Source organism: Pseudomonas sp. HP_08, assembly GCF_055284095.1.
Genome location: NZ_JBTOQC010000045.1, coordinates 1 through 56,099, shown reverse-complemented (window position 1 = coordinate 56,099; position 56,099 = coordinate 1). Strand labels below are relative to the sequence as shown.

General features: G+C 62.1%; 53 protein-coding genes, 3 tRNA genes and 3 pseudogenes (1 of these 59 running past the window's edge). 35 read left to right on the top strand and 24 right to left on the bottom strand.

Features of this window, described 5'->3' with window-relative positions; all coding sequences use genetic code 11:
• From plsX to ACYAS9_RS24430, 26 genes are all read left to right on the top strand, one after another.
• Positions 1-244, top strand: partial view of a phosphate acyltransferase PlsX gene (plsX, locus tag ACYAS9_RS24555; protein ID WP_463571040.1) — the final stretch only. Its footprint begins 782 nt before the window's first position; only the last 244 of its 1,026 coding nucleotides appear in the window; the start codon falls outside the window, past its left edge; its stop codon occupies positions 242-244.
• Between the two features lie 121 nt (positions 245-365).
• Entirely contained in the window at positions 366-1,304 is a 939-nt protein-coding gene (fabD, locus tag ACYAS9_RS24550; protein ID WP_463571039.1) for an ACP S-malonyltransferase, read from the top strand.
• Positions 1,305-1,320: 16 nt separating this feature from the next.
• On the top strand, positions 1,321-2,061 hold the full coding sequence (gene fabG, locus ACYAS9_RS24545) for a 3-oxoacyl-ACP reductase FabG (RefSeq protein WP_463571038.1): 741 nt from the start codon (positions 1,321-1,323) through the stop codon (positions 2,059-2,061).
• A 197-nt stretch (positions 2,062-2,258) separates the two neighbouring features.
• On the top strand, positions 2,259-2,495 hold the full coding sequence (gene acpP / locus ACYAS9_RS24540; protein WP_463571037.1) for an acyl carrier protein: 237 nt from the start codon (positions 2,259-2,261) through the stop codon (positions 2,493-2,495).
• A 112-nt stretch (positions 2,496-2,607) separates the two neighbouring features.
• On the top strand, positions 2,608-3,852 hold the full coding sequence (gene fabF / locus ACYAS9_RS24535) for a beta-ketoacyl-ACP synthase II (protein WP_463571036.1): 1,245 nt from the start codon (positions 2,608-2,610) through the stop codon (positions 3,850-3,852).
• A complete protein-coding gene (gene pabC / locus ACYAS9_RS24530; RefSeq protein WP_463571035.1) occupies positions 3,852-4,667 on the top strand; it encodes an aminodeoxychorismate lyase in 816 nt (271 codons plus the stop codon). The genes fabF and pabC overlap by 1 nt, the downstream gene beginning before the upstream one ends.
• Positions 4,668-4,670: 3 nt before the next feature.
• Positions 4,671-5,792, top strand: coding sequence for an endolytic transglycosylase MltG (gene mltG, locus ACYAS9_RS24525; protein WP_463571034.1), 1,122 nt, complete (start codon positions 4,671-4,673; stop codon positions 5,790-5,792).
• A gap of 16 nt (positions 5,793-5,808) precedes the next feature.
• The gene (gene tmk / locus ACYAS9_RS24520) at positions 5,809-6,441 is read left to right on the top strand and encodes a dTMP kinase (RefSeq protein ID WP_463571033.1); all 633 of its coding nucleotides are present in this window, start codon (positions 5,809-5,811) and stop codon (positions 6,439-6,441) included.
• Positions 6,434-7,420 (top strand): DNA polymerase III subunit delta', encoded by a 987-nt coding sequence (locus tag ACYAS9_RS24515; protein WP_463571031.1) that lies wholly within the window; start codon positions 6,434-6,436, stop codon positions 7,418-7,420. The genes tmk and ACYAS9_RS24515 overlap by 8 nt, the downstream gene beginning before the upstream one ends.
• Positions 7,421-7,451: 31 nt before the next feature.
• Positions 7,452-7,808: a PilZ domain-containing protein gene (locus ACYAS9_RS24510; protein ID WP_056836836.1), complete on the top strand. Its 357-nt coding sequence runs from the start codon at positions 7,452-7,454 to the stop codon at positions 7,806-7,808.
• A gap of 13 nt (positions 7,809-7,821) precedes the next feature.
• Complete coding sequence (locus ACYAS9_RS24505; RefSeq protein ID WP_463571029.1) at positions 7,822-8,607, top strand: TatD family hydrolase; 786 nt, start codon at positions 7,822-7,824, stop codon at positions 8,605-8,607.
• A gap of 274 nt (positions 8,608-8,881) precedes the next feature.
• Positions 8,882-9,535 (top strand): LysE family translocator, encoded by a 654-nt coding sequence (locus tag ACYAS9_RS24500; RefSeq protein ID WP_463571028.1) that lies wholly within the window; start codon positions 8,882-8,884, stop codon positions 9,533-9,535.
• A gap of 181 nt (positions 9,536-9,716) precedes the next feature.
• Positions 9,717-10,379, top strand: coding sequence for a TetR/AcrR family transcriptional regulator (locus ACYAS9_RS24495; protein ID WP_463571026.1), 663 nt, complete (start codon positions 9,717-9,719; stop codon positions 10,377-10,379).
• A 92-nt stretch (positions 10,380-10,471) separates the two neighbouring features.
• Positions 10,472-11,074 carry a DUF4823 domain-containing protein gene (locus ACYAS9_RS24490; RefSeq protein WP_463571370.1) on the top strand — a complete coding sequence of 201 codons (603 nt, stop codon included), beginning with the start codon at positions 10,472-10,474 and terminating at the stop codon, positions 11,072-11,074.
• A 9-nt stretch (positions 11,075-11,083) separates the two neighbouring features.
• Positions 11,084-11,644 carry a DUF1285 domain-containing protein gene (locus ACYAS9_RS24485; RefSeq protein ID WP_463571024.1) on the top strand — a complete coding sequence of 187 codons (561 nt, stop codon included), beginning with the start codon at positions 11,084-11,086 and terminating at the stop codon, positions 11,642-11,644.
• 65 nt (positions 11,645-11,709) lie between these two features.
• Positions 11,710-12,720 (top strand): aspartate-semialdehyde dehydrogenase, encoded by a 1,011-nt coding sequence (locus ACYAS9_RS24480; RefSeq protein WP_463571022.1) that lies wholly within the window; start codon positions 11,710-11,712, stop codon positions 12,718-12,720.
• A gap of 97 nt (positions 12,721-12,817) precedes the next feature.
• Entirely contained in the window at positions 12,818-15,517 is a 2,700-nt protein-coding gene (locus ACYAS9_RS24475; protein WP_463571021.1) for a motility hub landmark protein FimV, read from the top strand.
• A gap of 150 nt (positions 15,518-15,667) precedes the next feature.
• The gene (truA, locus tag ACYAS9_RS24470; protein WP_463571019.1) at positions 15,668-16,522 is read left to right on the top strand and encodes a tRNA pseudouridine(38-40) synthase TruA; all 855 of its coding nucleotides are present in this window, start codon (positions 15,668-15,670) and stop codon (positions 16,520-16,522) included.
• 59 nt (positions 16,523-16,581) lie between these two features.
• Positions 16,582-17,202 (top strand): phosphoribosylanthranilate isomerase, encoded by a 621-nt coding sequence (locus ACYAS9_RS24465; RefSeq protein ID WP_463571018.1) that lies wholly within the window; start codon positions 16,582-16,584, stop codon positions 17,200-17,202.
• 111 nt (positions 17,203-17,313) lie between these two features.
• Positions 17,314-18,234 (top strand): acetyl-CoA carboxylase, carboxyltransferase subunit beta, encoded by a 921-nt coding sequence (accD, locus tag ACYAS9_RS24460; protein WP_463571016.1) that lies wholly within the window; start codon positions 17,314-17,316, stop codon positions 18,232-18,234.
• A complete protein-coding gene (gene folC / locus ACYAS9_RS24455) occupies positions 18,231-19,511 on the top strand; it encodes a bifunctional tetrahydrofolate synthase/dihydrofolate synthase (protein ID WP_463571015.1) in 1,281 nt (426 codons plus the stop codon). The genes accD and folC overlap by 4 nt, the downstream gene beginning before the upstream one ends.
• 18 nt (positions 19,512-19,529) lie before the next feature.
• Positions 19,530-20,195, top strand: a complete 666-nt coding sequence (locus ACYAS9_RS24450) for an SPOR domain-containing protein (RefSeq protein ID WP_463571013.1) — start codon at positions 19,530-19,532, stop codon at positions 20,193-20,195.
• Positions 20,196-20,298: 103 nt separating this feature from the next.
• The gene (locus tag ACYAS9_RS24445) at positions 20,299-20,886 is read left to right on the top strand and encodes a CvpA family protein (RefSeq protein WP_463571012.1); all 588 of its coding nucleotides are present in this window, start codon (positions 20,299-20,301) and stop codon (positions 20,884-20,886) included.
• 12 nt (positions 20,887-20,898) lie between these two features.
• Positions 20,899-22,407 (top strand): amidophosphoribosyltransferase, encoded by a 1,509-nt coding sequence (gene purF / locus ACYAS9_RS24440; RefSeq protein ID WP_459748706.1) that lies wholly within the window; start codon positions 20,899-20,901, stop codon positions 22,405-22,407.
• Positions 22,408-22,427: 20 nt separating this feature from the next.
• Positions 22,428-23,639, top strand: coding sequence for an O-succinylhomoserine sulfhydrylase (locus ACYAS9_RS24435; RefSeq protein WP_463571011.1), 1,212 nt, complete (start codon positions 22,428-22,430; stop codon positions 23,637-23,639).
• Positions 23,636-24,415 (top strand): SDR family oxidoreductase, encoded by a 780-nt coding sequence (locus ACYAS9_RS24430; protein WP_463571009.1) that lies wholly within the window; start codon positions 23,636-23,638, stop codon positions 24,413-24,415. Before ACYAS9_RS24435 ends, ACYAS9_RS24430 begins: the two co-directional genes overlap by 4 nt.
• Here the strand turns inward: ACYAS9_RS24430 and ACYAS9_RS24425 are convergent.
• The gene (locus ACYAS9_RS24425) at positions 24,406-25,149 is read right to left on the bottom strand and encodes a hypothetical protein (RefSeq protein ID WP_463571007.1); all 744 of its coding nucleotides are present in this window, start codon (positions 25,147-25,149) and stop codon (positions 24,406-24,408) included. The two genes, ACYAS9_RS24430 and ACYAS9_RS24425, sit on opposite strands and share 10 nt — an antisense overlap.
• A 227-nt stretch (positions 25,150-25,376) precedes the next feature.
• On the opposite strand from ACYAS9_RS24425, the gene ACYAS9_RS24420 reads away from it, so the two are divergent.
• The 3 genes from ACYAS9_RS24420 to ACYAS9_RS24410 all read left to right on the top strand — a co-directional run bounded on the left by ACYAS9_RS24420 (position 25,377) and on the right by ACYAS9_RS24410 (position 25,797).
• Positions 25,377-25,452, top strand: a tRNA-Val gene (locus ACYAS9_RS24420).
• Positions 25,453-25,521: 69 nt separating this feature from the next.
• Positions 25,522-25,598, top strand: a tRNA-Asp gene (locus tag ACYAS9_RS24415).
• A gap of 122 nt (positions 25,599-25,720) precedes the next feature.
• Positions 25,721-25,797 (top strand) — tRNA-Asp (locus ACYAS9_RS24410).
• A gap of 157 nt (positions 25,798-25,954) precedes the next feature.
• Here ACYAS9_RS24410 and gspD read toward each other — a convergent pair.
• From gspD to ACYAS9_RS24350, 12 genes are all read right to left on the bottom strand, one after another.
• Positions 25,955-28,234, bottom strand: coding sequence for a type II secretion system secretin GspD (gene gspD, locus ACYAS9_RS24405; protein ID WP_463571006.1), 2,280 nt, complete (start codon positions 28,232-28,234; stop codon positions 25,955-25,957).
• Positions 28,231-28,746, bottom strand: a complete 516-nt coding sequence (locus ACYAS9_RS24400; protein WP_463571005.1) for a hypothetical protein — start codon at positions 28,744-28,746, stop codon at positions 28,231-28,233. Before ACYAS9_RS24400 ends, gspD begins: the two co-directional genes overlap by 4 nt.
• A complete protein-coding gene (gspM, locus tag ACYAS9_RS24395; protein WP_463571004.1) occupies positions 28,743-29,390 on the bottom strand; it encodes a type II secretion system protein GspM in 648 nt (215 codons plus the stop codon). Before gspM ends, ACYAS9_RS24400 begins: the two co-directional genes overlap by 4 nt.
• Positions 29,380-30,411, bottom strand: a complete 1,032-nt coding sequence (locus ACYAS9_RS24390; RefSeq protein ID WP_463571003.1) for a PilN domain-containing protein — start codon at positions 30,409-30,411, stop codon at positions 29,380-29,382. The genes gspM and ACYAS9_RS24390 overlap by 11 nt, the downstream gene beginning before the upstream one ends.
• Entirely contained in the window at positions 30,408-31,130 is a 723-nt protein-coding gene (locus ACYAS9_RS24385; RefSeq protein ID WP_463571002.1) for a type II secretion system minor pseudopilin GspK, read from the bottom strand. Before ACYAS9_RS24385 ends, ACYAS9_RS24390 begins: the two co-directional genes overlap by 4 nt.
• Positions 31,127-31,738 (bottom strand): prepilin-type N-terminal cleavage/methylation domain-containing protein, encoded by a 612-nt coding sequence (locus ACYAS9_RS24380; protein ID WP_463571000.1) that lies wholly within the window; start codon positions 31,736-31,738, stop codon positions 31,127-31,129. Before ACYAS9_RS24380 ends, ACYAS9_RS24385 begins: the two co-directional genes overlap by 4 nt.
• A complete protein-coding gene (locus ACYAS9_RS24375; RefSeq protein ID WP_463570998.1) occupies positions 31,735-32,133 on the bottom strand; it encodes a type II secretion system protein in 399 nt (132 codons plus the stop codon). The genes ACYAS9_RS24380 and ACYAS9_RS24375 overlap by 4 nt, the downstream gene beginning before the upstream one ends.
• Positions 32,130-32,567: a GspH/FimT family pseudopilin gene (locus tag ACYAS9_RS24370; protein WP_463570997.1), complete on the bottom strand. Its 438-nt coding sequence runs from the start codon at positions 32,565-32,567 to the stop codon at positions 32,130-32,132. Before ACYAS9_RS24370 ends, ACYAS9_RS24375 begins: the two co-directional genes overlap by 4 nt.
• Before the next feature lies 1 nt (position 32,568).
• Positions 32,569-32,988, bottom strand: coding sequence for a type II secretion system major pseudopilin GspG (gene gspG / locus ACYAS9_RS24365; RefSeq protein ID WP_463570996.1), 420 nt, complete (start codon positions 32,986-32,988; stop codon positions 32,569-32,571).
• Positions 32,989-33,001: 13 nt separating this feature from the next.
• Positions 33,002-34,204 (bottom strand): type II secretion system inner membrane protein GspF, encoded by a 1,203-nt coding sequence (gspF, locus tag ACYAS9_RS24360; protein WP_463570994.1) that lies wholly within the window; start codon positions 34,202-34,204, stop codon positions 33,002-33,004.
• A 2-nt stretch (positions 34,205-34,206) separates the two neighbouring features.
• Positions 34,207-35,910 (bottom strand): type II secretion system ATPase GspE, encoded by a 1,704-nt coding sequence (gspE, locus tag ACYAS9_RS24355; protein WP_463571369.1) that lies wholly within the window; start codon positions 35,908-35,910, stop codon positions 34,207-34,209.
• A 72-nt stretch (positions 35,911-35,982) separates the two neighbouring features.
• The gene (locus ACYAS9_RS24350) at positions 35,983-36,210 is read right to left on the bottom strand and encodes a hypothetical protein (protein WP_463570993.1); all 228 of its coding nucleotides are present in this window, start codon (positions 36,208-36,210) and stop codon (positions 35,983-35,985) included.
• A 468-nt stretch (positions 36,211-36,678) separates the two neighbouring features.
• Between ACYAS9_RS24350 and ACYAS9_RS24345 the strand changes: the two genes are divergently transcribed.
• The gene (locus tag ACYAS9_RS24345) at positions 36,679-39,402 is read left to right on the top strand and encodes a beta-glucosidase (protein ID WP_463570992.1); all 2,724 of its coding nucleotides are present in this window, start codon (positions 36,679-36,681) and stop codon (positions 39,400-39,402) included.
• Positions 39,403-39,919: 517 nt separating this feature from the next.
• On the opposite strand, the gene ACYAS9_RS24340 is transcribed toward ACYAS9_RS24345, so the two are convergent.
• Positions 39,920-40,537, bottom strand: coding sequence for a TetR/AcrR family transcriptional regulator (locus tag ACYAS9_RS24340; RefSeq protein ID WP_463570991.1), 618 nt, complete (start codon positions 40,535-40,537; stop codon positions 39,920-39,922).
• 207 nt (positions 40,538-40,744) lie between these two features.
• Between ACYAS9_RS24340 and ACYAS9_RS24335 the strand changes: the two are divergent.
• Both ACYAS9_RS24335 and ACYAS9_RS24330 read left to right on the top strand, forming a co-directional pair.
• Positions 40,745-41,767 (top strand): annotated as a pseudogene (locus ACYAS9_RS24335) (PAS domain-containing protein); the annotation flags it as partial.
• A 66-nt stretch (positions 41,768-41,833) separates the two neighbouring features.
• Positions 41,834-42,040, top strand: a pseudogene (locus ACYAS9_RS24330) (methyl-accepting chemotaxis protein); the annotation flags it as partial.
• Positions 42,041-42,066: 26 nt separating this feature from the next.
• Here the strand turns inward: ACYAS9_RS24330 and ACYAS9_RS24325 are convergent.
• From ACYAS9_RS24325 to ACYAS9_RS24305, 5 genes are all read right to left on the bottom strand, one after another.
• Complete coding sequence (locus ACYAS9_RS24325; protein ID WP_463570989.1) at positions 42,067-43,434, bottom strand: amidohydrolase; 1,368 nt, start codon at positions 43,432-43,434, stop codon at positions 42,067-42,069.
• Positions 43,400-44,602, bottom strand: a complete 1,203-nt coding sequence (locus ACYAS9_RS24320; protein ID WP_463570988.1) for an acyl-CoA dehydrogenase family protein — start codon at positions 44,600-44,602, stop codon at positions 43,400-43,402. Before ACYAS9_RS24320 ends, ACYAS9_RS24325 begins: the two co-directional genes overlap by 35 nt.
• Positions 44,603-44,621: 19 nt before the next feature.
• Positions 44,622-45,971 carry an MFS transporter gene (locus ACYAS9_RS24315; protein WP_463570987.1) on the bottom strand — a complete coding sequence of 450 codons (1,350 nt, stop codon included), beginning with the start codon at positions 45,969-45,971 and terminating at the stop codon, positions 44,622-44,624.
• Between the two features lie 4 nt (positions 45,972-45,975).
• A complete protein-coding gene (locus ACYAS9_RS24310) occupies positions 45,976-48,480 on the bottom strand; it encodes a TonB-dependent receptor plug domain-containing protein (protein ID WP_463570985.1) in 2,505 nt (834 codons plus the stop codon).
• A 106-nt stretch (positions 48,481-48,586) separates the two neighbouring features.
• On the bottom strand, positions 48,587-49,288 hold the full coding sequence (locus ACYAS9_RS24305; protein WP_463570983.1) for an enoyl-CoA hydratase/isomerase family protein: 702 nt from the start codon (positions 49,286-49,288) through the stop codon (positions 48,587-48,589).
• Positions 49,289-49,433: 145 nt separating this feature from the next.
• On the opposite strand from ACYAS9_RS24305, the gene ACYAS9_RS24300 reads away from it, so the two are divergent.
• The gene (locus ACYAS9_RS24300) at positions 49,434-50,456 is read left to right on the top strand and encodes an alcohol dehydrogenase catalytic domain-containing protein (protein WP_463570981.1); all 1,023 of its coding nucleotides are present in this window, start codon (positions 49,434-49,436) and stop codon (positions 50,454-50,456) included.
• Between the two features lie 2 nt (positions 50,457-50,458).
• The gene (locus tag ACYAS9_RS24295; protein WP_463570980.1) at positions 50,459-51,961 is read left to right on the top strand and encodes a class I adenylate-forming enzyme family protein; all 1,503 of its coding nucleotides are present in this window, start codon (positions 50,459-50,461) and stop codon (positions 51,959-51,961) included.
• A 13-nt stretch (positions 51,962-51,974) separates the two neighbouring features.
• Here the strand turns inward: ACYAS9_RS24295 and ACYAS9_RS24290 are convergent, their stop codons facing one another.
• The 3 genes from ACYAS9_RS24290 to ACYAS9_RS24280 form a co-directional block, all read right to left on the bottom strand.
• Positions 51,975-52,343, bottom strand: coding sequence for a type II toxin-antitoxin system VapC family toxin (locus ACYAS9_RS24290; protein ID WP_463570978.1), 369 nt, complete (start codon positions 52,341-52,343; stop codon positions 51,975-51,977).
• Positions 52,340-52,543, bottom strand: a complete 204-nt coding sequence (locus ACYAS9_RS24285; protein WP_463570976.1) for a type II toxin-antitoxin system VapB family antitoxin — start codon at positions 52,541-52,543, stop codon at positions 52,340-52,342. Before ACYAS9_RS24285 ends, ACYAS9_RS24290 begins: the two co-directional genes overlap by 4 nt.
• A 101-nt stretch (positions 52,544-52,644) precedes the next feature.
• Positions 52,645-53,442, bottom strand: a complete 798-nt coding sequence (locus ACYAS9_RS24280) for an IclR family transcriptional regulator (protein ID WP_463570974.1) — start codon at positions 53,440-53,442, stop codon at positions 52,645-52,647.
• A gap of 257 nt (positions 53,443-53,699) precedes the next feature.
• Between ACYAS9_RS24280 and ACYAS9_RS24275 the strand changes: the two genes are divergently transcribed.
• Entirely contained in the window at positions 53,700-54,623 is a 924-nt protein-coding gene (locus ACYAS9_RS24275) for a DUF2242 domain-containing protein (RefSeq protein WP_463570972.1), read from the top strand.
• Positions 54,624-54,627: 4 nt separating this feature from the next.
• On the opposite strand, the gene ACYAS9_RS24270 is transcribed toward ACYAS9_RS24275, so the two are convergent.
• Both ACYAS9_RS24270 and ACYAS9_RS24265 read right to left on the bottom strand, forming a co-directional pair.
• On the bottom strand, positions 54,628-55,671 hold the full coding sequence (locus ACYAS9_RS24270) for a DNA topoisomerase IB (protein ID WP_463570970.1): 1,044 nt from the start codon (positions 55,669-55,671) through the stop codon (positions 54,628-54,630).
• Between the two features lie 64 nt (positions 55,672-55,735).
• Positions 55,736-56,099, bottom strand: a pseudogene (locus ACYAS9_RS24265) (threonine ammonia-lyase, biosynthetic); the annotation flags it as partial.

Genomic DNA, 56,099 nt, shown 5'->3' with positions numbered 1-56,099 from the left:
CAAGCTGGCGGGCGTTGTGGCCCTGCCATTGCTCAAGCGCTTGCAGGGCGACCTTGCACCCGCGCGGCATAACGGTGCCAGTCTGCTGGGTTTGCAGGGGATCGTGGTCAAAAGCCACGGTGCTGCCGGCGTCGAAGGCTTGCAGAGTGCGATCCAGCGCACGGTGGTGCTGGTGCAGGAAAATCTACCGCAACGCCTGCGTGGGCGGCTTGAAACGCTGCTGCAGGGGCGTGAGCAAATGTGACGCTGCACGCAGGCGGATCATCCAACCGTTCAGTCGTGCCGATTTAATCGTGCCTGTTTGCATCATGTCGTCGGCTGCGCCGGCGGCTCATTTCAAAGATAACTACTCAGGGGCCTGTTACATGTCTGCATCCCTCGCATTCGTCTTTCCGGGTCAAGGATCGCAATCGCTCGGCATGCTTGCCGAACAAGGCGCGCACCATCCGTTGATCCTCGATACTTTCGAGCAGGCGTCCGAAGCGCTGAACTACGATCTGTGGAAGCTGGTTCAGGAAGGTCCGGTCGAGCTGCTCAATCAGACCGACAAGACCCAGCCGGCCATCCTTACCGCCTCCATCGCCCTGTGGCATGTGTGGCTGGCGGAAGGCGGCGCGGTGCCTGCGTATGTCGCCGGTCACAGCCTGGGCGAATACAGCGCCCTGGTTGCCGCACAAAGCCTGGCGCTTGAAGATGCCGTCAGGCTGGTCGAGCGTCGCGGTCAGCTCATGCAAGAGGCCGTACCGGCCGGGCAGGGCGGCATGGCGGCGATTCTCGGGCTGGACGATGCCGATGTGATTGCTGCCTGTGCCGAAGCGGCGCAAGGCGAAGTGGTCAGTGCGGTCAATTTCAACTCGCCAGGCCAGGTCGTCATCGCCGGTAGCGCAGAGGCGGTCAAGCGTGCAATCGAGCTGTGCAAGGCGCGTGGCGCCAAGCGTGCGTTGCCGCTGCCGGTCAGCGTGCCGTCGCACTGTGAGTTGATGCGTCCTGCGGCCGAGCGTTTTGCCGAGTCGGTCGAAGCCATCGACTGGCAGGCGCCGGGCATTGCTTTGGTGCAGAACGTCAGTGCCGCAGCGGTCACTGATCTGGCGACCCTCAAGCGTGATCTGCTTGAGCAGTTGTACAAGCCTGTGCGCTGGGTCGAGTCCATTCAGTGTCTGGCAGGTCTCGGTGTAACCCAATTGGTCGAGTGTGGTCCGGGCAAAGTGCTCGCCGGCCTGAACAAGCGCTGCGCCGACGGCGTGGTGACCTACAACCTGGATACCCCCGACGCCTTTGCTGCCGCGCGTGCGGCACTGGCTTGAACAAGGAGAAATCTGCATGAGTCTGCAAGGTAAAGTTGCATTGGTAACCGGCGCCAGCCGCGGGATTGGTCAGGCCATCGCTCTGGAACTGGGGCGCAACGGTGCCGTGGTCGTCGGTACCGCGACCTCCGAAGCGGGTGCAGAGCGCATCAGCGCGACCCTCAAGGAGCATGGCATCGAAGGTTTCGGCCTGGCGCTGGATGTCTGCAATGCCGAGTCCGTCGAAAGCGTGCTGGCGACGATTCAGGAGCGTGTAGGCGTACCGTTGATCCTGGTCAACAATGCGGGCATCACACGCGATAATCTGATGATGCGCATGAAAGACGACGAATGGCACGATGTCATTAACACCAACCTGACCAGTCTGTACCGCCTGTCCAAGGGCGTTTTGCGCGGTATGACCAAGGCGCGTTGGGGTCGAATCATCAATATTGGCTCTGTTGTCGGTGCCATGGGCAATGCCGGTCAAGTAAACTACGCTTCCGCGAAGGCTGGGCTGGAAGGTTTCAGTCGTGCACTGGCGCGTGAGCTCGGTTCGCGTGCCGTGACCGTGAACGCGGTCGCGCCAGGCTTTATCGATACGGACATGACCCGCGAATTGCCGGATGCCCAGCGCGAAGCCTTGCTGACCCAGATTCCTCTGGCACGCCTGGGGCAAGCGCAAGAGATCGCCAACGTAGTGGCATTTCTTGCGTCCGAGGGTGCAGGCTATGTGACCGGGGCTACAATCCCGGTGAACGGCGGGATGTACATGTGAGCTGATGACGACTGTTCGTTTCAAAAAAATGTAATACGAGCTGTCTAAAATCCGTTATAAAGCTGCAATCTTTCAATGGGTACAGGGGCGGTGGGGAGCCGGAGGGGTGCGATAAGCTTGAAAAGCCCAAAACCTCTTCTATACACTTACCCACTGGCCAGATGCCTGAACATTTCCACTAGGAGTTAAAACTAGGTATGAGCACCATCGAAGAACGCGTCAAGAAAATCGTTGCCGAGCAACTTGGCGTCAAAGAAGACGAAGTGAAGCTGCAGTCTTCTTTCGTTGAAGACCTGGGCGCTGACTCCCTGGACACTGTTGAGCTGGTTATGGCTCTGGAAGAGGAATTCGAGACTGAAATTCCTGACGAAGAAGCGGAAAAGATCACTACCGTTCAGGCTGCCATCGATTACGTGAATGCCCACAAGGCCTGATTTTTCGTAATTGCTGCCTGCTGTATGGGAAAACCGCACTGCTTTTACCGGCGTGCGGTTTTTTCTTTAAAACGATGAAGATGTTTCGCCAACGAGAGAGAAGGAGAGTCCTGTGTCGCGTAGACGCGTCGTGGTCACCGGGATGGGAATGATATCGCCACTGGGCAATGATGTACCCAGCAGTTGGCAAGGCATTCTGGCAGGCCGCAGTGGCATTGATCTTATCGAGCACACTGACCTGTCGGCTTTCACCACTCGCTTCGGTGGTTCGGTGAAGGGGTTTGATGTCACGCAATACCTGGCGCCCAAAGAGGCGCGGCGGGTCGATCTCTTTATTCAGTACGGCCTGGCGGCCAGTTTTCAGGCTGTGCGTAACGCAGGGCTTGAAGTGACCGATGCCAACCGTGAACGCATCGGTGTCGCGATGGGTTCGGGCATTGGCGGGCTGACCAACATCGAGAGCAGCAGCCGTCTGCTGCATGAACAGGGACCTGGACGGATTTCTCCGTTTTTCGTGCCTGGCTCGATCATCAATATGATTTCCGGCTTCCTGTCCATCCACCTCGGTGCACAGGGGCCCAATTACGCTATTTCCACCGCCTGCACCACTGGCACTCATTGCATTGGCATGGCGGCGCGCAACATTGCTTACGGTGAAGCCGATGTGATGATTGCCGGCGGCGCCGAAATGGCGGCGTGCGGTCTGGGCATGGGCGGCTTTGGTGCCGCCCGCGCGCTGTCGACGCGCAATGACGAGCCTGCACGTGCCAGCCGTCCCTGGGACAAGGATCGCGACGGTTTTGTGCTGTCCGACGGTTCCGGTGCCATGGTGCTTGAGGAGCTTGAGCATGCCAAGGCGCGTGGCGCGACCATTCTGGCCGAGCTGGTTGGCTTCGGCATGAGCGGCGATGCGTTCCACATGACATCGCCGCCTGACAACGGTGCCGGTGCTGCTCGCTGCATCACCAATGCCCTGCGCGATGCACGGGTCAATCCCGAGCAGGTGCAGTACATCAACGCCCACGGCACCTCGACCCCGGCTGGTGACCTCGCTGAAGCCCAGGCGATCAAGAGTGTGTTCGGTGATTACGCCTATGAACTGGCGGTCAGCTCGACCAAATCGATGACTGGCCACCTGTTGGGCGCGGCGGGCGCCGTCGAGGCGATTTTCAGCGTGCTGGCCCTGCTCGATCAGGTGGCACCGCCGACCATCAACCTCGACCAGCCTGACGAAGGTTGCGACCTGGACTTTGTCGCCCATGAAGCCCGGCGCATGCCGATCGATGTCGTACTGTCCAACTCCTTTGGTTTTGGCGGTACCAACGGCTCGCTGGTGTTCCGCCGGTTCAGCGAGTGATGCCGGCCTGGGTCGACGGCTGCCCGGCTGACGCGCTGTCGTTGGCCAATCGGGGGCTGGCGTATGGCGATGGTCTGTTCGAGACCATCGCCGTCAAGGCGGGTTGGCCCTTGTTGTTCGAGCGCCATCTGCAACGGCTCGACAACGCCTGCCAGCGCCTGGCGATAGACTTGGACCTGGCGCTGGTCAGTGCTGAAATGACGCGCTTTGCCGCGCAACTGGGCGACGGGGTCATGAAGCTGATTCTGACCCGTGGCGATAGCCTGCGCGGCTACGCCCCGGCAGTCGACGCAGCGCCCCGGCGCATTCTTCAGGGCTCGGCTGCACCGGCCTATCCGCCCGCGCATTACGAGCAGGGCGTCTGGCTGTTTGAATGCCAGACGCGCCTGGCCGAGCAGCCGCTATTGGCCGGCCTGAAACACCTCAATCGCCTGGAGCAGGTGCTGGCCCGTGCCGAATGGCGCGATCCGCATTACGCCGAAGGCCTGATGCGCGATATGTCCGGGCGTCCGGTCGAAGGCGTGTACAGCAATCTGTTCCTGATTCGTAACGGGGTATTGCTCACCGCCGAGCTGAACCGTTGCGGCGTGGCCGGCGTGATGCGCGGCGAATTGCTCGATCAGGCACGAACGCTGGGGATTACTGTCGAAATCCGCGACTTGTCGATGTCTGACCTTGAGCAGGCAGATGAACTCTTTGTGTGCAATAGCGTGTATGGCATCTGGCCGGTGCGTGGGTTTGCACAGTTGAACTGGCCGGTCGGACCGCTCACCCGTAAACTGCAGTCTATTGCGCGTGTGCTTCTGGATAACTGATTCGTGATCCGAAAATTACTGGTGTTACTGGAAACTGCCGTCGTTCTGGTGGTGTTGGCGCTCGGCTATGCGCTCTGGGAACAGAACCAGGCCTTGCATCAACCCTTGAACGTCACTCAAGAGCGTTTGCTGGACGTGCCAAGTGGCTCGACGCCATCGGGTGTCCTCAGTCGCCTGCAAGGTGATGGCGTCATCGAGGGCGCGTTCTGGCTGCGCCTGTACTGGCGCTTCAACCTGGCCAGTCAGCCATTGCACAGCGGTGAATACCGCATGACTCCAGGCATGAGCGTTCAGGACCTGTTTGGCGTGTGGAAGCGCAAAGAGGTGGTGCAATACAGCGTGACCCTGGTCGAGGGCTGGAACTTTCGTCAGGTGCGAGCAGCGCTGGCACGTCAGGACAAGCTCGAACAAACCCTGCAAGGCCTCAGCGACAGCGAATTGATGGCCCGCCTTGGCTATCCGAATGTCGTGCCCGAAGGGCGATTCTTCCCGGACACCTACCGTTACGTGCGCGGCATGACCGATGTCGAACTGCTCAAGCAGGCCTACAAACGCCTGGAAGATGTACTCGATGACGAGTGGCGCCAGCGTGCGCCAGACTTGCCCTACGTCGACCCGTATCAGGCGCTGATCATGGCATCGCTGGTCGAAAAAGAGACGGGTGTACCTCAAGAGCGCGGCCAGATCGCCGGGGTTTTTGTGCGCCGCCTGCAAGTGGGCATGCTGCTGCAGACCGACCCGACCGTGATCTACGGCATGGGTGAGCGCTACAACGGCAAGATTACCCGCGCCCACCTTAAAGAGCCCACGCCTTACAACACGTACGTGATCGCCGGCCTGCCGCCGACGCCCATTGCGCTGGCCGGCCGCGAGGCTATCAATGCCGCCTTGCATCCGGTGGCCGGACGCAGCCTGTACTTCGTCGCCAAGGGCGACGGCAGCCATGTATTTTCTGCAAGCCTGGATCAGCACAATGCGGCGGTACGCGAATACCAGATCAAGCGCCGCGCCGATTACCGTTCAAGCCCGGCCCCGTTGACCGCGCCGGCCACCGATTCAACCCCTGCGCCAACCGATCCCGCTGAGGCTGCGCCAACGCCCGGTGACGAGCCGGTTGAGCCATGACCCACAAGGATTTCCTGTGACTGGCCTGTTTATCACCCTTGAAGGCCCGGAAGGCGCCGGCAAAAGCACCAATCGCGAGTATCTGGCGGCACAGTTGCGTGCCCATGATGTCGACGTCGTGCTGACCCGCGAGCCTGGTGGCACGCCGCTGGCCGAGCGGATCCGCGAGATCCTGCTGGCGCCCAGCGATGAAGTCATGAGCAGCGATGCCGAACTGCTGCTGGTCTTTGCCGCACGTGCCCAGCACATTGCCGAGGTCATTCGCCCGGCGTTGGCGCGCGGTGCGGTGGTGTTGTGTGATCGCTTTACCGATGCCACGTATGCGTATCAGGGCGGCGGGCGCGGTCTGTCGCATGAGCGCATTGCCGTGCTGGAGCAGTTCGTTCAGGGCGAACTGCGTCCCGACCTGACGCTGGTCTTCGACTTGCCGGTCGAAATCGGCCTGTCGCGTGCAGCGGCCCGTGGCCGGCTGGACCGCTTCGAGCAGGAAGGCCGGGCCTTTTTCGATGCCGTGCGCAGCACCTATTTGCAGCGCGCGAATGCCGAGCCCGCACGTTACAAATTGATCGATGCGGCGCAGTCGCTTGAGCAGGTTCAGCAATCGCTCAATGCCCTGTTGCCTGGCTTGCTGGAACGCTGCCGTGGCTGAGGCCTACCCTTGGCAGGACGCGCTGTGGAAACAATTGGCCGGCCGCCCCCAGCACGCCCACGCTTACCTGTTGCACGGCCCTGCCGGCATTGGCAAACGCGCGCTGGCCGAGCGGCTGATGGCGCTGTTGCTGTGCCAGCGGCCTGAAAGCCTGAATGCCTGCGGGCAATGCAAGTCCTGCCTGCTGCTGGTCGCGGGCAGTCACCCCGATAATTATGTTCTTGAGCCTGAAGAGGCTGACAAGCCGATCAAGGTCGATCAGGTGCGTGATCTGGTGAGCTTCGTGGTCCAGACCGCGCAAATGGGCGGGCGCAAGGTCGTGCTCATCGAGCCGGTCGAGGCGATGAACATCAATGCCGCCAACGCCCTGCTGAAAAGCCTTGAAGAGCCCTCGGGCAATACCGTCTTGCTGTTGGTCAGCCACCAGCCCAGCCGCTTGTTGCCGACCATCAAGAGCCGTTGCGTACAGCAGGCTTGCCCGCTGCCTGGCGAGCGCATGAGCCTCGACTGGCTGGACGCGGCGCTGCCTGACCTCGACGAGTCGATGCGCGGCGAATTGCTGACCCTGGCTGCCGGCTCGCCGCTTCTGGCGGTCAAGTTGCATGCGCAAGGCGTCAGTGAGCAGCGTGCGCTGGTGGTCGACGGGGTCAAGAAATTGCTCAAGCAACAGCAGTCGCCGACGCAACTGGCCGAAGCCTGGAAAGACGTGCCGCTGCTGTTGCTGTTTGACTGGTTCTGCGATTGGTCGCACCTGATGCTGCGTTATCAGCTGACGCAGGATGAAGAGGGCCTGGGCCTGAACGATATGCGTAAAGTGGTGCAGTATCTGGCGCAGAAATCGGCGCGTAGCAAGGTGTTGGCCATTCAGGACTGGGTGTTGGCCCAGCGCCAGAAGGTAATGGGCAAGGCCAATCTCAACCGCGTGCTGTTGCTGGAAGCGTTGCTGGTGCAGTGGGCAGGCCTGCCTGGACAGGCGTAGACTGCGTTGAATGTTACTTCGAGGAGCTGCAATGAGCTTGCCGATCAGTCCTGGTCCGCGTAACGGTATTTTGTCTTTGACCATCAAGGACAAATCCGTGCTGTATGCCGCCTACATGCCCTTCGTCAAGAACGGCGGCTTGTTCATCCCGACCGGCAAGAACTACAAGCTGGGCGATGAAGTATTCATGCTGCTCAACCTGATGGACGAGCCGGAAAAGGTCCCGGTTGCCGGGCGCGTCATCTGGATCACACCCAAGGGCGGGCAGGGCAACCGCGCCGCTGGCGTCGGTGTGCAGTTCAGCGACGGCGACAACACCGCGCGCAACCTGATCGAAACCCATCTGGCCGGCGCCCTCAAGTCCGACCGTCCCACCCACACGATGTAGTTGTGTTCTTGCCATGCTTGTAGATTCCCATTGTCACCTTGACCGCCTCGACCTGACCTCGCATGCGGGGTCGCTGGATGCCGCGCTGGACGCCGCGCGTGCCCGCGGCGTCGGTCATTTTCTGTGCATCGGTGTCAGCGCCGACAACGCCGCCGTGGTCAAGGCGCTTGCCGAGCGCTATGACGATGTTGACTGCTCGGTCGGCATTCATCCGCTGGACCTGAGTCCGGGTGAAGCGCCTGCTCTTGAGTGGTTGTTGACCGAACTGGATCACCCGCGCGTAGTGGCCATTGGTGAAACCGGCCTGGATTACCATTACGAGCCCGAGGCGGCCGAGTTGCAGCAAGCCTCGTTTCGTTTGCATTTACAGGCAGCCCAGGTCACCGGCAAGCCGGTGATCGTGCACACTCGTGCTGCACGCAGCGATACCCTCGACCTGTTGCGTGAGGCGGCATTGCCACAAGGCGGTGTTCTGCATTGCTTTACCGAAGACTGGGACATGGCCAAGGCCGCCCTGGACCTGGGCTTTTATATCTCGTTGTCCGGGATCGTGACCTTCCGCAATGCCGATGCCTTGCGCGATGTGGCACGCCAGGTGCCGGCCGATCGCCTGCTGGTCGAGACCGACTCGCCTTATCTGGCCCCCATTCCCTATCGCGGCAAGCCCAACCTGCCGCAATACGTGCGCGAAGTGGCGGAGTTTCTGGCCATGCTGCGTGGCGAATCCTATGAGCGCTTTGCCGAACAGACCACGGCCAACTTCGCCCGCCTGTTCCCGCTTGCCCACTTGCGGGGTTAAATCGCGCGCAAAAAGAAACCCGGGTTCTGGGGGGTGAATCCGGGTCCAAGACCATTAGGAGTAAATCAAAGGCAGGTCATCCATGAGTGCCTTTACCGGCGCGACATTTGGGGGAATGCACGCCAACGTTTTAAGTATTGATGAGGATGCAGTGGCGTCCAGTCGACTTTGATCATTTTTTAAACAGTTTTGGAATACTAAATCCTGCATTCAGAGCCGGATGAATGGTCTGTGTGCCACTCATGGGCGCCACTTTTGTGTGAGGTATTGATAAATGGAGTTTTCCAACGGCTTTCTGCTGAGCCTGTCGTTATGCCTGGATATTGGCCTGGCCAATATCGCCATGATGACGCTGGCCATGCAGCGCGGTTTCTCCAAGGGGTTATGGCTGGGTATCGGCACCTGTTTCGGTGACCTGGCCTACGCCGTGCTGGCCATGACGGGCATGGCGGTGTTGTTGCAGTATGAAGCGGTGCGCTATGTCCTGTGGCTGGGCGGCACGGCGGTACTGAGCTGGTTCTGCTTCAAAATGATCATGAGCGCCATGTCTGCCACCACGGTCTTGCACGCCCAGGAGCGTCCGGCCAATGACAGCAACAGCACCTTGTTCTTTCGCGGCATCTTCCTGGCCATGTCGTCACCGACCGCCATATTGTGGTTTGCCGCCGTGGGCGGGGCGATCATTGCCCGCCAAGGCGCGGACCTTGGCAGTGCGTCGGCATTCTTGAGCGGGTTTTTCGTCGCCGGGCTGTGCTGGTCATTCGCCTTGTGCGCGCTGGCCCATCAGGGCGGGCGCTTGCTCGGCGAGCGTATGCTCAAGTGGTCCTATATCGCTTCGGCATTGATCTTCGCCTACTTCGCTATTTACGTAGTGGTCACTGGCTACATCGAATTCATCGGCACCTCGTCGCCGGTTTTCGAGCACTGACAGGCCGGGCGTCCGGGCCTGCTTGCCACCGGGCCGTGCCAGGGATAGCCTCGGTACCAAGGCTGAAACAGCGGCAGGTTTGCCGGTTGCGCAGTGTCTTGAAAAGTGGATGGTCCGTGCAATTTCGCGCAAGACAGGCATAATACGCGGCTTCGATTTGAGCCCTGCAGATTTACTCACTATGCAAAAAGAACCTCGAAAGGTCCGTGAATTTCGCCGTCGTGAGCAGGAAATTCTGGATACTGCGCTGAAGCTGTTTCTCGAGCAGGGCGAAGACAGCGTTACCGTCGAAATGATTGCCGATGCCGTCGGCATCGGTAAAGGGACGATCTACAAGCACTTCAAGTCCAAGGCCGAAATCTATCTGCGCCTGATGCTCGATTACGAGCGTGACCTGAACGCGCTGTTGCATTCGGCCGATGTCGACAAAGACAAGGAAGCGCTCTCGCGCGCCTATTTCGAGTTTCGCATGCGTGATCCGCAGCGTTACCGGCTGTTTGATCGCCTTGAAGAAAAGGTCGTCAAGGGCAATCAGGTTCCCGAGCTGGTTGAAGAACTGCACCGCATTCGGGCCTCCAACTTCGAGCACCTGACCTTGCTGATCAAGGGAAGGATCAACGAAGGCAAGCTTGAGGATGTGCCGCCGTATTTCCATTACTGCGCCGCCTGGGCGTTGGTGCATGGCGCAGTGGCGCTGTATCACTCGCCGTTCTGGAGCAATGTGCTCGAAGATCAGGAAGGCTTTTTCCAGTTCCTGATGGACATCGGCGTGCGCATGGGCAACAAGCGCAAGCGCGACGCCGATAACCACCCGGAACCTGCGCTCGATCCAGTCGACAAGTAAACAACTGCGCCCAATGTGAGCAGAGATGGCGCGGAAGCTGCATCAGGCGACCATTCGCCGGTTTTTCGTCACCGGCCTCTGGGAGGAACATGATGCGTAGCCTGGTCTTGCTGCTGGCGCTTGTGGCGCTGGGCGGTTGCATGAAAGTCAGTGACATGGGGGAGGGCGTGCGCGAGCAGTTCAGTGATGCGGGCCTGCTCGACCACAGCCAGACCCGGCGCACCAGCAACTTTCGCCTGCAGCCCGACTCCTTCATCTATATCGCCCAGGGCGCGTTCGTGCCACCAGGCAAGGCCTACCCGCGGCCCAATGTGGTTGCTGAAGAGGCGTTCAACAACTTTGTCGAGTTCTTCCCCATGGTGCGTCGCGCCCGTGGCCCGGAAGGCCTGGACGAAGCCTTGACCGAGGCGCGCAGTGCCGGCGCGCATTACCTGCTGTACACCCGCTTTGCCAGGGCTGACGACCGCATCGGCACCTACGACCAATGGGCGGATGAAGAGGCCGTCGACCGGCTGGGCATCGACAGCGGCGTGATTCAGTTGATGCTGATCGAAACCAGCACCCGCTACCTGATCGACAGCGCACGCATTCGCAGCCGCGGCGGATTGCTGACGCTTTACGATACTCGCCCTGAAGATTTGCTTGGCCCGCCTCTGGAGGACTACGCTCGCAGTCTGTTGGGTCTTTCCCGTTAGGATTGAGCGATGAGCGATTCAGGCAAGGTTGACGATCTGCTGGCGCAGATTCCGAAAACCGGCGCACCCGCGCCGGTTCACCAGTGGAATCCTGCATTCTGCGGTGATATCGACATGCGTATTGCCCGCGATGGCACCTGGTACTACTTGGGCTCGCCCATCGGCCGCAAGCCGATGGTGCGGCTGTTCTCGCGCATCATCCGCCGTGATGGCGATGACTATTTTTTGGTGACGCCGGTAGAAAAAGTCGGCATCAAGGTCGATGACGCGCCTTTCGTTGCCGTGACCTTGCAAGTGCTGGGCGAGGGCGAAAGCCAGGTCCTGCGCCTGGTGACCCATGTCGAAGATGAAGTCGAGGTCGGCCCCGAGCACCCTTTGCGCGTACACACCGATCCTGTGACTCAAGAGCCTGCACCTTATGTGCATGTGCGCCACAATCTCGAAGCCTTGATTCATCGCAATGTGTTCTACCAACTGGTCGAACTGGCGGTAGCGCGCGAGATCGACGGGCAGCGCTGGCTGGGCGTGTGGAGCCAGGGTGTGTTTTTCCCGATAGGCCTGGAGCCTTAACCTTGTTTGCCTGGCAAGGATTGCGCGAGTAAAGTGCCGCTCCCTGTTTTTCCTGAGGTTTTTGCATGAGCCAGTCCATTGCCATCGCCGTGATCGGCGCCACCGGTACTGTCGGCGAAACCATCGTCCAGATTCTTGAAGAGCGCGATTTCCCGGTCGGTGATCTGCACCTGTTGGCCAGTGTCGAGTCCGCCGGCAGCTCGCTGGCGTTTCGTGGCAAGAACGTTCGCGTGCGTGAGGTCGATACCTTCGACTTTTCCCGCGTGCGGCTGGTGTTTTTCGCGGCAGGTCCCGCGGTCAGCCTGAGCTTTGTGCCGCGCGCGCTGCAAGCTGGTTGCTCGGTGATCGACCTGTCGGGCGCTTTTCCGGGTGATCAGGCACCGCAAGTGGTGCCGGAAATCAATGCTGCGCAGATTGCAGGTTCGGCCTCTGCGCGGCTGGTGGCCAGCCCGAGTCCTGCGGCGACCGCCGTGGCGCTGGCGCTGGCACCCTTGCGTGATCTGCTGGACATCCAGCGTGTCGATATCACCGCGTGCCTGGCCGTCTCGACCCTGGGCCGCGAAGGGGTCAGCGAGCTGGCGCGCCAGACTGCCGAGCTGCTCAATGTGCGCCCGCTGGAACCACGCTTTTTTGATCGCCAGGTCGCCTTCAACGTGCTGGCCCAGGTCGGCACGCCCGATGACAACGGCCATGTGGCGCTGGAAAAACGCCTGGTTCTGGAGTTGCGCCAATTGCTGGATATGCCTTTACTCAAGGTCGCGGTCACCTGCATCCAGGTGCCGGTCTTCTTCGGCGATAGTTTCAGTGTTTCGCTGCAAAGTGGCCGGGATGTCGATCTGCCGGCCATCAATGCGCGACTGGACGCGGCAGACGGGATCGAGCTGGTCGAGGCGGGTGATTACCCGACGCCGGTAGGCGATGCGGTCGGTCAGGATGTGGTCTATGCAGGCCGGGTGCGCGGCTCGAATGACGATCCGCGTCAACTCAGTCTGTGGCTTGTTTCTGATAATGCGCGTAAAGGTGCGGCGCTCAATGCTGTGCAGCTAGGTGAATTGTTGATAAAAGACCATGTGTAAAAGATACTTGGCAGTAATTTTCAGCAACAACACGCTTTAGACCCATTGCGGAACTAAGTTCTTCAGCTTTCGGGGAATATTTAACAAGGGATGGGCTATGGTTCAGGTTCGTAAACTGGTAGTAGCAATCGCTGCGGCTTCGGCGCTGTCATCGGGGATGGCGCACGCTTTGGGGCTCGGAGAGTTGTCGGTCAAGTCGACCCTGAACCAGCCGTTGGTGGCTGAAATCGAGCTGACGGATGCCAGGGGCATCAATGCCTCGCAACTGGTCCCCAGTCTTGGTACGACTGCAGACCTGGCGCAGGCGGGTGTCACCCGTCGAGCCTTTCTCAGTGACCTGACCTTCACCCCGGTGATCAACCCCGGTGGTAAAAGTGTCTTGCGCATCACCTCCAGCAAGCCGGTGCGCGATCCTTATGTGAAATTTCTGGTGCAGGTGCTCTGGCCCAACGGGCGCGCGCAGCGTGAGTACAGCCTGCTGCTAGACCCGCCAAAATTTGAAGGCAGTGCAGCGCCCGCACCGGCTCCGGTTGCAGCGCCTGCGCAACTGCCGTCAGTGACGCCTCCGGCGACTGCACCAGCACCTGCCGAGCCTGCGCCTGTCGCCGCGACGCCAGCGGAAACGCCTTTGCCAGCGCCTGCCGCTGACAAGTCTGCCCAGTACGTCACCTCCAACAACGATACCCTGTGGGAAATCGCTGCGAAGGTGCGCAATGGCGGCACCATTCAACAGACCATGCTGGCCATTCAGGCACTGAACCCGGACGCTTTCATCGACGGTAATATCAACCGCCTGAAGAAAGGTCAGGTACTGCGCTTGCCAACGGCCCAGCAGACCACCTCACTGTCGCAAAGCCAGGCCGTGGCTGAAGTGGCCCAGCAATATCGGGCCTGGCGCGAAGGCCGTCGAACCCCGGCGGGTACCCGTCAGGTGGATGCGACTCGCCGCGCCAGTGCAGGCGCCGCCCCGGCCCAGGTCGAGGCCAGGGACAATCTGAGCCTGGTCGCAGCCGGTAATGCCGAGGCTGCGCAGAAAGGCGCTGCCGCTGACGGTGATCTGGCCAACAAGCTGGCCGTCACTCAGGAAGCCCTGGACACCACGCGCCGTGACAACGCCGAGCTGCAAAGCCGCATGGGCGACCTGCAGAGCCAGCTCGACAAATTGCAGCGGTTGATGGCGCTCAAGAACGATCAACTGGCCAAGATGCAGGCCAGTGGTGCAGCAGTGCCAGCGCCGGCTAATCCGCCATTGCCGGCAACGGCGGTCGATGCCGCAGGCGCACCGATCAAGCCGGCTGGCGAGATCGCCCCGGAAGATGCCCTTGCCGCTGCCCAGGTTGCCACGCCACCCGCCGACCAGCCGTTGGCCGTCGAGCCGGTGGCGCAAGAGCCTGAGTCCGATCCGCTCAAGGCGGTGCTCGACAACCCGGTCATGCTCGGCCTGATTGGCGGCGCGGCCTTGCTGATTCTGGCGTTGCTGCTGTTGTTCCTGGCGCGTCGTCGCAATGCCAAGGCCGAGGAAGACAAGCACAAGCGCATGGCACGAGTGCTGGCCGAGGAGTCGCAGTTTGCTTCGGATATGGACCTGAACGCGCCAGCCGATGGCTTCGACGGTCTGGAAGTGTCGTCGCCAAGCTACAAAATGGCTCCGGCAGCCGTGGCAGCGGCGGCCGCCAATGCCTCTCGCGAGCGTCCGACCGATCCATTGGTGCAGGCCGAGATTCATATTGCCTATGGCCGCATGAACCAGGCCATCGAGCTGCTTGAAGAGTCGGTCAAGGAAGAGCCGCAGCGGGACGATATGCGTCTGAAGCTGATGGAAATCTACGCCGAGCAAGGCAATCACAAGGCGTTCGCTGCCCACGAACGAAAGTTGGTGGCGGCGGGAAAGCTTCAGGCTGAGGCCGGGCCAGCCCCGATACCGGCGGCGGCCTCGGTCATCGTTCCGCCCGTGTCTGCGCCTAAAGCTGCCGACACGGCAGCCCCGGTAGCCGCTGTTGCTGCCGCCGCGGCGGTAGCGGCCACCACGGCAGCGCTGGCGACCGAACTGGATGCCAAGTACCTGGAAGAACTGCTGGCTGATGACGAGTCCGAGCCGGCCCCGGTTGTTGCGCCCGAGCCTGAAGACGATCCACTGGACAACGAATTCGACCTGAGCCTGGATGCTCTTGACGCCGCGCCTGCCGATGAAGTTGCCACTGTCGATGACTTCGACGATCTGTTGCTGGATGACTCGCTGAGCGCCACGGAGACGCCGATCGTCACCGAACCGCTGTCGGCGGCCGCTGCCGAGCCGGACGATTTGTCCGACTTCGATCTGGACCTTGCCGATGAAGAGCCCGGGCTCAGCACCGAGGACGACTTTCTGGTCAGCCTGGGTGAGGATCCACTGGATCTGGGCCAGAGCGAGCCTGAAAAAGCCAATGTTGACTTGGAGCTGCCTGAGGATTTCGATCTGTCGCTGGCCGATGAGATCGAAACCGAGCACGCCAGCGAGGCGTTTGCGTCCGAGATCGACGATGTCAATGCCGAGCTCGATCGCCTGTCGCAAAGCCTGGAAAGCCCGTCGCTCGATGAACATACGTTCACCAGTAATGATGCTTCCGCGTTCGACGACGAGCCGGAGTTCGATTTCCTCTCGGGCACTGATGAGGCGGCCACCAAGCTGGATCTGGCGCGGGCCTACATCGACATGGGCGATGCCGACGGTGCTCGCGACATCCTCGGTGAAGTGGTCGACGAAGGCGACGAAGGCCAGAAGAGCGAGGCCCGCGAGCTGCTGGCGAGCCTGGCTTGAAGTGATGCGCTGGCGGGCAGGTCGGCAGTGGCCGGCCCGCCCGCTGTTATCGAGCCCTGCAACGGGGCCGATTGACCCGCCTTGCTGGCGTCTTTTTTCCGCGGCCGTATAATGGCCGCCCTTTTGCGCAACCCTGCAGGCTGTATTTCCTTGGCGAACATAGATAACCCGGCTGCCGAAACCGCCGCCGAGGGCGTTTACCGCATTGCGCTGGGCGTCGAATACAAAGGCTCGCGCTATAACGGCTGGCAACGCCAGATCAGCAGCGCGATGACCGTGCAGGAAATCCTTGAAAATGCCTTGAGCAAAGTGGCAGCAGCGCCCATCTCGTTGCAGTGCGCCGGTCGCACCGATTCGGGTGTGCATGCCTGCGGCCAGGTGGTGCATTTCGACACCACGGTAGAGCGCTCCGAAAAAGCCTGGGTCATGGGCACCAATGCCAGCCTGCCGCACGATGTCAGCGTGACCTGGGCGCGGGTCATGCCGGCGCATTTTCATGCCCGCTTCAAAGCCATCGCCCGGCGCTACCGCTATGTGATCTACAACGACCAGATTCGTCCGGCGCACATGGGCCAGGAAGTGACCTGGAACTACCGGCCGCTGGATGTCGAGCGCATGCAAGAGGCCGCACAGTATCTGGTGGGTACGCACGACTTCAGCGCGTTCCGTGCAGGACAATGCCAGGCCAAATCGCCGATCAAGCAAATGCACCACCTGCGCGTGACCCGGCACGGCAAGATGATTGTCATCGATGTGCGCGCCAATGCCTTCCTGCATCACATGGTGCGCAACATTGCCGGTGTGCTGATGACCATCGGTGCCGGCGAGCGCCCGGCGCAATGGGCCCAGGAGGTCTTGCAAAGCCGGGTGCGGCGCAATGGCGGCGTGACCGCGCACCCGTTCGGGCTGTATCTGGTGCAGGTCGAGTACCGCGATGAGTTCGAGTTGCCGGAGCGTTATATCGGTCCGCACTTTCTCACCGGCTTCGCAGACCTTGCCGGCTGACGATCGCAACAGCATTTGTTAACATCCGGGACTTTCCGAAAGGACTGAGGTTTCGCAACATGTCAGCCGTTCGAAGCAAGATCTGCGGGATTACCCGCATAGAAGATGCGCTGGCCGCCGTCGACGCGGGGGCCGACGCCATTGGCCTGGTGTTCTATCCGCCCAGCCCGCGTGCGGTCAGTGTCGTGCAGGCGCGGGCGATCATCGCCGCCTTGCCGCCGTTCGTCACCACGGTCGGGTTGTTCGTCAACGCCAGTCGATGCGAGCTGAACGAGACGCTGGAAGCGGTGGCGCTGGACCTGTTGCAGTTTCATGGCGACGAAACCCCCGAGGACTGTGAAGGCTACCATCGGTCGTTCATCAAGGCGCTGCGGGTCAAGCCGGGCGACGACATTGCGGCGGCTTGCAGGGTATACGCCAGGGCCAGCGGCCTGTTGCTCGACGCCTATGTGCCCGGCGTACCGGGCGGCACCGGAGAAACCTTCGACTGGAGCCTGATTCCGAAGGATCTGTCGAAGCCGGTGATTCTGGCGGGCGGGCTGAGCCCTGACAACGTGGCGCAGGCCATTGCGCAGGTGCAGCCCTATGCGGTGGATGTCAGCGGTGGGGTAGAGCTGCATAAGGGCATAAAAGATCACGGCAAGATTCGTGCATTCATGAAAGCAGTGCGCGGAGCCTGATGTGACGGTTGCCAGCGGGCCGCCGTCCATTATTACGAATTTAGTCAAGGGTATGCACCCGACGCACTGGCGTCTGGTGCGCGAACCTAACCGGTACTGGAGAAACAAAGCATGAGCAATTGGTTGGTAGACAAACTGATCCCTTCGATCATGCGTTCCGAGGTCAAGAAAAGCTCGGTCCCCGAAGGGCTGTGGCACAAGTGTCCATCCTGCGAAGCGGTGCTGTATCGCCCCGAACTGGAAAAGACCCTGGATGTCTGCCCCAAGTGCGATCACCACATGCGCATCGGCGCACGCCAGCGCATCAATATCTTCCTGGATGCCGAAGGCCGTAACGAACTGGGTGTCGACCTGGAACCGGTTGACCGTCTGAAATTTCGCGACGGCAAGAAGTACAAGGATCGCCTGACCGCTGCACAGAAGCAGACCGGCGAGAAAGACGCGCTGATCTCCATGAGCGGCACCCTGCTCGACATTCCTGTGGTGGTGTCGGCATTCGAGTTCTCGTTCATGGGCGGCTCGATGGGCGCCATCGTCGGTGAGCGTTTCGTGCGCGCAGCCAACTATGCACTTGAGCATCGCTGCCCGATGATCTGCTTCTCGGCCTCCGGCGGTGCGCGCATGCAGGAAGCGCTGATCTCGCTGATGCAGATGGCCAAGACCTCGGCTGCGCTGGCGCGTCTGCGCGAGGAAGGCATTCCGTTCATTTCCGTGCTGACCGACCCGGTCTACGGCGGCGTCTCCGCCAGCCTGGCGATGCTGGGTGACGTGATCATTGCCGAACCCAAGGCACTGGTCGGTTTCGCAGGCCCCCGTGTGATCGAGCAGACCGTTCGCGAGAAGCTGCCTGAAGGCTTCCAGCGCAGCGAGTTTCTGATCGAGCATGGCGCCATCGACATGATTATCCCGCGTCAGGAACTGCGCGTACGTCTGGCCACGCTGCTGGCGCAATTGCTGGGCTTGCCGTCGCCAAAGACGCCAAAGCCGGTATTTGAAGCCGTGGTTACCGAGCCGGACCTGGCCACCGTATGACCTCGCGCACGCTGGGCGACTGGCTCGCCTACCTGGAGCAACTGCACCCGTCGGCCATCGACATGGGGCTGGATCGCTCGCGGCAAGTCGCCAGTCAACTGGGCCTGACCCGGCCGGCGCCACGGGTGATCACCGTGACCGGCACCAACGGCAAGGGCTCGACCTGTGCATTCCTGGCCGCCCTGTTGCAGGCTCAGGGACTCAAGGTTGGCGTCTACAGCTCGCCGCACCTGCTGCGCTATAACGAGCGTGTCCAGGTGCAGGGCGAGCAGGCCAGCGATGCTCAGCTGTGCGAAGCCTTCAGCGCCGTCGAGGCGGCGCGTGGCGATATCACCCTGACCTATTTCGAGATGGGTACCCTGGCGGCGTTCTGGCTGTTCGAGCAGGCGCAACTGGACGCAGTGGTGCTGGAAGTCGGTCTGGGCGGTCGTCTGGATGCGGTCAACCTGATCGATGCCGATCTGGCGCTGGTGACCAGCATCGGCCTGGACCACGCTGACTGGCTGGGTGATACCCGCGAGTCGGTGGCGTTTGAAAAGGCCGGAATCTTCCGTGCCGATATTCCTGCGCTGTGCGGCGACCTTGATCCACCGGCGCCTTTGCTGGCGCGTGCCGCCGAGCTGGGTTGCCCATTGTCGCTGCGCGGTCGCGATTTCGACCTGAGCATCGAAGCGCACGCCTGGCACTGGCAAGGAAAGAACCGGGCAGGGCAGGCGCTTGAGCTGCGCGATTTGCCGTTGCTCGACCTGCCGATGGAAAACGCAGCCCTTGCATTGCAGGCCTATGCACAGCTCGATCTGCCCTGGCAGGCCGCGCAACTGAGCCAGGCGCTGAACGGTACCCGAATCGTCGGTCGACTGGATCGGCGGGTATTTCGCTGGCAGGGCAAAACCCTCACGCTGTTGCTCGACGTCGGCCACAACCCGCAGGCCGCGCACTTTCTGGCGCAGCGCATGGCCCAGCGTCCGCTGGCCGCCAGGCGTCTGGCAGTGTTCGGTCTTCTGTCGGACAAAGACCTCGACGGCGTGGTCGGTGAGTTGTCTGACAGCGTGCGGCACTGGGCCGTAGCGCCCTTGCCGACGCCGCGTACCCGACCGGTGGAACAATTGCAGTCGGCCCTACAGAACCTTGGCGCAAGCGTGACGTCTTATCAGGGCGTCGCACAGGCACTGGATGCTCAGTGTGCGCTGGCGACAACGGATGACGAGATCCTGGTATTCGGGTCTTTTTATTGTGTTGCCGAGGCTCTGGAATGGTTGGCCCGGCACACCGATTGAGGATTGAGGAAGCTGCACATGGCGTTTCTGGATAAGGCTTACAAGCAGCGGATGGTCGGTGCTCTGGTATTGATCGCCCTGGCGGTGATCTTCCTGCCGATGCTGTTTACTCGCCAGGATGAGACCCGTTCGGTGCAGGTCGACGCCCCGGCGGCGCCTCAGGCACCGGTGGTTCAACCGGTGCAAATCGAGCCGGTTCCGGTGCCCGAGCAGCAGCAAGTGCTGGTCGATCAGGCGCCAACAGGCAATGCGCCGCCCGCCATGCCGATCGCACCTGCGCCCACCGCGCCCGCGCAATCTTCAGCACCGGTTGCCAGCGCGCCGGCACCCAAGCCTGCGGCGCCGGCCGCTCCAGCGCCCAAGCCGGCACCCGCATCAACACCGGCACCGGTTGCGCAAGCACCGGCCAAACCGGCTACCCCAAGCGGTGTCGATGCCAACGGCCTGTCGGTGAGCTGGTCGGTGCAACTGGCCAGCCTGTCCAATCGCGCCAATGCCGACAACCTGCAGAAAACCCTGCGCACCCAGGGCTATAACGCTTATATCCGCACCGCAGACGGCGTGAACCGGGTATTCGTCGGGCCGCTGATCGAGCGTGCAGAAGCCGAGCGCCTGCGCGATCAGCTCGACAAGCAGCAAAAGCTCAAGGGTATCGTGGTGCGCTTCCAGCCTGAACGCGGCTGATAGCCTGCGTTTTCGAGAAAAAGCGCTACGCCGATAATCGCCGCTTACCGAGGGGCGGCCGCTCTGCTAAAATGCGCCGCCTTATCCGTCTGCAGGCTGCAACGTGGCACTTACTCCGGTTGACTGGGCGATTCTTGCGATTATCGCCATCTCCGCTTTGATCAGTCTCAAGCGCGGCTTCGTCAAGGAAGCCTTGTCGCTGCTGACCTGGATCATTGCAGGTGCGGTCGCCTGGATGTTCGGCGCGGGGCTGGCCTATCATCTGGCTGACTACATTGCGACGCCTTCAGCGCGTGTCATTGCCAGTTGCATCATTCTTTTCGTCGCCACCTTGCTGGTAGGCGCCATGGTCAATTTTCTCATCGGCGAACTGATTCGCGTCACCGGCCTGTCCGGGACCGATCGTTTTCTGGGTATGGTCTTCGGCGCGGCGCGCGGCGGCCTGCTGGTTGTCATTGCGGTCGGGCTGATGAGCCTGGGGCCGGTACAACAGGATCAATGGTGGCAGCAATCGCGTCTGCTTCCGCAATTTCTCATGGTCGCTGACTGGTCGAAAAACCTCGTTCTGGGGATGACGAGTCAGTGGTCCACCAGCGGTATCGGCATTCCTGCCGATCTACCGTTCAAGGAGCAGGTACTGTCGCCGGAAATGGCCCAGGACGTGCTCGGTAAATCCAGTTCCACTAAGTAGGGGTTGTGTCGCATGTGTGGCATCGTCGGAATCGTCGGTAAGTCGAATGTCAATCAGGCGCTGTATGACGCGCTCACTGTCCTCCAGCATCGCGGCCAGGATGCTGCCGGTATCGTGACCAGCCATGATGGCCGGTTGTTCCTGCGCAAGGACAATGGATTGGTGCGTGATGTGTTCCAGCAGCGCCATATGCAGCGTCTGGTCGGGCACATGGGCATTGGCCATGTGCGCTATCCAACAGCGGGCAGCTCGACTTCGGCCGAAGCCCAGCCGTTCTATGTCAACTCGCCTTACGGCATCACGTTGGCGCACAACGGCAACCTGACCAACGTCGTTCAGTTGGCCAAGGAGATCTACGAGTCGGACCTGCGTCACGTCAACACCAATTCCGATTCGGAAGTGCTGCTCAACGTGTTCGCCCATGAGCTGGCCGTGCGCGGCAAGCTGCAGCCGACCGAAGAAGACATCTTCGCGGCCGTGACCGATGTGCATAAACGCTGCCGTGGTGGTTACGCCGTCGTGGCGATGATCACCGGCTACGGCATCGTCGGCTTCCGTGACCCTGACGCGATCCGTCCGATCGTGTTCGGCCAGCGTCACACCGACGAAGGCGTCGAGTACATGATCGCCTCCGAAAGCGTGGCCCTGGACGTGTTGGGTTTCACCCTGATCCGCGACCTGGCACCAGGCGAGGCGGTGTACATCACTGACGACGGCAAGCTTTATACCCGTCAGTGCGCACCCGATCCAAAATACGCACCGTGCATCTTCGAACACGTCTACCTGGCGCGTCCGGACTCGATCATCGACGGTATTTCGGTGTACAAGGCGCGTCTGCGCATGGGCGAGCGTCTGGCCGACAAGATCCGTCGCGAGCGCCCGGAGCACGACATCGATGTGGTCATCCCGATTCCGGACACCAGCCGCACGGCGGCGCTGGAGCTGGCCAACCATCTGGGCGTCAAGTTCCGCGAAGGCTTCGTCAAGAACCGTTACATCGGCCGTACCTTCATCATGCCGGGCCAGGCTGCACGGAAAAAATCCGTGCGCCAGAAGCTCAACGCCATCGAGCTTGAGTTCCGCGGCAAGAACGTGATGCTGGTCGACGACTCGATCGTGCGCGGCACCACCTGCAAGCAGATCATTCAGATGGCCCGCGAAGCCGGCGCCAAGAATGTGTATTTCTGCTCGGCGGCACCGGCTGTGCGTTACCCGAACGTCTACGGCATCGACATGCCGAGTGCTCACGAACTGATCGCGCATAACCGCAGCACCCAGGAAGTGGCTGATCTGATCGGCGCCGACTGGCTGGTCTATCAGGACCTGAGTGACCTGATCGAAGCGGTCAGCGGCAGCAAGAAGATCAAGATCGACAACTTCGACTGCTCGGTTTTCGACGGCAAGTACGTCACCGGCGACATCGACGAGCACTACCTGAACCGGATCGAAGATGCGCGTAACGACGCTGCCAAGGTCAAGACCCAGGCGGTGAGTGCGATCATCGATCTGTACAACAACTGATTGGTACAAGGAATACGTGCATGTCTGAGCAATGGGATGCAGGGCGCCTGGACAGTGATCTCGAAGGTGTAGGCTTCGACACACTGGCCGTGCGCGCGGGTCAGCACCGTACGCCTGAAAGCGAACACGGCGACCCGATGTTCTTCACCTCCAGCTACGTGTTCCGCACGGCGGCCGATGCCGCCGCGCGTTTCGCGGGCGAAGTGCCGGGCAACGTCTATTCGCGTTACACCAACCCGACCGTGCGTGCCTTCGAGGAGCGCATTGCCGCCCTTGAAGGTGCCGAGCAAGCGGTGGCCACGGCCACCGGCATGGCCGCGATTCTGTCGGTGGTGATGAGCCTGTGCAGCGCCGGCGATCATGTGCTGGTGTCGCGCAGCGTGTTCGGGTCGACCATCAGCCTGTTCGAGAAGTACTTCAAGCGCTTCGGCGTTGAAGTCGACTACGTGCCGCTGGCCGAACTGGCTGGCTGGGACGCGGCGATCAAGAGCAACACCAAATTGTTGTTCGTCGAATCGCCGTCCAACCCGCTGGCCGAACTGGTCGATATCGCGGCACTGGCTGAAATCGCTCATGCCAAGGGCGCGATGCTGGTCGTCGATAACTGCTTCTGCACCCCGGCGCTGCAACAGCCGCTGAAACTGGGTGCCGATGTGGTTGTGCATTCGGCCACCAAGTTCATCGACGGCCAGGGCCGTTGCATGGGCGGTGTGGTTGCCGGTCGCAGCGAGCAGATGAAGGAAGTGGTCGGTTTCCTGCGCACCGCAGGCCCGACCCTGAGCCCGTTCAACGCCTGGATCTTCCTCAAGGGCCTGGAAACCCTCAGCCTGCGCATGCGTGCTCATTGCGCCAATGCTCAGGCCGTGGCCGAGTGGCTGGAGCAGCAGGACGGCATCGAGAAAGTGCACTACGCCGGCCTCAAGAGCCATCCGCAGCATGCGTTGGCCCAGCGCCAGCAAAAAGGCTTCGGTGCCGTGGTGAGTTTCGAGGTCAAGGGTGGCAAAGAGGGCGCCTGGCGCTTTATCGACGCCACTCGCCTGGTGTCGATCACTGCCAACCTGGGCGACAGCAAAACCACCATCACCCATCCGGCCACCACCTCCCATGGTCGCCTGTCCCCGCAGGAGCGTGCGTCGGCTGGTATCAGCGACAGCCTGATCCGCGTGGCGGTCGGCCTGGAAGATGTGGCTGACCTGCAAGCGGACATGGCGCGCGGGCTGGCGGCACTGTGAGTGACTGGTCGCTGCCGGTCCACAGCCACAGCAATGGTCGCGTCGCCCTGGTGACCGGTGCCGCTCGCGGCATCGGCCTGGGCATCGCGGGCTGGCTGATCAGTGAAGGCTGGCAGGTGGTGCTGACCGATGTGGACCGCATTCGCGGTGCCAAAGTCGCCGAAAGCCTGGGCGAGAACGCCTTGTTCATTTTCATGGACGTGGCCAACGAAGGTCAGGTAGTCGGTGGCGTGGCGCAGGTGCTGCGCCAGTTCGGGCGTCTGGATGCGCTGGTGTGTAACGCGGCAGTGTCCGAGGCGCACAACGGCACACTCGAAAGCCTGAGTCTTGAGCACTGGAACCGCGTACTGGGGGTCAACCTCAGCGGTCCCATGCTGTTGGCCAAGCACTGCGCGCCTTATCTGCGCGCTCACGGTGGCGGTATCGTCAATCTGACCTCGACCCGCGCTCACCAGTCCGAGCCCGACACAGAGGCTTATGCGGCGAGCAAGGGCGGCCTGCTGGCCCTGACCCATGCGCTGGCTATCAGCCTGGGCCCGGAAATCCGCGTCAATGCGGTGTGCCCCGGCTGGATCGATGCCCGTGACCCTTCGGCAAGACGCGCCGAGCCGCTGGCTGACGCCGACCATGCGCAACACCCGGTTGGCCGCGTCGGTACGGTGGAAGATGTAGCGGCCATGGTCGCCTGGCTGTTGTCGCGCAACGCAGGTTTCGTGACAGGGCAGGAGTTCGTGGTCGACGGCGGCATGAGCCGCAAGATGATTTATCAGGAGTAAGCGGGGACTGCATCGTCATCGAGTTCGATCTGTTCGATCTGTTCGATCTGTTCGATGGTGTAGATGCATTTGCCTCCAAGGGTGCCGGGCGGATTCCATCCGCCTTCCCCGACTTCAACATTGACCATCCCCAGCCGGCGCATGGCTTGCAGAGAGTATGTCCAGCCTGTGCAATCCTGCGTACTGGCATCGAACTCTGGTCGTTGCCCGTACACCGTGGATACCTGCGCAACCCCTATCCTGTTGAAATACACCGTCTCTTGCACCACCTGTCGAACAAGGTCGTCGAGCAGCTGGGCGATTTCTTGTGGCTGGAATTTCTGCAGACGACCCACATAGTCGACGGACGCTTTTTGCGTTGCACCGCCGTGCCAGCCAAGCAGGGTGTGGGGGCCAAGAATCTTGCGCTTGCCCGCAGGAAATACATAGTTGGCGCAGGATGAAAAACAGAGTTCCAGGGCTTCTACATCCATGCCGTGCCTGTGTACCCACTCGCCCAAGGCCATGCCTGCCAGGATATTACCGCCCGGACTGTGAATCTTCAGGCGGGTCACCGACGGTGTAAGCAGGTCGAAGGCGCGCTGGTTGGCCTCGGTGCTCAGTTCGCCTTGATAGGTGATCGTGTTGTCATGGCGAGTTACCTGAGCGGTCTGCGACGGATTGCCGAGGCTGATCATGGGCCATGCTGCTGTAGAGAGTGCCAGAGCGCTCAGCACGAAGTGTGGATTGTTCATGGTTGTGCAGGTTCCATTGCGACAGTTACGCCACAGGGTAGAAGAGTCGGCAGCGAAGGCGTCAGTGTGTTGTTACAGGTTTGCTCCAACGGTAAGAAAACATGTCGCCGGCATCTTTGAGTTCGGGTGAAGATCATTGCCGAAGAAGTGAGTTTGAAAAAAACTTCAATCAGGCTATTGACTTAGGTTCGTCAGGTGCGTAAATTTCGCGGCCTCAGCGAAGCAAAGGGTGATTAGCTCAGCCGGGAGAGCATCTGCCTTACAAGCAGAGGGTCGGCGGTTCGATCCCGTCATCACCCACCATCGTTGAGTTTGAAGGCTGTTTCACGAGGGTCTTCAAAGTGTCAAAACCAGGGTGAAAGTCCTGAATGCGCAGCGGTAGTTCAGTCGGTTAGAATACCGGCCTGTCACGCCGGGGGTCGCGGGTTCGAGTCCCGTCCGCTGCGCCATATTATCCAGACCGGGTTCGCCGGGTCTGCGATTGAAGAGCCCAAGGGTGATTCAATCAGGCAGTGAAACAAACTACCGAAAGTCTGTTTCAGGTCGATTAGCAGAGTTACACAAGCGATACGCAGCGGTAGTTCAGTCGGTTAGAATACCGGCCTGTCACGCCGGGGGTCGCGGGTTCGAGTCCCGTCCGCTGCGCCATACACAGCTTCAAGGCCTTGAACTCCTTGAAGCGAATAAAAAAGCCACCTCAGGGTGGCTTTTTTATTGCCCGGATTTTGTTGGCATCGAGCTTCATAGTGATTCGTCGACTACCAGGGCAATTCCATCTGCCCCGGTGCATCAGCGCTCCCGCCGCCTATTTCGCAGGCTTGATCAACTGCAACTGTTGCCGGTAATCATCGGTCACTTGTCGCGCCTGGCTGTTGTTGGTGACCACTCTGGGCGTGATCAGCACAATCAGCTCTGTGCGTTTTTTGCTTTTGCTGGTATTGCCAAACAACCAGCGCAGTCCCGGTACACGTCCCAGATAGGGCACCGCTGCAACGCTGTCGGCATTGTCCTGTTTGATCAGCCCGCCGAGCAAAACGGTCTGGCCGCTTTGCACGGCCACTTGAGTGGAGACCGAGCGGGTGGAAATACGCGGGTTGCCGTTGTTGTCCGCCGCCTGCGTGTTGTCGGCATCGCTGACCTGCTGCTGAATGTCCATGTACACCAGGCCGCCCGGATTGATCCGCGGCACCACATCGAGAATCACCCCGGTCTGTACGTATTCGACACTGCTCAACGTGGTGTTGGATACGTTGGTGTTGACCGTGGTCTGGCTGATGGGGATGTTGTCGCCCACCTGAATCTGCGCCTGCTGGTTATTCATGACCACCAGCGACGGTGCCGACAGCACTTGCGTACGGCCGCTGGTTTCCAGGGCGTGCAGGGCGAACTGTAGATTGCTGCTGACAAAGGAGTAGAACAGCGAGTCAGTGGCGCCCAGCCCGGCGCCTCCGCCACCGAGCGCACCCTGGCTGCCCGCGGCGTTGGCGACCGTGGTGCTGGCGGAGTTTCCGGCCAGGCGGCCCAGATACCACTGCACGCCCAGGTCCAGTTCACCGTTGAGGTTGACCTCCAGAATGCGCGTTTCGATCTGCACCTGCATCGGCGCATTGTCCAGGCGCTTGATCGCGGACTCGATCTCGGCCCATTGCGCGGGGCGGGTGCGAATCAGCAACTGGTTGCTGCTTTTCTGCGCGGTGATGCGCGTGCTGTCATCCAGGCGCTTGCTGGCGCCGGACTCCGGGCTGGCCATCTCGCTGTCGCTGCCCTCGGCGCTGTCACTGCCCATGCCGCTGCCATCGTCGGTTTCTTCGCTGGCGCCATCTTCTTCGTTCTGCTGCAGATCGGTCTGCAGGCCGCCGTTGCTGCCATTGCTGCCCAGCCCCATCTCGCCAGTGCTGCCGCCGCCGCTGCCGTTGAGCGAGGACAGCGAGCGGGTGCGCAAGCCGGGGGCGACCCTGGCGGCGCTGTCATCCTTGATCTGACCGTTGCCGTAGATCTGGCGCAGGTACTTGGCCAGGTCTGTGGCCTTCATGTTGCGAACGTCGTACACGTACATCTGCGGTTCGTTGCCGCCGCCCTCATCGATGGTGTGAATCCAGTCACCCACTTCACTGAGGTACTGCGGCTGCGACGAGATTGCCACCACCGAGTTGGTTCTTTCGATGGGCAGGAATCGCACCATGCCTGCCAGCGGCATGCCGCTGTCGGGGCCGAACATCTTTTGCAGTTCCGGCATCAACTCGCCCACGGTGGCGCGCTGCAAGCCGTAGACACCAATCGACATGCCCTTGAGCCAGTCGACATCGAAGGTGTCGATGGTGTCCTGATAGTTGGCCAGCTCATCCGGCGTACCGGCCAGGCTCAGGACGTTGCGCGCAGGATCGACCAGCAGAAAGGCATTGTCGCGGGCAAACGGCTTGAGCAGCTTCTGCATCTCGGTGGCCGAGATGTAGTGCAGCGGAAACAGCCGCGCCGACAACCCGTTCGACGGTCGCGCCACCGGCATTTCAGGCACCAGCTTGCCCGCCACCGCCTGGTTGGCCGGCAGGATCACATAGCGGTTGCCCTGCTTGATCATTGCGTTGTCGGTCCAGGACAACAGGGTTTCGAGGATCGATAACGCCTGCTGTTTGTTCACCGGCTTGGAGGTCGAGAAGCTGACGTCGCCTTTGACGCCCTCGTTGATGCTGTAGTTTTCGTGCAGCAGATCGCCCATCACGCTGTTGATCACCGCTTCAATCGGCTGATTGCTGAAATTGAACACGATATCGCCACTGGCTTCAGCCGGCTGCGCCGCGCCTGATTTTGGCTGCGCGGCTCCCGGCCCGCGTACGAACGTCTGGTTGCCGCGAATGATCTGCTGGCGTCTGGACGCTGCGGCAGGTGGGTTCGCCTGGCTGCTCGGCGCGGCTGTCTCGGTCAGTGGCGGACGCTGTGAACCGGTGCCATCGAGTGCTTCCTGCATCAATGCCGGATCGTTTTCGAAACGCTCCGGTGTGGTGGCGCAACCGGCCAGTGCCACGGCGGTGGCCAGGCACAGAAGGGGGCTGCGCAAACGGGGAAACTCAAGGTAGCGATTGTTCATGGTGTGGGTACGTCTGGAAGGGTAATGAGAGGAGTTTTCGAAGGGGGTGGAAGGCGAAGTCTTGGCAGGCGCAGCTCGCGGGTCTGGCCCTGGTGCGTGAAGGTGGCTTGCTGGGGCGTGGCGCCGGTGAGCGTCCAGCCGTTATCAAGGCTGCTGCCGACGGCAAGCTTCAGGTGGCGTTTGTCCGGCATGCGCAGCAGCACCCATTGCGCCTGGCCATCGATGATCACGCCGCTGAGGCTGATGCCGTCCAGTGAAGATGCTTGCGCCTTGCCGGTGGCAAGGTCGGGCTTGCGATCGGGGCTGAACATCGACTGCTGCCAGATCAGCGCCAGGGCCTGGGGCGGCAGCGGCGCGGCCGGTTGCAGCGCCTGTGCAGGCGCAACTTCACGGGCCGGGCCCGGCGCCAGCCAGTCCACCGATTGCCCGGCGCCCATGGCCAGGCTCACGGCCGCAGCGCTCAACAGCGCCGTGCTTGCCAGCAGCGCGAGGGTCAGTGTGTCGAACTTCATGTTTCAGGCTCCGCGGTCGATGCACGCGGCCGTGCTTTTGCCTGCGTTGGATCGGGCGCCTGTTGCAGGTAGCCGCGCAGCAACAGGTGAATCTGCAAACGTCCCGCGCCGCCGCTGGCCGGGGCCGACGTGGCGCGGCGCAGGCTCAGGTTGTCGATGAACAGAAACGGCTGGCTGTATTCGAAGTCGTGCAGCAGGTTGGCCAGCGGCTCCATCGCACACTCCAGCGTCAGGCTGACTTTTACCTGGCGATAGGGCTCTGCGCTGTCGCGCTGGGCCGTGATCGGCATGCGCTGCGTAACCTCGCAGCCCGGGCCCTGATTGGCATGCGCCTTGACCAGGTCGAGGCTGCGCTGCATCAGGTCGGCGGCGACCGCGCTGGGGTCTTCACCCGGCAACAAGCTGGTACGGCTGGAAGGATCGCGCCGCGCGGCCTGCAATTGCTGTTCGAGACTGCCGCGTTGCTCAAGCACCCCGGCGTAGCGCTGTTGCTGTGCGCGCAGGCTGTCGGCTTGCTCTTGCAGCACGCTCAGCGGATCGAGAAACCAGCTTTGTACCAGCAACCACCACGCCGCCCACAGCACCAGCGCCAAGGCGATCAGTGCGGCGCCGCGACGTTCCCGGCTGGTCAATTCACGGCGCATCGGTGGCCTCCTTGCGCAGCTGTGCGCGCAGCGAAAAACGCTCTTTACCAGTCTGCGCGTCGGGCTGGATGATTCCCTGGAACTGCGCATCCTGTAGCGTCTTGCAGTCCTTCATGCGCGTGATCAGGGCGCTGGCCCTGGCGCTTTGCCCTGCGATGGAAACCGCGCCGCCCTCGGCGATCTCCAGTTGCTCGACCCAGGTATCGGCGCCCAGACAACCGGTGAGGTCGACCAGCAGGCTGGACAGCGTCGGCTGCGCGGCTTTCTGTTGCGCGAGATAGCGCGCGGCGCCCTGGGTGTTGATCAGTTCGCGGCGCAGGTTCTGAACCTGCTGCACCTGGGTGCGCTGCTCCTCGACGCTCTGTTGCATGGCGTCGACCATGGCCGTGCGCGCATCCAGCCACAGCGCCATGCAGGCCACTACCAGCGCACAGCACGCCAGCGCCAGGTAGCGGGGCAGGCGCGCACCGCCGATGCGCGGGGGTTTCTGCCCGGCGGGCAACAGATCGACACCCAGGCGTACGCCCTGCGCGTTGCGGCTGTCGACGCCATGCAGCGCTAGACCCTGAGCCTTGCAAGCGTCGATGGCCGGCTGCAGACGATCACGCAGGATCGCCACCAGCAGCACCTGCGCCTGTGTTCCCTCTTTGCCGATAACGCGGGCCACATAGTGCATCTGCTCGCGAGGGTAGGGCGTGTACTTGTCGAGCTCGAAACCGATGACGTTGTGCAGGTCGCGCAACGCCGCCATGGGCAGCAACAGGGTTTGCGCCAACACCATGCTGGCGGGCAAGACCAGAATCAGGCGCTCATCGGCGCGTTGCTGGCTGTCGGCACCCAGCGGCCAGTCGATCAGGCGTTCGTGTACCTGAGGCAGCAGGCGCGCGCGCACTGCGGCAGGCAGCATGTTTTGCAGTTCATGCAGCCAGGCCTGCCATAGCTGTTGTGCGCGGCTGTCGCGCCACTGGCTGTAGACCCTGGACTGCAGCGGCCCAAGCCGTCTGGAAAATAAATGCTTCATTCTTGCCAGCGCAGGACCCGGTAAGGCCTGACACCCTCCTTCAATGGGTTCAGTAACAGGGTGACGCTCAGCGTCGTGGTAAAACCGCCAGGCAATGTCGCCTGGCTCTGTACGGTGATGACTGATCCTGCGTCGTCGGCCGTGCCGGTGCTCTGGGCCAGGTTCAATGCCTGCCGCAGCCAGGGCGATGCCAGGCGCGAATCCGGCGCCGGCAGCCCGCTCCACAGCGTCAGGTGGGCGCTGGTGCAGCGATAAAGCGCCTGATCCATGCCCGGCAGCTCGCGCACCTCCTCGATCACCCGCAGCGGTGCCGGGTTACCGCCCCGGCGTTGCTCCAGCGTCTGTGCCAGTTGCCTGGCGCGCCCGGCCGATCCGCCGCACGCCTGCACCAGTCGGGCGAACGACGCCGCCGGCGCTGCGTTGATATCGAGCTTGCCAGCCTCACTGCTCAGGCTGACCTGCAATGCGGCCTCATCGAAGCGCAGCGTGTGCGGCTGGCCGTCGGCCTTCCAGCGCCGCTGCGGATCGCGGTCCAGTTGCGCCAGCACCGCCATGCTCACGCCCGCTTCAGCGGCGAGTACCGCTTGCGTGTGCTGGCGCTGCCACAGCGCCTGACGATTCTGCAGATGCACCCAGCCGGTCAGCCCGGCGAGCAGCGTTCCCAGTAGCGCCAGCACCCACAACACCAGCAGCAGCGCGACCCCGCGTTGGTTGCTCATAACGCTTGCGCCTCGCCGGACAAGTCCAGGCGCAGGTCGATACTTTGCAGCGGCCAGGGCACGGGGCCGGCCAGTTGCGCATCGATGCGCACGCTTTCCGGCAGCCGCCCCGGCCATGGCCAATGCTCCAGCCAGTCGCTGGCGGTGCCTTGTGGCGAGATCCCGCGGTAGCTGAAACGCACACTGCGCACCTGATGCAGCAGCACTTGCGGTTCGCCGGCAGGCAACAAGCCCTGGTCATGCAGACGTTGCAGGCTGACCTGCAAACGCTGATCCGCCGCCAGCGTCACGCTGTAGCGGTACAAGCCACCGCCGAGGCTGGCAACCAGCGGCGCGTAAAAGCTCAGGCTTTGCGGCTCACCGGCAAACACCGGCGACTGCTTGACGCCGGGTGTGCCTGCCGACAGAGGCAAGGTCTGACCGAGGGCGTTGCGCAAAAAGTTCTGCGTCGAGCGCACCTCGTCCAGTCGCGTGCTGTAGCGTTCAGCCTTGGCCATCGCCTGGTTGGCGCCGGTGATGGCGCCGGCGATCAACATCAGCAGCACGCCCAGCAGGCTCAGCACCACCAGCACTTCGAGCAAGGTGAAGCCTTGCGCCCGACGCTTCATTGCTCAGCCTCGGAATCGAAGCCGGAACCGGAACCGGAACCGGTCCCCGCACTGCGCAGTTGCAGGGCGCTGTAATGCGCTTTTCGCACGCCGTCGCTGACCTCCAGATCCAGTCGCCAGGTGTCGATCGAAGCATTGCCCGCCGGTAATGCACTGACATTCAGTCGCCAGTTCACCCCGGACCAGCGGCCTTCGGTCAGCCCTGACTGCAAGCGCCCGGCGCTGGCTTCATCCATCAGCGAGCGCGCAGTCAGGCTCAGTCGGTCACTGCGCTGCGCCTGTTGCAGCGCTCGAGCGCTGTGCCCGAACGCCGCCACCAGAACACTGCTGCACACCGCCAGTACCGCGAGGGCGGCGAGCATTTCCAGCAAGGTAAAGCCGCGCTCACGGTTCAATTGAGCGTGCGCAACTGAACATTGCCGGTCAGCCAATTGATGTCGACCCGCCAGCGTTTGTCGTTGCGCGTCAGCAACAGATGGCCACCGCTTGAGCCGCCGTCCGGGTAGAACTCGAACGCCGGGCCCAGGCCGTCAGCGGTCTGCAATTGCACCTGCATGTCGCGGGGCAACTGCCGGGCCTTTTGCAGCGGTCCCTGAAAGCGGCCGCTGTTCAAATCAAACTGCGTGCGCGCAGGCTGGCCGGTGACGATGGCCTGCACCCGTGCCGCGCGCAGCGCCTGGACCACTTCGCCCAAGGCGCGCCGCTCGCTGGCGCTGTGCAGGCCTTGGCCCACGCCGTACCCCACCAGCCCGACGCTGATGCCGATCAGTACGATCACCACCAGCAGTTCGAACAGGGTGAAGCCGCGAGCGCGGGGCAGGGCGCGCATGTTATTCCCAGTTACCGATGTCGGCTTTGTAGCCGTCGCCGCCGGGCTGGCCGTCCTGGCCGAAGAAAATCAGGTCAAAGCTGCCGTGCTCGCCGGGGTAGCGATAACCGAAGGCGTGGCCGAACGGGTCTTTCAGGTCGGACTGCTTCGCATACGGGCCCGCCCAGCCGGTGGCGTTCGCAGGCTTGGCCACCAGTTGCTGCAGGTTGGCGGGCGGCGAGCCGACATCCAGGCCGTAGCTTTCGATCTTCATGCTCAGGCTGGCCAGTTGCGCCTTGCCGGCGCCGTACTTGCCCTTGTCGACGTTGCCGCCGACCTGACGCACAACGATGGTGGCGACGATGCCGAGCAAGACGATGACCGCGAGCATTTCCAGCAGGGTAAAACCGCCCTGACGACGGGCCGACTTAAGGGTTTTCATTGCGGTGGTTCCTCTAAATGTTACTGGTCAGGCTCATCAGCGGCAGCATGATGGCGAGCATGATCACCGCCACCATCACCGCCATGACCACGGTCAGGCTGGGCACCAGGGCGGCGAGCATGCGGTCGATGCCGCGCTTGGCCTCGACATCGAAAACGTCGGCGACCTTGAGCAGCATGCTGTCGAGGTTGCCGGCCTGTTCGCCGACCTCGATCATCTGCAGCGCAAGCTCTGGCAGCAGCGGTTGCTCGCCGAATGCCTGCGCCAGCGTGCCGCCGCCCTTGACCCGGTCGGTGGCTTGCTCGACCTGGGCACGCAACGCATGGTTGCCGCACACCTGGCGAACGATGTTCATGGCCTGCAGCAGCGCAACGCCGTTGCTCAGCAGCGTGCCCAGGGTGCGAGCCAGGCGCGCCGCTTCGATACGTTGCAGCAGCGGGCCGATGACTTTCATCGACAGCAGGCGCCGGTCGTGCTGCTGGCGTCGCTGCGGGTCGCGGCGCAATACGGCAACGCCCCAGATCGACGCAACGATGGCGGCCAACAGCAACAGGCCGTAAGCGCTGAGAAATTCACCGAGGCCCAGAATCGCCTGGGTGATCAGTGGAATGGGGACGCCCAGATCGCGAAAGATCGGCACGAATTGCGGCACCACGTACGCCAGCAGCAACGCCAGCGAACCCAGCACCCCGACCACCAGAAAGATCGGGTAGATCAGGGCGTTGATGACTTCGCCACGCAGCTTCTGACTGCGTTCCAGGTATTCGCAGAGCTGATGCAGGGTGTTTTCCAGCGAGCCGCCGGCTTCACCTGCGCGGACCATGCTGATGTAAAGGCTCGAGAACTGGCCGTGTTCTTCTTCCAGGGCCTGACTCAACGGCTTGCCGGCCTTGACCTGCTCACGAATGCGCTCGATCAGTGCCTGGCGTTTGGGCTCGTGGCTCTGGCGCAGCAAGGTGCCCAGCGCGCGTTCCAGCGGCTGGCCGGCGCCAATCAGCGTCGCCAGTTGCTGGGTAAAGCTGACCAGCGCCGCACCGTTCAGCGCGTTACGACGCATGGCCGCGCCCAGGCCGCTGGTCGACCCTGTTTCGAGGCTGAGCAGCAACAGGCCGCGCTTTTGCACGATCGCCACCGCCGCGTCGTGGTCTGGCGCTTCCAGCGTGCCGTTCTGCGCGATGCCATCGGCATCCAGCGCGCGGTATTTGAAATACGCCATGATCAATCGCCGCGCGTGACGCGCAGCACCTCTTCAAGCGAGGTCACGCCCGCGACGGCCTGGCGCAGGCCTTCTTCATACAGGGTGCGCAGCCCGCCGCGTCGGGCGGCGGCTTCCAGTGTGGCAGCGTCGGCCTGGCGCATCAGCAGGGTGCGCAGCTCTTCGTTCATCACCAGCAATTCGGTGATCGCGCTGCGGCCGTGATAACCGCCGCCCGGCAACTCGCTGGCGGGCCGGTAGAGCATGATCGGCCGCTGTTCGGTGAAGCGCTCCAGGCCGTGTTCGGCGATCAGCTCGGCAGGCGCTTCAAACGCGATGCGGGTCACCGGATCGAGCCGGCGCACCAGGCGCTGCGCCAGAATGCCTTTGACGGTCGAGGCAATCAGGTAGCTTTCGACGCCCATGTCCAGCAGGCGGGTGATACTCGCCGCCGCGCTGTTGGTGTGCAGGGTCGACAGCACCAGGTGGCCGGTGAGCGAGGACTGGATCGCGATCCGGCAGGTTTCCAGATCGCGCATTTCGCCGATCATGATCACGTCCGGGTCCTGACGCACGATAGAGCGCAGGGCGCCGGCGAAGTCCAGGCCAATCGAAGGCTTGACCTGAATCTGGTTGATGCCCTCAAGCTGGTACTCCACCGGATCTTCCACCGTGATGATCTTGCGTTCGGCGGTGTTCAGGCGTGACAGCGCGGTGTACAGGGTGGTGGTCTTGCCTGAGCCGGTGGGGCCGGTCACCAACAGAATGCCGTGGGGATTTTCCAGCACATCGAGAAAATTCTGCAGGCGCTCGCCGTCCATGCCCAGGCTGGGGAAATCGAAACTCACGGTCTGGCGATCGAGCAGGCGCATGACCACCGACTCGCCAAAACTGGTGGGCACCGTGCTGACGCGCAAATCCAGTTCCTTGCCCTGGATGCGCAGCATGATCCGCCCGTCCTGAGGCAGGCGGCGCTCGGCGATGTCCAGTCGCGCCATGATCTTCAGGCGCGAGATGATCGCCGCCGAAGAGCTGGAGGGCGGCGCCTCCGCTTCGTGCAGCACGCCGTCGATGCGATAGCGCACCTTGAGCTGGCTTTCGAAGGGTTCGATATGAATGTCTGAAGCGCGTTGTTCTACGGCGCGCTGCAAAATCAGATTGACCAGGCGGATGACCGGCGCCTCGGAGGCCAGGTCTTTGAGGTGCTCGATGTCTTCTTCGGCGCCGCTGTGGTCGTCCATCGTTTCGATCAGCGAGCCCATGGCCGAGCGGCCCTGGCCGTAGAAGCGCTCGATGAGGCCGTCGACTTCACTGGCCGGGCCGACCGACAGGTACACCGGCAACTGGCACGCATAGCGCACCGCTTCCAGCGCATAGCTATTGCCCGGATTGGCCGTCAGCACGTGGATGCCGTCGGCATGTTTGCCGATAGGCAGCAATCGGTGGTGACGCAGGAAGCGCTCGCTGAGGACGGGGAGGGCATCACCGGGAATCGGGACCGCGTCGGCGACCAGCAAGGGCGTCTCCAGCGTCGATGCCCACGCCCTGGCCAGGTCCAGTTCAGAGACCAGGCCCAGGCGGGTGAGCAACTCGGTCAGCGAGCTGCCCGGCGACTCTTGCGCCAGGCGTCGTGCCCGATCCAGATCACCTGTTTTCAGTCCGGCATTGGCCAGCAGCCAGGCACACAGTGCCTGCGTCGAGTGGGTGGCCAGTTGTTGGAGGTGAATAGGATTCAAAGTAGGGGCACGACGTGGTTTTAATGAGTCGCCGGAGCGAAGGCGCTTTTTTAGTGCAGGCTGTTAGTTGGACGGTGTGGCGGTTTTATTCGTTGGGCGGCCGCGGGTGTTTTCGTCGGCTTGAACTTGATTGTGCTGTTTTTTCTCGGTCTTTACTTTCTTGGCCTGGGTCATGACCGTGGAATCAGGTGCGCCCGATACTGTTTCTTTTGTCTCGGCCTCGGCCGCCATAGTTGTCGCGGCGAACGACAGGGTCAGGGCAGCAATCGTACCAACTAGTGGCAATTTCATATGATGAATCTCCAGTTTTTTAACAATGTTGAAATGATGGCATCACCCTGCGGAAGGGCGTTGATGCAGGCTTCAGGCCTCGGATAGCCCGGTTTTTCACAGGGGATCGATGCAGGTTTGGTAAAAATTGTTAAACCTACAGACCTATAGGTTTAGCTAAGGTTCACTGAGTGTGTCAAAAAATTTCCATGTGTTTCATGACTGTTATATTTCGTTTGACTTCAACTAAAAACAATTGTCTTAATTTAAATGTCGCGGGGAATCACCGCGTATTTAACTGGCGTAGTGCCAGTAGTTTATTTAAGTAGTTATATCGCCCAGGTTCTTTGCTTGCAGGCGCGTCACGTTTATTCGTCCGCTGTTTCATTATGAAGCACCGGTATAGGCGAACTATTGCCCGGAATAAAAGGCGTGTGGCGTGTCAACTGCGACCATTGCGCGCAGGCGATATCAGGAGTGTTTTTATCTATGCGAACCCGTAGAACGTTTGGTGCATTGGCTCTGTTGAGCCTGGCAATCGGTCATGCCAACGCGGCGACCACCCAGGAACAACTGGCCGCCAGAGAGGTGCGCGCCGACAAGGCGGCAGAGAAAACCCTGGCGAAGATGACCCAGGAAGAAAAACTGGCCTACATCGGCGGGATCGGTGGCTGGGACGTCAAGCCGTTGTCTCAGTACGGCGTGCCACAGATTCACGGCGCCGACGGCGGCGCGGGCATCCGCTACACCAGCGAAGGCAATGATCCGGGCGTGGTCTATCCGTCCGGCCCGAACCTGGCGGCCACCTTCAACCCGCGTCGCGCCCTCGATTTCGGCCGCGCCCTGGGCTACGACACCGCCACCGGCGGCTATCAGTTCGTCACCGGTCCCGGCATGAACCTGTATCGCATGCCGTGGAGCGGCCGCGCCTTCGAATACCTCTCCGGTGAAGATCCTTTCCTGGGCGCCAGCCTCGGTCCTGCGGTGATCAACGGTATCCAGCAGCGCCGTGTCTGGGCCGAAGCCAAGCACTATGCGGGCAACGATCAGGAAACCAACCGCTTCATCCTCAATCAGGTCATGCCCGAGCGTGTCCTGCGCGAAATGACGCTGCCGCCCTTCGAGTCGGCGACCAAGAACGGCACGGTCGCGATGATGATGTGTGCGTTCCAGAAGGTGAACGGCGAGTACGCCTGCGAAAGCGAGCACCTGATCGCCAACATTCTCAAGAAGGAATGGGGCTTCAAGGGCCTGGTACAAAGCGATTACAACGCCATCGTCAATGGTCTGCCTGCCGCCAAGGCCGGCACCGACCTGGACATGATGGGCGGCCAGATGAACAGCAAGGTGCTCAAGCCGTATCTGGACAGTGGCGAGCTGGACATGGCGACCATCGATGACAAGGTCCGCCGCATCCTCAAGAACATCTACCTGTACCAGTTCGACAAAATCGCACCGTTGACTGCCCACAACATGAACAGCGCGACCAGCAACAAGGTCGCCCTGAATATCGCCCGTGAAGGCATCGTGCTGCTGAAAAACCAGAACGACGTGCTGCCGCTGGACAAGGCCAAGGTCAAGCGCATCGCCGTGGTCGGCGATCTGGCCAAATACGCGCCACCTACCGGTTTTGGCAGTGCCCACGTCGATGCCACGCACTACATCAGCGAGCTGAGCGGCCTGCAACAGATGGCGCCTGGCGCCAAGGTCGAGTTTCTCGATGGCCTGTCGCTGGACCCTGCTGCCTCCAAGTGGACGACCACCGACAGCAAGGGCAACGCCGTTGCCGGTCTGAAAACCGAGTTCTTCACCAACGCCAACTGGTCCGGCGATGCGTCGTCGACCCGTATCGACACCCACGTCGACATGGACTGGTCCACCGACGATTTGCCCAGCGATGGCGACACCGCCAACACCTCCATTCGCTGGAGCGGCCAGATGACGCCGGTCACCAGCGGCGAGCAGGTCTTCAAGGTACGCGCCGACGGTGCCGTGCGCTTGTGGGTCAACGGCCAGAAGGTCATCGACAATGGCGATGGCGAGAACATCACCAACAAGAGCATCCCGCCGACCATTCCGGTCTCGGGCAAGATCAAGCTGGAAGCCGGCAAGGCTTACGACGTCAAGCTTGAGTACTCGCGCCGCGACGGTTACCTGTCCACCATGGGCGGGCTGGTCGGCGTGCAGATGGCCTGGGCTTCGCTGACAGCACCTGCCGACCTGTCGAACTACGACGCTGTGGTGGTCGCGGTGGGTAACAGCAACGAATACGAAGGCGAAGGATTCGACCATAGCTTCGACCTGCCCGAGTATCAGAACGAGCTGATCCAGAACATCGCCAAGGCCAACCCCAACACCATCGTGACCATGCACGGCGGCACGGGCCTGAAGATGAGCGACTGGATCGACCAGGTTCCGGCGGCATTGCATGCTTTCTATCCGGGTCAGAACGGTGGTCAGGCACTGGCCGAGATTCTGTTCGGCAAGGTCAACCCGTCGGGCAAGCTGCCGATCAGTATCGAGCGCAACATCGAAGACAACCCGCTGTACGCGGACTTCCCGAACTTCGATAACACCCGCACGCTCAAGGAAATCAGCTACAAGAACGACCTGACGATGCTCGGCTATCGCGGTTACGACAAGACCGGCACCAAGCCGCTGTTCGCCTTCGGCCATGGCCTTTCCTACACCCGCTTCAGCTACAACAACATCTCGGTCACGCCGGGCGTTGCCGTGGGCAACACGCCGATCAAGGTGTCGTTCGACCTGACCAACAGCGGCCAGCGCGCAGGCTCCGAAGTGGCCGAGCTGTATGTGGGGCAACAGAACCCGAAAGTCGAACGTGCCGTCAAAGAGCTCAAGGGCTACAAGAAGGTCTTCCTGAAGCCGGGTGAAACCCGTCACGTGACCATCGAGCTCAACGACCGCTCGCTGGCTTACTACGACGACACCAGCAAGCAGTGGGTGGTCGATGCCGACACCTTCAACATCGGCGTGGGCGCGGCATCCGACGATATCCGCCTGAATGCCAAGCTGGTCAACTCGTTCCGTCAGGAACTGTCGACCACCACCAGCAACCCGCTGCCACGTTCGGCGCTGAACTCGGTCAAGGCCACGCTGCCTGCGGTCAAGACCGGCGGCCTGTTCAACCAGGACGAAAACATCGACGACAGCAACGGTAACGCCGACTACGAAGGCAACACCGAGTACTGATCCGACTCACCGCACTCGCAGGAGCGAGCGCAGCTCGCGAAAGGGCCAGTGAACTCAGCACATTTGGAGTGACTGCACCTTCGCATTCGCGAGCTGGCGCTCGCTCCCACGGAGTTTGGACATGGCTTGATACCAAGTACGACACAAATTCCGCAGGAGCGAGCGCAGCTCGCGAAAGGGCCAGTGAACTCAGCACATTCGGGGTGACTGCACCTTCGCATTCGCGAGCTGGCGCTCGCTCCCACGGAGTTTGGACAGGGCTTGATACCAAGTACGACACAAATTCCGCAGGAGCGAGCGCAGCTCGCGAAAGGGCCAGTGAACTCAGCACATTCGGGGGTGACTGCACCTTCGCATTCGCGAGCTGGCGCTCGCTCCCACGGAGTTTGGACAGGCCTTGATACCAAGTACGACACAATTTCCGTAGGAGCGAGCACAGCTCGCGAAAGGGCCGACCTGTTCAACATCTTCGGTGGCTGATAGTCGGCATTCGCGAGCCAAGTGGGCGGCCACACCGCTACGCCTGTATATCCCTTCTGACCTGGGCCATGTAGCTTTCAAAGCTGGTGACCAGGTCGGTTTTTTCCGGGAAGCGCAACCATTGCAGTTGTAGCCCGTCCATCATCGCCAGCACCTGCTGGATGGTCAGGTCCAGGTCCACATCCCCGCGCACTTCCCCTGCCGCCACGAGGTTATCGAGTCGGGCGCGCATTCTTTGATGAATCATCTGATACCGGGACTGGAACCATTCCCAGGCCGGATGCGACTCCACCAGGCTTTCGGCATTGAGAATGCTGAACGCTCGAACGACACCGGGTGCCGTGGCGTTCGACCGATTGATCTGCTGTAGCCCTTCAACGAAACCCTCCAGGGTCGGTTCGCTCTGCAGCGAGTCGGCAACCGTTTGATTGACCTCGTCACGACGGGCCAGCACGGCCATCAGCAAGGCGGCCTTGTTGGGAAAGTGATGCAGGACCCCGGCGACCGATATCCCGACCAGATCGGCAATGCGGGCAATCGATGCCCCGGCATAACCTTCCAGCGAGAACAGCCCGAGGGCGGCAACCAGTATTTCTTCACGGCGTTTTTCGCCCTTGGGGGCGCGGCGGTTTCGGGAAACAGTAGTGTCTGACATAAGCGTTTGTCTGGGGCCTCCATGGCGCACAGGTCGTGTAGGTGCCCTGTTTAACGGCGGCGCTTTTTTTAATCAACCCTGAAAGCCTGTTAAACCGACGTCCCGTCGGCGCGCCAGCAAAAATGTGTACTACAGGTGACGGGCTGAACTATATAGTTGGCAAAGTGCCATGGATGAGGCCCATTACCCTTACCGAGTGAGTTCTCCATGCTGCATCTTTTTGGTTTTCGCCGTGACAGGCGCGCGCTTGAGCAACTGTTGTCCTCTATTTCTCAAGGCGCCAGGCCGGACGTTGAAGGCTGCGCGGCGGCAGCGGCGGTCAATGACGCCTGGACGACGCTCGACGCCAGAAGTCGCAACGAACAGCAACGTATCGATGAACTGCAGCAGGAGCTGGAAACCGCGCGCAGTCTTCTCGCCGAGGCCGCCGCTTCTGCAGCCGCCTATGAAACGCGCTTTGACCTGGTCAACAGAGCCTCCAGCGAAGGGCTTTGGGACATGGAGGTGGTTGCCGGTGACCCGGTCAACCCGAAGAACCGTTTCTGGTGGTCGCAACAACTTCGTAACCTGCTGGGCTTCAATGACGAACGCGATTTCCCCAATGTACTGGCCAGCTGGGCCGACCGCCTGCACCCGCAAGACAAGCAGGCCACACTGGATGCATTTGCCAGGCATCTCAACGACAAGTCGGGCAATACGCCGTACAAGGTGCGCAACCGGCTGGCGATGAAAAACGGCACCTACCGGTGGTTCTATGCGCAGGGCGAAACCTTGCGTGATGCCAGAGGCCTGCCCCTGAGGGTCGCCGGATCGCTGCGTGATATCCACGATGAACTCGAGCGCGATCTTGAGCATGACGTGATCATCACCCGCTTCGAACTCGCCCGCGAGATGCTGTCGGACGGCTTGTGGGATATGGAGGTGATCGCCGGTGATCCGGTCAACCCGAAAAATCCCTTCTGGTGGTCGCCCCAGTTCCGCCGGCTGCTGGGCTTTGAAACGGTCGAAGAATTTCCGGATGTTCTGGACAGCTGGGCATCGCGGTTGCACCCCGAGGACAAGGACCGCAGCCTGGCGGCCTTCGGTGCGCACTTGAATGATCACTCGGGCAAGACGCCGTTCGATATCGAGTACCGTCTGAAAATGAAAACGGGCGAATACCGCTGGTTCAGGGCGCGCGGCCAGACTCGCCGTGACGCCAGTGGTGCGCCGCTGCGTGTGGTCGGTGCGCTGGTGGATGTGAACCTGCAGCATGAGCAGGATGCACTGCGTGAAACCGAGGCCGAGCATCAACGAAACCTGGAGCAGAACATCACCCAGTTGACGCAGATCGTCGGCACCATCCAGAGCATCGCCAGCCAGACCAACCTTCTGGCGCTCAACGCGGCCATCGAGGCGGCGCGCGCAGGGGAGGCCGGGCGTGGTTTTGCCGTGGTGGCCGATGAAGTGCGCAAGCTGGCCACTCGAACCACCGAGGCGACGGAACAAGCGGCGAGCATGATGGGGCGTGGTGCCTGAGTGGCCGTCTTTTATAGCCCCTCGTGACGCATATAGCGCAAGGTCATCAGGCTCAGCGCTTTTATCCCCACCGCCAGGCTCGGGTCGTCGACCTGAAAGCCTGGTGAGTGCGTCGGCCAGACGGTCTGGCCCTCCAGCGCCTTGGGCGTTACGCCCATGCGCATGAAGATCCCCGGAATCTGCCGCGCGTACTCGGCAAAATCATCCGCCCCATACGTGCCGTTATCGATCCTCACCGGCGTGGTCGACACCTGTTGCAATACCGGCAGCATGCGTTCGACCAGGGCGGTGTCGTTGTAGCCCGAGCGATAGCCGCCGGGAAGATATTCCACTTTCGCCGTCGCCCCCGACGCTTGCGCGATGCCCTGTGCGGTGTTGCTCATGCGCTTGAGCACATCGTCGCGCTGTTCGTCGCTGACGGTGCGGATCGAACCTTCCAGGCGCACTTCGGCAGGAATGATGTTGTGGCGGTCGCCGCCTTCGATACGACCCACCGAGATCACTGGCGCCGGCAGCACGCTGAGGTTCGACTGGCGGCTGGGAATGGTCTGCCAGGCCAGGATCACCTGGGCTGCGACCGGCACCGGGTCGATGCCGGTCCACGGAAAGGCCGCATGGGTCTGGCGCCCGATGATGTGCGCGACAAAGGTATCGGCCGAGGCCGTGGTGCGTGCCTTGCTCAGGGTAAAGGTGCCTGCGGTGCCTGCCGTGACATGAATGCCGAAGATCACCTCAGGCTTGGGGGCCTGCAACACGCCTTGCTTGATCATCAGCGCCGCGCCGCCTTCTTCGCCCAGTGGCGGGCCTTCCTCGGCGGGCTGGAAAATCAGCTTCAGCGTGCCCGGCAACTCATCGCGATGCGCCGCCAGCACTTCAGCCACGCCGATGGCCATCGCCATGTGCGCGTCGTGGCCACAGGCGTGCATCACGCCGATGTCCTTGCCGCGGGTGCGCAGGTCGTTGCCGATGTCCTTGGCGCGCACGGTCGAGGCGTACGGCAGGCCGGTGTTCTCGGTCAGCGGCAGCGCATCGAGCTCGGCGCGGATCGCCACCACCGGGCCCGGTTTGCCGCCCTTGAGAATGCCGACCACGCCGGTGTGCGCCACCCCGGTCTGCACCTCCAGCCCCAGCTCGCGCAGGCGTTGGGCGATGCGCTGGCTGGTGTCGAATTCGCGGTTGCCCAGTTCCGGGTGCTGATGAATGGCGTGGCGCAGCTCGATGATGCCCGGCAACAACTGGCTGACCTGCGCGGGCAGGTCGCTCCACGGATCGGTTGCAGTATCGACGGCCGCGGCCTGCGCCTGGCCCACGCTCAGCGCCAGCAGCAAGCCCAGGCCGATAAAGTCAGTACGTGAAGGCGATAGGCGGATAGTTGCCATTGAGCAGATAGTCCCCGATGGCCTTGTATTTGTAGGCCAGTGAATCGTGAGTGGTGTGGGTGCGGGCGTTGCGCCAGTGACGGTCGAAGTTGTGCCGGGTTTGCGTGGTTGCCGCACCGCCGACTTCATACAGCCGCTCGCAGACATGCAGCGCTGCACGGGTCGAGGCGATCTTGGCTTCGGCGACGCTGATCGAGGCGCGGGCCAGAATGGCGTCGAGCGCTTCGCCTTCGGCCAGGCCTTGCAGTTGCGCGGTGGCGGCTTTCTGCACCTCGCCGGCCGCTTTCTCGACCAGCGCCTGCGCGCCATGAATGCTCGCCGACAGGTCACCGATGGTGTGCAGGATGTACGGATCGTTGCTGGCCTTGTCGACACCGCTTTCGCGCACCGGCCGCGAGCCGTTGCGTGCCCAGGCGATGGCGTCGTCGAGCGCTGCCAGACCGATGCCGACATCCAGCGCGCAATGAATCAACTGCGCGCTGGCGCCGATGTAATTGCGCCGCTGATACCACTGCGCCAGTGGAATGACCTGATCGGGATGCACCTGCACATTTTCCAGCAACGTGCTGCCGCTGGCGGTAACGCGCTGGCCCATGCCGTCCCAGTCGTCGAGCAAGGTCACGCCCGGCGTACCGGCCGGCAGCATCACGTACACCGCATTGCCGTCTTCATCCACGGCTTGAATTTTCAACAGGTCGGCGAACAGGCAGCCGGTGCTGTAGAACTTGCTGCCATTGAGCACAAGCTGCTCGCCGTGACGCTCCAGCCGGGTATGAATTTCGCCGCGAAACACGCCGCTGCGCTCGGCAATCGCCCCCGACGACAAGGTGCGCTCGGCAAAGGCGCCGAGGTATTCGCGCTGCTGGCGTTCGTTGGCGATCAGGCGCAGGTGCTCGACCGTGGCGAAATGCGGAAACAGCGCCTGGGCCACGCTGGGGTCGGCCTTGGCCAGGATCATGAAAATCTGCGCCACCTGAAGCTGATCGACATCGCCGCCGCCCAGCGCTTTCGGCACCCTTGCTGCGCCCAGCCCGGAGGCGCGAATCAGGTCGAGCTGGGCAAAGGGCAGGATCCTGCCGGCATCGCGCTCGGCGGCGCCGGGTTGAATCTGGGCGGCCAGTTGTTCGGCCAGTGCTACGTAATCGGCCAGTGCTACGTTATCGGTCATTGCGTTATCCATCTGACAATCAGGCATCGGGGGAGGCATCGCGCAGCGCCTGGCGCGGGACACCGAACAACAGAATCAGGGCGCCGCAGGTCACCAGACCCGCGACGATGTACAGCGCCAGGCTGATGCTGCCGGTGTTGGTCTTGATCGAGCCGATCATGATCGGCGTCAGCAGGCTGCTGATCTGCCCGCAGCAGTTGACCATCGCCAGCCCGGCGGCCTTGGCCTGGTCCGACAGGTAATAGGTCGGAATGGTCCAGAACACCGCCGTGGCCACCAGATAGCCGCTGGTCATCAAGGTCAGCACGCTGATCGCCGCCCACGGGCTGAACAGAAAATTGGGCAGGATCAGCATGGCGCTGGCCGCCACCAGGCCGCCCAGCGCAAAGTGCCAGCGGCGCTCCTGGCGCAGGTCCGAGTGATGGCAGGCCAGCAGCATCGCGCAGACTCCGACCACATACGGCAGGGCCGAGAACAGGCCCAGCTGGCTGAGGCTGGCCACGCCCGAATCACGAATGATCGACGGCGCCCAGATATTGGTGACGTTGCCGGTGCACATGATGGTCAGGCAGTAGGCCAGGGTGATGAACCACACCTTGCGGTCCTTGAGTGCCTCGACGAAGCGCTGGTGGCCGCCGGGTTTGCGGTTCAGCCGCTCATGGGCCAGCGCCTGTTCGATGCGCTGCTTTTCATCCGCCGTGAGCCATTTGGCCGTGGCCGGTTTGTCGTCCAGCCAGTACCAGGCGAACAGGCCGGCCAGCACGGGCGGAATGCCGGTGACCACGAACAGCCATTGCCAGCCTGTAAAGCCGCCCACGCCGGCAAAGTGGCCCATGATCCAGGTCGACAACGGCCCGCCGATCATGCCGCACACGGCAATCGCCATGATGAAGCGCGAGGTGATGCGCGCCCGGTAACTGGCCGGAAACCAGTAGGTCAGGTACAGGATCACACCGGGGAAGAACCCGGCTTCGGCGGCACCCAGCAGAATGCGCAGCACATAAAACTGCATCGGCGTCTGGGCAAACGCGGTGGCGATGGTCACCAGCCCCCAGAGCACCATGATGCGCATCATGGTTTTCTTGGCGCCGATCTTTTCCAGCAACAGGTTGCTGGGGATCTCGAACAGCAGATAACCGATGGAGAACACGCCGACGATGATGCCGAAGGTCGCGTCGCTGATGTTCAGGTCGGTCTTGAACTGCAAGTGGGCAAAGCTGATGTTCACCCGGTCGAGCCAGTTGAGCACAAAGCACAGAAACAGGAATGGCATGATCCGCCAGGCCAGCTTGCGGTACAGCGCCCGGTCGAAACCCTGGTGATCGGCGTCCAGCCCGTGCGCGGCTGGCGTAGCGTTTGAATGGCTCATGCGATCACCAGCTCACGTCGACTTTGGCGAAGTAGTACGCACCTTCCAGGCCGTAGGGCGAATACCAGCTGTAGGTCGGGTTGTCGGTGGGGAAGAAGTAGAAGCGCTTGGCCTCGGCATTCAGTTGCTGTGGCCGGCGGTCAAAGATGTTCTCGCCGCCCACGGTCAGCTTCACCGAGTCGGTCAGGTAGTAACCCAGGCTCAGGTCGGTGATGAAGGCGGCGCGGATCTTCTCGTCGCGGCTCTCGGAAATCTGGTTTTGACCGACGACCTTCGAATAGCGCGTGCCCTTGAGGTTGACGTCGAAGTCGCCCAGTTGCCACGCCAGGTTCAGCGAGGTGACGTTTTTCGGGTACGCGGTGGTCAGGTTGCCCTGACGGTCGCGGCCCACGGCGCTGACGCCGGTGCCGGCCAGCGCGGCAGGCTCCTTGATCTTCTCGATGGTCTGCAGGCTCTGGTTGCTCAGCAGGGTCCATTGGGTCTTGCCGTACTGGCCCAGGTCGTAGCGATAGTCGGCGACCAGGTCGATGCCGCGGGTGCGGGTGTCGGCCAGGTTGCCGAAGTACGAGACGATCTGGTTGGGGTTCAGGCCCTGGCCGGCCAGCACGTTGGAGACGGCGGTGCCTTGCAGGTTACTGGTCTGCAGGATGCGGTCCTTGATGTCGATCTGGTACAGGTCGACGGTGACATTGAGGTTGTCGGTCGGAGTCGCGACAAAGCCCAGGCTGTAGTTCAGCGAGCGCTCGGGGTCGAGTTTTTTCGCGCCCAGCGCACGGCCGGCGGCATCGTCGACGGTCACATAGCGGGTGGTGTTCTGCTCCAGCTGGCCGGTGAAGCTGTTGGCGCGCCAGGCGGTCAGCGACGACGAGTAGTTTTCCTGCTGCAACGACGGCGCACGGAAGCCATTGCTGACCGTGCCGCGCACCGCGAATTGCGGAGTGAAGGCATAGCGGGTCGACAGCTTGCCGCTGGTGGTGTCGCCAAAGTCGCTGTAATGCTCGAAGCGCCCGGCCAGGCTGACATCCCATTTCTCGGTCAGGCTCTGGTTGAGGTCCACATAGCCTGCGGTGTTGGTGCGTGAATAGTTGTGCGCGTCCTGCGGGGTGAAACCGGCCAGGCCCGGTGCGCCGGGGTTGGGGCGCTGGCCGGCCAGCGGATGGCCGACCGGGAACACATAGCCGCCGTCGCCATAGGAGGCGTAATCGCCGGCTTCGATCTCGAAACCGTCGCGGCGAAACTCCAGGCCGGTGGCCACGTTCAGCGGCTTGGCGAACAGGCCGGTGTCGAAGCTGCGGGTCAGGTCAAGGTTGTTGGTCCACTGGCTGGCGATCAGATGGCCGCCGTCCATATTGCGCGGGCTGTCGGCACCGAACGACGGGTTCAGCGAGCGCTCGTTGCGGATATTGGCGTCGTTGCGGCCAAAGCTGCTGCTCAGGTCCCATTTCCAGCCCAGCAGGTTTTCATTGCGAATGCCGATCACGCTCTGGAAATCGTCCTCTTCGACGACAAAGCGCGGCGCGAAGCCTTCCGGGTACACCGAGACGATGTTCTGCGGCGAGTTGGCGGTGCGGTAAGTGCCCCAGCTGGTGGAGTTGCGGTGGCTGACGGTCGAGAACGAGTACAGGGTGACATCGTCGTTGAGCGGCAACTCGGCGTTGTAACCCAGGTTGTAGGTCTGCGAACGCGGCTGGCCAAGTTGCTGGCGATAGCGGCTTTCGCTGGTTTCCCGTGGGTCGGCCTGGCCGTTCTGCGGGAAATAGATGCGCGTCGAATCCGGCACGGCGCCGGCGACGTTGGAGCTTTCCTGAATGCCGATGTCGGCGCTCAGGCTGAAGAAACCGTCGTTGGGCAAGGCAAAGCCCTGGTTGATCTGCCCCTGGCCGCGTGCCCCGAAATTGCCCTTGCCGCCGACCCGCTCACGGTACTGGCCATACAGCGCGCTGGCGCTGCCGCCGTGATCATTGCCCTTGAGAATGATGTTGATCACCCCGGCAATCGCATCCGAGCCGTACTGGGCGGCGGCGCCGTCGCGCAGCACTTCGATGTGGTCCACGGCGCTGACCGGAATCAGGTCCAGGTCGGCCGGCGACTGGCCGCTGGAGGTCGCGGCGGTCTGCACGAAGATCAGCGAGGTGTTGTGCCGGCGCTTGCCGTTGACCAGCACCAGCACATGGTTACCACCCAGACCGCGCAGGGTCGCCGACTTCACCGCCAGCCCGGTGCCGCCGGTAAAGCCTGCCGCGTTGGTGTACGACGGCACGCTGGCGGCCAGCGCATCGCGCAGGTTCTGCTTGCCGGAGCGCGCCAGCGCCTCGCCGCTGATGACATCGATGGGCGCCAGGCTCTCGGCCACGGTGCGGCCGCTGTCGCGGGCGCCGGTGACCACCACGGTTTGCAGGGCGGTGTCCTGCTCATCGGCGGCCAGCGCCAACGGCGCGGTGCACAGGCCCAGGATACTGACGGTCAACAGGCTGAGACGGGGGCGAAACGGTCTGCAAGGGCGAAACATGCTGAGGCTCCAAATGAAGCGCCGCTTCCATTCCTGGTGGTGGGTGTGCCTGACAGTACTGGTGGGGCGAAAAAGTGTGGGCAGATCTGGTTATGGTTTTTCGTGTCTAGCGGTCGAGCATCACGTCGATGCGCGCTTCGTCGACCAGTGCCAGGTGGCGTTTCAGGCGTTCATTGCGTTCGGCAAGCAACAGCGTCCTGGTCCAGGCAACCGCCCTGGGGTCATGGGCGGCCAGTTGCGCAGCCAGCTCCAGTGCACGGCTGAACGGGTCGTCGACCACCTCGTTGACCAGCCCCAGGCTCAAGGCGTGGGCGGCATCGAATGGGCGGGCGCTGAGCATGATGTCCAGCGCCGCCGCTTCGCCGATCAGGGCGGGCAGGGTGATGGCGCTGAAGCCCGAGAGCATGCCGTGGCGCACTTCCGGAAAGCTGAACTGCGTGTCATGCCGGGCAATACGAAAATCGCAATGAATCGCCAGGCTGATGCCCAGCCCTAACGTGTGGCCATGCAGTGCGGCAACCACCGGCTTGCGCAACGGGATGCCGACACCGGGCAGCGCACGGGCGAGCACTTCGCTGCTGGCGGTCTGCCCGGTGGCCTGGATTTCCTTGAGGTCGGAACCGGCACAGAACGCCCGTTCGCCTGCGCCACGCAGCACGATCGCGCGCACTTCATCATCGTCCTGGGCACGCTGCCACACCTGACCCAGTTCGGTTTTGGTCTGGCTGTTCAGCGCATTCAGGCGCTCCGGGCGGTTGAGGGTGACCAGCAGGACGCCTTCGCCCAGCTTCTGATATTCGACTGTCATGACTGATTTCGCTGATTTCGAAAGAAAGACGCATTGCCTCTTGAGGTCGGCGTCGAAGTGGGGAAAACTTAAAGTATGTGCACAATGCAAACAACATGTTTGTTATATGAACATATTATTAGATGGTTACTAACGGTTATAAATGATGAAAGCGATCGTTCTGAAAGGCTTCGGTGGCCCGGAGCAACTGCAACTCGAAGAAGTGCCCACCCCGACGGCAGGCCGTGGCGAAGTGCTGGTCAAGGTGCATGCCGCCGGCGTCTGCCATCACGATGTACTCCATCGCGCCGGGCAATTGCCGGGGGCGCACACCGGCGTGGTGCTGGGGCATGAAGTGGCCGGCGAAGTGGTCGAAGTCGGCGCCGATGTGCTGAACCTGGACATTGGTGCGCGCGTGGTGATCTACCAGCGGCGCTTCTGCGGGCAATGCCGGCAATGCCTGCGCGGTCGCCAGGATTTGTGCCGCGCCCTGGGTTTGCCCTCGGTCGACACCGAAGGCGCCTACGCCCAATACCTGCGCGTGCCGGCGATATCGGCGGTCGAATTGCCCGATGGCCTGGACTACACCCAGGCGGCGCTTGCCTCGTGCCCGATTGCCACCAGTGTCCGCGCACTGCATGGCGAGGCGGCGCTCAAACCCGGCGAAAGCGTGCTGATCAACGGCGCCAGCGGCGGCCTTGGCGCGCATCAGGTGCAATTGGCGCGGGCCTTGGGCGCGCGGGTCATCGCGGTGACCGGCAGCGCCGACAAGCGCGAGTTTCTGCAGGCGCTCGGAGCCCATGAAGTGGTCGTCAGCCATGGCGATTACAGCGCGCAGGTCTGGCAACTGACCGGCAAGCGTGGCGTCGATGTGGCGATGGAAAACCTTGGCCACACGCTGGGCGAAACCCTGCGCAGCATGACCCTCGGCGGGCGCGTGGTGGTGCTGGGCAATGTCGACCCCGGTGCGGTGCCGATCGCGCCCGGCCTGTTGATCGGCCGGCGCCTGAAGATTCAGGGCTCGGGCAGCGCGACACTCGAAGAACTGCGCACCGCGCTGGCGCTGATTGCCGCAGGCCAGGTGCGGCCGCTGATCGACCGGGTGTTGCCGTTTACCGAAGTGGCGCAGGCGCATGCGCTGCTGGAGTCGCGGCAGGTCAACGGGCGCATCGTCCTGAGCGGGTGGTAAGTATGGACATCAGCACACTGCTGCACCAGGCCGCCTGCAAATGGCCCGAGCGCACCGCCCTGCATGAACCGGCCAGCGCACGCCGCCTGACCTTTGCCGAACTCGACCAGGCATTGAGTGCCTTCGGCCAGACCCTTGAGCAGCGGGCGATTGCGGCCGGTGCGCGGGTGGCGCTGCTGGCCGATGCCAGTATCGACTACCTGCTCGCCGACTATGGCTGCATGGCCAACGGCCGGGTGCGGGTGCCGCTGGACCCGGCCTTGTCCGTTGAAGAACTGCTGGCGCAGGTGCGCGATGCCCAGGCCTCGTTACTGCTGTATTCCAGCCAGTACCAGGCGCTGATCGAACCGCTGCGTCAGGCCGGTGTGCAGTGCCAGGCGCTGGAAAACTTCATCGCAGTGGCGGACGTTGCAGCTGCGGATGTTGCAGCAGCGCCACGCCCGGCCCGGCCTGCCGATTCGCTGGCCTCGCTGAACTACACCGGCGGCACCACCGGCGTGCCCAAGGCGGTGATGCATCGGCATGCGAGCCTGTGCGCGGTGTTGCAGAACATCGTCATGGCCCGTGGTGCGGTGCCCGGCGACGTGTTGCTCAACGTGCGGCCGCTGTGGCCGATCGCCGCCGTCGCGGTCTTGGGGCATCTGCTCAGCGGCGGGCAAGTGGTGCTGGGCGGGCGTTTCGAGGCGGCGACCTTTATCGGGCAATTGCAGCAGCACGAGGCGGCATTCAGCTCGCTGGTGCCGACCCAGTTGCTGCGGTTGCTGCGTGAAGCCGGCACGCAGGCCGCCGCCTTGCCGCGATTCAAGACCCTCGACATCGGCGCCGCTGCCCTGGCCAGCGAAGTGCTCGACGGTGCCTGCGGTGTGTTTGGCGACCGCCTCAGCGTGCTGTACGGCATGACCGAAGCGCCCTGGAGTTGCTATCTGTCGGCGACGCAGATGGCCGACGTGCGGGCGGGCGGCGAGTCGGCGGAAGGCCTGGTGGGGCGGCCGGTGTTTTCCAGTGCCGTGCGCATCGACCGGCCCGATGAGCAGGGCACAGGTGAAATCCTGATTGCCGGCCCGCAACTCATGGCCGGCTACTGGCAGCAGTCCGACCTCAGCGCGCAGGTGTTGGAAGACGGCTGGCTGCGCAGCGGCGATCTGGGCCGCATCCGCCCGGACGGTCTGCTGCTGGTGCAGGGCCGCTGCAAGGACATCATTCGCAGTGGCGGCAAATCGGTGCAGCCCGGCGAAGTCGAGCAAAGCCTGCTGGAACATGCGCAGGTCAGCGATGCCCATGTGTTCGGTCTGCCGGACCTGGAATGGGGCGAGCAAGTCTGCGCGGTGGTGGTGCCCGGCGAAGGCGGCGCGCTTGATAGCGAAGCGCTGATCGAACATTGCCGCGCGCGGCTGTCACGCTTCAAGGTGCCGCGGCGCATCTGGTTTGTTGAGGAGCTGCCACGTTCGCACTACGGCAAGGTCCAGAAAAAGCGCCTGCTCGAAATGCTGGGGGTGGACCTGTAGGAGATCATTCGCATTAACGAGCCAAATGAGCTATTTCCAGCGCTGTAGCGAGGTGGGCAAGGCGTTTATCGTGCGTCCAAAGCAATGAGTGGGTCATCATTGCAGAGGCTAATAAAACCATATCGACCAGTCCGCAGCCCATGCCATAGAGCTTACGGTGTTCTACAAAGGTCATGACCTCATCCAGAGTGGGCTGCTGGCTGTATCTGAGACTGGAAAGATCCGCCAGTGTGTTCACTCTTTCCGGGGGAGTACCACACGCTATCTCCCCCAGAATCATTGGATGAATCAGCACACGATCTTGTTGTAAAAGCGCGATCAGGTGCTTATCTCTGTCGCGGAAATGGCCCACCCATACCGACGTATCGACTAAAACATTCATCGACTGGTCTGGGCGTTACGCCGCGGTATTTCTTCCATGGAGGGAGCGCCAGAACCCAAGGCAGCCAGACGCTTTGCGGCTTGTACCCGGACAAACGTCTGTATTGCCTCTCGAAATAGATCCGCTTTATCCATGTCAGGATCTGCGACTTCAAGCGCACGTTTGTAGAGTGCATCGTCGATGGTCACCGTGGTTCTCATAGTGCAATCTCTCATCAAAATTGATTCATTTATGCATCATTTCTGATGATTATGCGGCCGGTCATTTTGGAAGTCTATGCCCGGTAATGGGACCAATGTGTTTACACATCCCCCAACTGCGCCGCAATGCCGTCGCAGGCGCGGCGCACGTGGCTGGCCAGGGCCGATTGGGTGTGGATTTCACTTTCCATGTCGAGGCCGGCCACGACCAGTGCGCCGATCGCCGGGCCGCCGTTGGGGCGGATCGGGTAGGCCAGCGATGACAGTCCGGGCTTGAATTCGTTGTGGCCGAAGGCAAAGTGATCCTGCTGTTGGATCGTCTCCAGTGCCGGCAGTGCCTTGGCATGACGTTCCAGGCCCAGCAGGGCGATGGCGCTGGCCGGGCTGTAGGTCGCCAGGATGGCGCGGCCGCTCGGGCTGCCATCGAGGGGGAAATGGTCGGCCAGATCGACGATCACGTTCAGCGGCGTAATGGGCGTCCACATGCGTTCGATCAGCACCACCTGATCGCCCACCGGAATCGACACCGACACGATGGCCTGCCGGTCACCGGTCACGCGCTGCAATTCGATGGCGTAGGGCAGGGCGATCTTGCGCAGGTTCAGGCGGTTCAGGTAGGCCGTCGAATAGACCAGGCATTCCGGGCCCAGGCGGTAGGTGCCTTGCTGCGATTCGATCAGGCTCCAGTAGGTGAGGGTCTTGAGCAGTCGATGAATGGTGGTGCGGTCGATGCCGGTCAGGCGCGCCAGGTCCAGTGCGCTGGCGCCATGCTTGAGGCCGGCCAGGGTCCGCAGCAGCACGATAGAGCGGTCAATGACCTGCACACGCCCGCCGGCGGTCTGTTCCTTGCCGGATTCCTGGCTGGGGGCGGGTGTGGAATGAATCGAGGAGATGTCCATTGTGACTGTGGGTTCCGAATCGTCTGCAGGGCGTTCACGGGCGCGGCGGTCTGCAAGGGTAGCCGTGATCTGCACCAGGGTGAAGCGCCGAGTGCCTCCCGATGACTGCCGGGCCGGCAATTGAAACAGCAAATGTATCAACTTCCATGTCAACTCTGCGTTGATCCGTTGTCTGCCTTGTTGCAGACTTGTCGCCTACGTTTTAGATGTACCCTCTTGGCCTTGTCGTCTTGTCGCTACTTTCCCCGGGATTCTCGATGTTCAATTTTCTGAATGTGCGCACGGCATGCTGGGTGGCCGCCTTGCTGCTGGCCGCAGGCTGCTCTTCCAACAAGAAGCAGGCGATCTACGATCACGAGCATTTCGACGATGCCGGCACCTATTCGCGCAGCTACCCGGCCAGCGACGTGGCCTCTTGCGAGGCGGCGCGCCGGGCCTTGCTCAGCCAGGGCTACATCATCACCAGCAACGACCCGAAGATGATCAGCGGGCGCAAGAGCTTCCAGCAGACCGGCGATACCCATATCGAGATCAGCTTCAACGTGGTCTGTGCCGATGACACCCGTCCCGGCACCTCGAGCATGTTCGCCAACGCCCTGCAGGACCGCTACGCGCTGAAGAAAACCAACACCTCGGCCAGTCTGGGCGTCGGCGTGCTGGGTTCGGTGTCGATGCCGATCGGTTCCACCGACGACTCGATGGTCAAGGTCGCCAGCGAAACCGTGGCCTCGGACAAATTCTATGAGCGCTTCTTTGGTCTGGTAGAGAACTTCCTGCCGGCCGAGGTCAAGCAGGCGGCGCATATCGTCGAAAAACCCAAGGCCGACATGGGCGTGCCGGAAGTCGCCCCGGCGCCGGCAGCGGTCCCGGTTGCGCCGGCAGCATTGTCAGCCCCGGCAGCGGTGCCGCCGATAGAAGCAACCCCGGCGCCAGCCGCCGAGCCTGTCAGCGAATCGCCCGTTACGCCGGTGAGCAGCCAGCCGCAGGCGGCGCCGGTGGAGTCGGAGTCGATCAAGGTCGAGACCTTCGAAGCCCCGGCCGCACAGCCGAGCGAAACTGTTCAGCCGGCTGCAGAACAGCCCGCCACCGAGCAACCGGCTCTGGAAATCGAACCGTTGTCCACGGAGCCTGCGTCCACGCAGCCGCCGTCAGAACCGATCAAGGCCATGCCGATCCCGTAACCGCTCAGGGTTTGCTCGCCATGCTTTGCGCGTGCAGTTGCTGAAGAAACGCCGTCAGCGCGACTTCTTCAGCACTCAGCCCCTGACGTTTACGCGAGCGCGGCAGCTTGGCCAGCTCGCCCAGCACAAAGCCTTCCAGCACCGCCGGGTGGATATAGCACTTGCGGCACACCGCCGGCGTGTTGCCCAGCTCTTTGGCCACGTTCTTGACCATCTCGACGATGTGCTTTTTCGCGTCAGCCTCCGGTTCCCAGTCCAGTTTGCGCAAGGTCGTCAGCGCCATCACGCTGCCGGCCCAGGTGCGGTAATCCTTGGCGGTGAAATCGGCGCCGGTCAGGCTGTGCAGGTAAGCATTGACGTCCGATGAAGTGATGCCGTGGCGCTGGCCGTCCTCGTCCAGGTACTGGAACAGGTTCTGCCCCGGCAGCTCCATGCAGCGCTTGATGATCCGCGCCATGCGCTTGTCCTTGATGCTGATCTGGTGCTCGACGCCACTCTTGCCGCGAAACTGAAACAGAATCTCGCTGCCCTTGATGTCCACATGCTTGTTGCGCAGCGTGGTCAGGCCGAACGAGCGGTTGTCGCGGGCATAACGCGAGTTGCCGATGCGGATCAGCGTCGCGTCCAGCAACATCACCACCGCCGCGATGACCTTGTCACGGCCCATGCCGGGCGCGCCCATCTGCGCTTCAAGTTGCTTGCGCACCTTGGGCAGGGCCGAGCCGAAGGCCATCATGCGCGTGTATTTGTCTTCGTCGCGAATCTCGCGCCAGCGCACGTGATAACGGTACTGCTTGCGCCCGCGCGCATCGCGCCCGGTGGCCTGCAAGTGGCCGCGCGGGTCGGCGCAAATCCAGACGTCGGTGTAGGCGGGCGGGATGACCAGCGCATTGATCCGCGCGATCTCGGCCTTGTCGCGGATGCGCTGGCCGTCCAGATCGAAATAGGCAAACTTGCCACGCAGGATTTTCCGGCTGAAGCCGGGCTGGCTGTCGTCGACGTAATGCAAGTCGCTGGGGAGCTGTTCGGCGGCGATGGCATCGGGCATGAAGAAAGGTCCTGAAGGGCATATCTTCATGGACCGTCGCCGCGTTTACAGGTGCGAAATATCTTTAACCCAGAAACAAGCGATATGCCGGGTTATGCGTTTCGTCCCAGTACGGGTAGCCAATCTCCTGCAACGTGTCCTTGACCAGGTCGTGCTCGTCCTCAGGCACCACCAGCCCGGCCACCACCCGACCGTCGGCCGCGCCGTGGTTGCGGTAGTGGAACATTGAAATGGTCCAGCGCCCGCCGAGCTTGTTGAGGAAATTGAATAGCGCGCCCGGCCGCTCCGGAAACTCGAAACGCAGCACCAGCTCATCACTGACCCGCTCCGAATGGCCGCCGACCATGTGTCGGATATGCAGCTTGGCCAGTTCGTTATCGGTCAGGTCGACCACCGGGAAGCCTTGTTCGCTCAGGCTGGCAATCAGT

What these genes read in the sequence shown, in the direction of transcription:
- ACYAS9_RS24300 (WP_463570981.1), top strand. Translation starts at nt 49,434, where the DNA reads ATGAAAGCGATCGTTCTGAAAGGCTTCGGTGGCCCGGAGCAACTGCAA.
- ACYAS9_RS24280 (WP_463570974.1), bottom strand. Translation starts at nt 53,442, where the DNA reads ATGGACATCTCCTCGATTCATTCCACACCCGCCCCCAGCCAGGAATCC.
- purF (WP_459748706.1), top strand. Translation starts at nt 20,899, where the DNA reads ATGTGTGGCATCGTCGGAATCGTCGGTAAGTCGAATGTCAATCAGGCG.
- gspG (WP_463570996.1), bottom strand. Translation starts at nt 32,988, where the DNA reads ATGAAAACCCTTAAGTCGGCCCGTCGTCAGGGCGGTTTTACCCTGCTG.
- ACYAS9_RS24435 (WP_463571011.1), top strand. Translation starts at nt 22,428, where the DNA reads ATGTCTGAGCAATGGGATGCAGGGCGCCTGGACAGTGATCTCGAAGGT.
- ACYAS9_RS24345 (WP_463570992.1), top strand. Translation starts at nt 36,679, where the DNA reads ATGCGAACCCGTAGAACGTTTGGTGCATTGGCTCTGTTGAGCCTGGCA.
- fabD (WP_463571039.1), top strand. Translation starts at nt 366, where the DNA reads ATGTCTGCATCCCTCGCATTCGTCTTTCCGGGTCAAGGATCGCAATCG.
- ACYAS9_RS24495 (WP_463571026.1), top strand. Translation starts at nt 9,717, where the DNA reads ATGCAAAAAGAACCTCGAAAGGTCCGTGAATTTCGCCGTCGTGAGCAG.
- ACYAS9_RS24310 (WP_463570985.1), bottom strand. Translation starts at nt 48,480, where the DNA reads ATGTTTCGCCCTTGCAGACCGTTTCGCCCCCGTCTCAGCCTGTTGACC.
- ACYAS9_RS24370 (WP_463570997.1), bottom strand. Translation starts at nt 32,567, where the DNA reads ATGCGCGCCCTGCCCCGCGCTCGCGGCTTCACCCTGTTCGAACTGCTG.
- ACYAS9_RS24275 (WP_463570972.1), top strand. Translation starts at nt 53,700, where the DNA reads ATGTTCAATTTTCTGAATGTGCGCACGGCATGCTGGGTGGCCGCCTTG.
- ACYAS9_RS24485 (WP_463571024.1), top strand. Translation starts at nt 11,084, where the DNA reads ATGAGCGATTCAGGCAAGGTTGACGATCTGCTGGCGCAGATTCCGAAA.
- ACYAS9_RS24385 (WP_463571002.1), bottom strand. Translation starts at nt 31,130, where the DNA reads ATGAGCAACCAACGCGGGGTCGCGCTGCTGCTGGTGTTGTGGGTGCTG.
- ACYAS9_RS24500 (WP_463571028.1), top strand. Translation starts at nt 8,882, where the DNA reads ATGGAGTTTTCCAACGGCTTTCTGCTGAGCCTGTCGTTATGCCTGGAT.
- ACYAS9_RS24490 (WP_463571370.1), top strand. Translation starts at nt 10,472, where the DNA reads ATGCGTAGCCTGGTCTTGCTGCTGGCGCTTGTGGCGCTGGGCGGTTGC.
- ACYAS9_RS24340 (WP_463570991.1), bottom strand. Translation starts at nt 40,537, where the DNA reads ATGTCAGACACTACTGTTTCCCGAAACCGCCGCGCCCCCAAGGGCGAA.
- gspD (WP_463571006.1), bottom strand. Translation starts at nt 28,234, where the DNA reads ATGAACAATCGCTACCTTGAGTTTCCCCGTTTGCGCAGCCCCCTTCTG.
- ACYAS9_RS24295 (WP_463570980.1), top strand. Translation starts at nt 50,459, where the DNA reads ATGGACATCAGCACACTGCTGCACCAGGCCGCCTGCAAATGGCCCGAG.
- ACYAS9_RS24510 (WP_056836836.1), top strand. Translation starts at nt 7,452, where the DNA reads ATGAGCTTGCCGATCAGTCCTGGTCCGCGTAACGGTATTTTGTCTTTG.
- gspM (WP_463571004.1), bottom strand. Translation starts at nt 29,390, where the DNA reads ATGCGCCGTGAATTGACCAGCCGGGAACGTCGCGGCGCCGCACTGATC.
- ACYAS9_RS24350 (WP_463570993.1), bottom strand. Translation starts at nt 36,210, where the DNA reads ATGAAATTGCCACTAGTTGGTACGATTGCTGCCCTGACCCTGTCGTTC.
- ACYAS9_RS24450 (WP_463571013.1), top strand. Translation starts at nt 19,530, where the DNA reads ATGGCGTTTCTGGATAAGGCTTACAAGCAGCGGATGGTCGGTGCTCTG.
- ACYAS9_RS24270 (WP_463570970.1), bottom strand. Translation starts at nt 55,671, where the DNA reads ATGCCCGATGCCATCGCCGCCGAACAGCTCCCCAGCGACTTGCATTAC.
- gspF (WP_463570994.1), bottom strand. Translation starts at nt 34,204, where the DNA reads ATGGCGTATTTCAAATACCGCGCGCTGGATGCCGATGGCATCGCGCAG.
- ACYAS9_RS24380 (WP_463571000.1), bottom strand. Translation starts at nt 31,738, where the DNA reads ATGAAGCGTCGGGCGCAAGGCTTCACCTTGCTCGAAGTGCTGGTGGTG.
- accD (WP_463571016.1), top strand. Translation starts at nt 17,314, where the DNA reads ATGAGCAATTGGTTGGTAGACAAACTGATCCCTTCGATCATGCGTTCC.
- ACYAS9_RS24505 (WP_463571029.1), top strand. Translation starts at nt 7,822, where the DNA reads ATGCTTGTAGATTCCCATTGTCACCTTGACCGCCTCGACCTGACCTCG.
- pabC (WP_463571035.1), top strand. Translation starts at nt 3,852, where the DNA reads ATGCCGGCCTGGGTCGACGGCTGCCCGGCTGACGCGCTGTCGTTGGCC.
- ACYAS9_RS24315 (WP_463570987.1), bottom strand. Translation starts at nt 45,971, where the DNA reads ATGAGCCATTCAAACGCTACGCCAGCCGCGCACGGGCTGGACGCCGAT.
- ACYAS9_RS24390 (WP_463571003.1), bottom strand. Translation starts at nt 30,411, where the DNA reads ATGAAGCATTTATTTTCCAGACGGCTTGGGCCGCTGCAGTCCAGGGTC.
- ACYAS9_RS24425 (WP_463571007.1), bottom strand. Translation starts at nt 25,149, where the DNA reads ATGAACAATCCACACTTCGTGCTGAGCGCTCTGGCACTCTCTACAGCA.
- ACYAS9_RS24320 (WP_463570988.1), bottom strand. Translation starts at nt 44,602, where the DNA reads ATGACCGATAACGTAGCACTGGCCGATTACGTAGCACTGGCCGAACAA.
- ACYAS9_RS24325 (WP_463570989.1), bottom strand. Translation starts at nt 43,434, where the DNA reads ATGGCAACTATCCGCCTATCGCCTTCACGTACTGACTTTATCGGCCTG.
- fabG (WP_463571038.1), top strand. Translation starts at nt 1,321, where the DNA reads ATGAGTCTGCAAGGTAAAGTTGCATTGGTAACCGGCGCCAGCCGCGGG.
- ACYAS9_RS24285 (WP_463570976.1), bottom strand. Translation starts at nt 52,543, where the DNA reads ATGAGAACCACGGTGACCATCGACGATGCACTCTACAAACGTGCGCTT.
- acpP (WP_463571037.1), top strand. Translation starts at nt 2,259, where the DNA reads ATGAGCACCATCGAAGAACGCGTCAAGAAAATCGTTGCCGAGCAACTT.
- ACYAS9_RS24465 (WP_463571018.1), top strand. Translation starts at nt 16,582, where the DNA reads ATGTCAGCCGTTCGAAGCAAGATCTGCGGGATTACCCGCATAGAAGAT.
- ACYAS9_RS24475 (WP_463571021.1), top strand. Translation starts at nt 12,818, where the DNA reads ATGGTTCAGGTTCGTAAACTGGTAGTAGCAATCGCTGCGGCTTCGGCG.
- folC (WP_463571015.1), top strand. Translation starts at nt 18,231, where the DNA reads ATGACCTCGCGCACGCTGGGCGACTGGCTCGCCTACCTGGAGCAACTG.
- ACYAS9_RS24400 (WP_463571005.1), bottom strand. Translation starts at nt 28,746, where the DNA reads ATGAAGTTCGACACACTGACCCTCGCGCTGCTGGCAAGCACGGCGCTG.
- ACYAS9_RS24290 (WP_463570978.1), bottom strand. Translation starts at nt 52,343, where the DNA reads ATGAATGTTTTAGTCGATACGTCGGTATGGGTGGGCCATTTCCGCGAC.
- ACYAS9_RS24480 (WP_463571022.1), top strand. Translation starts at nt 11,710, where the DNA reads ATGAGCCAGTCCATTGCCATCGCCGTGATCGGCGCCACCGGTACTGTC.
- ACYAS9_RS24305 (WP_463570983.1), bottom strand. Translation starts at nt 49,288, where the DNA reads ATGACAGTCGAATATCAGAAGCTGGGCGAAGGCGTCCTGCTGGTCACC.